This window comes from Myxococcus sp. AB025B (assembly GCF_006518215.1).
GTDB classification, from domain to species: Bacteria; Myxococcota; Myxococcia; order Myxococcales; family Myxococcaceae; genus Myxococcus; species Myxococcus fulvus.
Genome location: NZ_SRLW01000045.1, coordinates 1 through 43,637 on the forward strand (window position 1 = coordinate 1; position 43,637 = coordinate 43,637).

Consider the following 43,637-nt stretch of genomic DNA (forward strand, 5'->3'; position numbering starts at 1 on the left):
CCGCTCCCCTGCCCCCCGTGTCCGGAAGTGGGGGCGTCCGCGTGAAGGTCGAGGGCCTGCGCCGCACCTTCCCGGGTGACGTCGCCGTGCTGTCGGGGCTGGACCTGGAGGTCGCGCCCGGCGCGTTCGTGGCGCTGCTGGGGCCCTCCGGCTGCGGCAAGTCCACGCTGCTCAGGCTGGTGGCCGGGCTGGACCGCGCGGAGGCCGGGCACATCACCTTCACGCCGTCGCTGGAGCGCACGCCCGGGGAGCGCGCCCCCATCGCCTATGTGTTCCAGGACGCGCACCTGCTGCCCTGGCGCACGGTGCTGGACAACGCGGCGCTGCCGCTGGAGCTGACCGGCGTGCCGGAGTCGGAGCGACGGGCCGCCGCGCGCGCCGTGCTCGAGCAGGTGGGCCTGGGGGATGCCACGGACCGTCACCCCGCCGAGCTGTCCGGCGGCATGCGCATGCGCGTGTCCCTGGCGCGCGCGCTCGTCACCCGACCCCGGCTGCTGCTCCTGGACGAGCCCTTCGCCGCGCTGGACGAGCTGACGCGCGGCCGGCTGGATGACCAGCTCCGCGCGCTGTGGCGCCAGTTGGGGATGACGGTGCTCTTCGTCACCCACTCCATCTCCGAGGCCGCCTACCTGGCCGAGCGTGCCGTGGTCCTGTCGCGGCGGCCGGCGCGCGTGGTGCTGGACCGGACGCTGGAGCTGCCCGCCGAGCGCGGCGCGGCCCTGCGCACCGAGGCCTCCTTCGCCCGCGAGGCCCGGCTGCTCCACGAGGCGCTGGAGCAAGGAGAGCGCTGGTGAACCGCCCGGCCCTTCGCGCGGCGCTGCCGCCGCTGGTGGCGCTCGTCGTGCTGCTGTCGCTCTGGGAAGCCGCGGTGCGCCTCTTCGAGGTCCCGGTCTGGCTGGTGCCTCCGCCCTCGGCGGTGGGGGCGGTGGGAGCGCGGGAGGCGGGCTCGCTCTTGGGCGCGGCGCTCACCACGGGGCGCGCGGCCCTGGTGGGCTTCGGGTTGAGCGCGGTGCTGGGCGTGCTGGTGGCGGTGACGCTTGCGTCCTCGCGGATGGTGGAGCGCGCGCTCTACCCGTACACGCTCTTTTTGCAGACGGTGCCCATCGTGGCCATCGCGCCGCTCCTGGTGCTGTGGTTCGGCCCGGGCCCTCGCGCGGTGGCGGTGTCGTCCTTCATCGTCTCGTTGTTCCCGGTCATCGCCAACACGCTCACCGGGCTGCGCTCGGTGGAGCCGCCGCTGCGGGACATGTTCCGGCTGTATGGCGCCGGGCGCTTCGCGACGCTGTGGAAGCTGGAGCTGCCCGCGGCGATGCCGCACCTGTTCACCGGGTTGAAGATTGCCTCGGGGCTGTCGGTCATCGGCGCCATCGTCGGCGAGTTCGTCGCCGGCTTCTCCGAGGGCACGGCGGGGCTGGGAATCCTGGTGCTGGCCGCGTACCGTCAGCTGCGCACGGACCTGTTGTTCGCGGCGGTGCTGGCGGCGTCGGGGTTGGGGCTGGTGTTGTTCGGGGCGGTGAGCCTGACGGGAGCCCGGCTGCTGCGGCGCTGGCACCCGTCGGCGCAGGGGAATTGAGTCACGTGGGAGGGAGGCAGAACGTGAGCGGACGTCTGGTGAAGCTGTTGGGGTGCGTGGGGCTGCTGGTGGCCGCGAGCGCCTGTTCGCGCCAGAAGGAGGAGCCCGCCCAGGGCGCCCAGGCAGGCACCCCGGCGCCACGGAAGGCCGCTCCGGCCAAGGTGAAGCTGGCGCTCAACTGGGTGGCGGAGCCCGAGTTCGGCGGCTTCTACGCGGCGCGCGAGTCGGGGGCCTTCACGCGGCATGGGCTGGAGGTGGACATCCTGGGCGGCGGCGCGGGCGCGCCGGTGCAGCAGATGGTGGCCACGGGCAAGGCCGAGTTCGGCATCAGCGGCGCGGATGAGCTCATCACCGCGCGCGCGCGGGGCCTGGATGTGATTCCGCTGTTCGCGGTGTACCAGACGTCGCCGCACGCCATCATGGCCCACGCGTCCCGCGGGGCGAAGGGCATCCAGGACGTGTTGTCCTCGGGCACGGTGGCGCTGGAGCCGGGCCTCTCGTATGTGGCCTTCCTGAAGAAGAAGTACAGCTTCGACAAGGTGAAGGTGGTGCCCTACGACGGCGGCGTGGCGCGCTTCCTCGCGGACAAGGACTTCGCCCAGCAGTGCTTCGTCACCGCCGAGCCCATCGCCGCCAGGCGGCAGGGTGCCACGCCTGCCGTGTTCCTGGTGGCCGACGAGGGCTTCAATCCGTACATCGCCGTGGTCATCACCCGGCGGCAGTACTGGAAGGAGCACCCCGAGCAGGTGAAGGCGTTCGTGGCGGCGGTGCGCGAGGGCTGGCGCGCGTATCTGGACAACCCGGGGCCGACCAACGCGGTGATGGGCAAGCTGAACACGACGATGGACGCGGAGACGTTCGCCGCGGGAGCCGAGGCCCAGAAGCCGCTCATCGAGACCGAGGAGACGAAGGCCCGGGGCCTGGGTGCGATGAAGCGCGAGCGGTGGGAGCAGCTCTCCCAGCAGCTCGTGGAGCTGGGCCTCATCGACAAGGCCCCCTCCGTGGACGAGTACCTGCTGCCGGAGTTCACCGGCGCGCGGGAGTGAGGTGGCTGAACTCGTTCGGGCCGCAAGCAGGAGGGCTCGGTGCCCCAACAGAAAAAGGACCACCGAGCCAGGCGAATCCATCTAAGCACAGGCCAATCAGTGCAGTTGGAGCAGAGGCACCCGGTAGCCCAGGCTCAATCCAAAGGAGACGTTTCGTCGACTGGCTTCCTCATTGAACTTCCATTGTGGTGCATAGCGCGCGTCAAGGATGACGTTCCAATTCCGGTAGCTCGCGCTGATTCCGAGCCCTGGAGCGAAGGCCGTCATCGGCTCGGGCTTGGCCGTCTGCGCAGCCCGGTCGGAGACATTGAGGCTCGCATATTGTCCCAGGTCGAAAACGGACACATTGCCCCCTAGCCCCACATGGTCTGACAGGCCAAATTCCACGTTGACCCCCAAGGGCAGTGCAAGGTGAGTCCCTGCTGGGAAATCATTCACCCGAGTGGAAGCCCACCTGAAGGCCCTGATTCCAGGCGTCACCGTGAGCGCCACAGCGACGTCTCCCACTTGCTGCGTTCGGTCGCTAGCCAGGTCCACGAACGTGTTGATGCTCTGCCTCCTCAGTCGACGTTGCTCTTCCAGGCTCAACTCTACTCCTGGGTTGCCCAACGCATTCAATGAGGGATAGGACTGGAGATAGTTCGCGAAGGCACTGGCATAACGCATCTTCCGGTCGAACTGCTCCGCAGGATCTCCCGTCAACTTCACTGCGGCGATGCCTGCTGCCGAGACCAGCGCCAGGGTGAAGTTCTGCTTGAGCATGGCCTCGGACATCTCACGGTATGCACGCAACTCGCGCTTCCGCAGGAGGCGTACTTCTGGCGTGTCGTTTCCTGCCTCCACCAGGAGTTCGAGTGTCTCGAAGGACATCGCCGCGGCCTCAATGGCGGTTCGGCGGCTGTCCTGTTGGCTGCGCGGAGACATCACTGCAATCCCGTGGGCAACGATGCTCGTCAGCCGCCCCTGAAGTGCGACATAGCGCGGGTCGTTTCCAATATTCTTCAGAAGTGGATGACTCTTCAGGGACATGAACAACTCGGGATGCTCGACATGACGACGAACCAGATGGCTGTCACAGTCCCCCTCGACATGACATGCGGCGATGACCGTCGCCGCGACGACAAGTCCTCCCCTGATAATGAGCGAGTCGGGCACGCCACCAACGTCCTGCAGACGGTGCAGGCTGTCTTCTCGGATGGACTCCACAAACTGCCGAACCACCAGTTGCGCGGCGGCGATGCTACTCCCCGTGGACTCAGGCTCCAGTGAAAACTTGACCAGAAGTGCAAGACCTCCAACGATGGCTGCGAGCCCCTGGTTTGGATCCCTTGCAATCAGCGCATGGGTTTCGGTGCCTTGCCTCAGTCCATACATTCCTTGTTTCAATGGAAGGGCCAACAGTGTCGCGGCAAAGTCTGCGATGTCCTGCTTGAGCGCGACCTGAAGGCCCGCACTCGCCGTTGCCAGTTCCTGCAGACGAACCCGCTTGAGCGCCTCACAGGTCCGGTGCAATACCGGCTGAGGCGCCCCCCGGGCCTCCCACTTCACTCCCTGGAAGGCTTGTTCCACCAAGCCTTCCAGACTGGCGTCACACAATTTGGCGAGAATCTGCTCACGAATGGCCTCCAGTGCGGCGATCTCCACTCGCTCCAATGCAACATCCGCGACCGCCTGGAAGAGTTCGGAGGTCGCTGAGATAGCGCTGTCCTCGAAACTTCGACCACTCGAGGGCAGCGGCACCGCCACCTCCCCTCGCTGTCCGAAGTTCTTCAGCAATTGCTGGGGTGAGAGCAATGGTCCTGCCATGATGTAGATGGGGATGCTGCTCCACCCGGCAGATAGGTCCTCCTCAGTAGCCGCGGCAGGGCAAGTATTATGCTGTCCCGACCTCATCAGTGGCATTTTCTGCGTATTTCCAGTCTTTCGGAACGCACAGGCGACCAGTTGCTTCTGGCCTTCCTGAACCAGTTGCTCACCGTAATCGACGAATCCGAACTGGGACCAGGACGTATCAGCGAACGGAATGCTTGGATGCTGGAGCGCATGTGCGAAGAAAGAAAGCTGCCAGGTTCCCACACCGAGAACCACCGACTTCGCAAGGGGAGCATTAACCGAGGGATCCCAAACGACCTCGATGTGATCTCCCGCATAGTCCTCGTTCAGGGGCCGGGCGGTGCCAGCATCGGCGCCTTTGAAATCACTGTCCTTCGTCTTGAACCTGTCAAAGCTCGCCTTGGTCGTCGACGGAGGAAGGCTCGCGGGCAACAAGGTGATGCGCACCGACTCATCAGACACGACGATAACGCCTTGACTCAACAGAGCTGTGCCTTCAACCCGTTGGTCCTTCCCCGGCTTGCTATCCGCCGCGCTACCCCCATCACCTCCTCTCAGGTGAGCAGCACCGTGCGTCACGAAAATCTCCCCCTGATTCGCCCCCAGACCTCCAGCATCCGGAGCCGCTTGCGCCGCCAAAGCAACTGCGCCTCCCCACCCCAGGTTTGAAATCAGAAGTCCCAGCCACACGAGTCGCGAAGCTCCCCACCAAAGCCTCATGTTCGCTCTACCGTCCCTTCTCGTTGCGTCCGGCCTGGACCAGAGTCACCAAGCGTGAGTCGAGCCATGACCGGATGGCGTCGATTCGCGTATAGATTCCGCCCTGCCCGCACTGCACCCGAGCCCCCGCCGTGGAGCGCGAAGTGATAGCAATGAGCCTGCGCTCCACCCCCATGAGGGGGAAGCTCTCCGGGTCAGCACAATAGCTCTGAGAAATACATGCTGGAGCCCTCGGCATGAATTCGAACAGTCCTCCTCCACTATCCCCTGAACACGTATCACGCCCAGGACTTCCGCCTACACGCATCTCGTGTCGCGGATTACACCCCTCCCTGAAAGAGCGCTCGGCACTACAGCCCCACCCATCCCCGTCCAACAAGACCTCTCGCTTCGCACCGAACCCAGACTGACCATTGACCGAAGACGCTCCAAATCCGGCATGCGACAAGATGTGACTCGGAGGAGCGCCATCCTTGGACTGGCGTCGCGCATGTCGTGGGTTCTCCAACGGGCGAGCCAATCGCAACAACGCGATGTCGACTGAGGGATCCGGATGCCGCTCGGCCTCCACGACAGGAACCACCACCTGGTCCTCTTCGATGGAGTCTCCCACCATCACCCGAAAAGCAGGCAGACAATGAGCTGCGGTCAGGACGACATTCGGCTCGATGAGAACACCTGAACACTGCCACCGCACGGCACTCCCCACCGCGACGATATCCGCCAGCGATTCGCGCCCCTCACATACTGGTAGACATGGAGCCTCGTCGATCTCTCCGTCGCAGTCATTATCCACCCCATCACATGTCATCTCTTCCGGCTCGTAGTCCGGATTCGTGCAATCACGTCTGCATTCGCATTGGTCTTTGAACTGCTGCAGGACGGTCGTGAGCCGCACATCGGGCGCGCAGGCCCCGTCCCCTCCACACACAGTATTCGGAAGAAAAGGCCCCGGATGTCGCGCCGGATCATCAGCGTTAAAAACCACAAACTGAGCTATCCCATCCGCCCCTTGGCGCCACTCAGCAAGGAACTGGTCGCGAAGTTCTTTCAAACGCCCCTTACGGGTTTCCGCATCCTCAGGTTTGACACGGTTCTCCCCGGCAACGAAGCAGTCGGGGACACCATCCGAGGCAATGACCAGCACCGCCGGCCCCCCCTCCTTCGCACTCTGGCGCAGTCGCATCCTGCCGAACTGAAGCGCTTGCGTCAGTGGAGTATCGTACCGCCCATCTGGCCCCGTGACAGGCAGCAACAACTCCCGCGCGTCGACGGCAAAGTCTTTCTCCAGGAGCGCGTCCTTGCTTGTCTTCGCATCGCCGAACCGTCCTCCAATCATCGGCTGGAACCGAGCCCCCGCGTCGCCTGCCCGACAAGAAGCCTCCCAAGCCTCATCAGGCCTTCCCCTCGCTGCTGGCTGAATCGATGAGAACCCCCAAACCTCGGCTCCGATAGAGCAGTGCCCCGGGAGCTCACTCGCCCATTGCGCAACAAGAGCCAATTGCCTTCGAGACTTCTCACGAACAACACTATACGCAGAAGGCTTCCCTCCCAGCCCCACCATCGAGCCTGACAGGTCGAACATCAGCAGAATCCTCAACTGGAGAGGTGCGGATTGCGAAGCCTCCGCTCCTCGCGCAGGCGACGCGGCCAGCGCACACGCGAGTGCCATCCCTACCACGCGAAGGTGCATAGAGGTCTGTCTCCGTCAGGGATTCCGCCCATCCGACACTCGTCTCTCAAACAGGATGACGCGCATCGAATTGGAGACGGCACGCATGATGAGTTCTTCTGGCAACTTCCCTCCTGGGACGAACTCCTTCTCCTGGCCCGCCTTCAGAAGCTCCTCAACCAACTTCCCTTCCTGCCTGTAGCTGAAATTCACCTCACGAAGTGCCCTGAGTCGCAGTCCGCGTTCGGGCGAGGCGACGAAAACCGACCCACGCATGGGCAGCCACTCCGCCATGGAATCCTCGCGATAGAGCAGATCCACAGGCGAGTCACTACAATCGATGGCAACATCCAGGACGTACTCATCATCACTACTGCAACTCGTCGCCCCGGAAGACTTGAGACAGAGGGCGCCTTCCGCATGGCTCGCCACCAAGGCACGTCCAGCCTTCACGGCAACCCATGTTCCCTCCGAGACCTCCAAAGTCCCATCAGGGTTGGCCTTGCAGTGGCCCGTCGACGGAGTGCACTCCAGACTCAAGGCTCCCACAGGGATGACGTATCCCTTGTCTCGTATGGAGATCCGGCGTGGTTCGCCCTCACACGTGAGCAACAGCTTGCCATCCCTTGTGCTCTGTCCCTTGGCTACCCGGAATTTGGAGGCACCACAGCCACCCGAAAAAAGTGCAGCCCAAAGCAGCAGAACGGCATACGCCCACCTCTGCGTCGGAATCCGTCTCATGTCCCCCCCACTCATGACCTCTGGGAACCACAAGCTTTACATAAAAAACACTTCCACCTGCAATTGAGTCAGCGCGGACCCTATCCATGACAATCCGCAGGAGTTCCGACTTCGGAGGAATTTCCGAGCTTAATGCCAACAAGTGCCACATGACTCGTGGGTTCCCCTGACAACGAAGAGTACCAATCCGCCCGCATAGATCACGAGCAGCCAGTCCGCTCGCGAGCCTGCGGGCTCAGAGGATGATGTGCGTGATGGGTGACCAGACGGGCTGGAGGTCCCGGGTGACGCTCTGGGCCTCGGGCACCACCAGTACTTCGGTGTGCACCAGGTAGGGACCTCCCTGGGGGCGCTTTCCGACGAGCAGGTACGTGTAACGGCCCGCGGGCAGCGCGTCGTAAACGACCTCGGGAGAGGACGGCTTCGGCGGAGCGGGCACGCCCTGCTCACGCATGAGCCGCTCGAAGCCTGAATAGGTGCGCACCTGCGGGACGGTCCCCGGGATGAGCACCGCCGCGTGAGGAGCGACATCCTCGGGAGCGACGCCCGTGAAGCGGGGCATGCGCAGACGCAGCGAGGAGCGCCCATCCTGCTCCTGGATCTGGAGCACCCGCTGCTCCTCGGGCGCCAGCGTGACCCTGCGTGGGACATAGCGGCCGGAGCGCTTCTCCGACCAGGCATTCCCCAGGGAGTCGTGCACGGAGAGGACCTTGAAGACGTACTCCCCAGGCTCCAGCCCCGCCACGTCGAAGGTTCCATCCCGGACCTGCAGGATGCTGGGCGAGTGGCCCTGGTGGTCCCCCAGGGGAAAGACTCGCAGCACCACGTCCGCGGGCCGCCCCTCGCGGTCCTTCACGGTGCCCGACACTCGCGCGCCTGAGGACAGGCGCAGCTCCAGCGGCTCCTCGCTCACACGCAGCGAGCCTCGCAGGGGCAGGTAGCCGGAGCGGGAGACATCCAGGCGCAGTGAGCCGGGCTCCACCGGGGCAAGCTCGAAGCCCCCTGTCGCGTCCGTCTTCGCGCTCGCCAGCTCCGGGGCCTCCGTCCCCCCGGAGCCCGCCTGCGTGTGCTGGACGGCGACCTTGGCGCCCTCGATGGGAGCGGAGGTCCTCGTGTCCAGCACCCGTCCGCGGATCCGCTTCCCGGCTTCGAGGATGAGGTCGCCCAGGTCCACGTCCTGGCCGGGCTCGACTCGCACCTCGCGGAGGGTGCGCAGCAGGTCCGGGGCGTCGAACGTCAGCCAGGTCACGCCCGGCTGCTGGATGGGAAACCGGAAGGCCCCGTCGTCATGCTCGATGGGCTCGTCGTTGATGCTGAAGCGGGTGATGGGCGTGCCGTCCGGGCGCCGGAGTCGCCCCAGGATGCTGCCCTGATAGCGCATCACCAGCGTCACGTCCTTCGCGCCCGCCAGGACGGTGCGCTGGGAGTCCTCGCCATCGTGCTCACGCTGCACGTAGCCGGGCTTCTCCACGGAGAGCAGGCAGCTGCCCGGTAGCAGGTGGTGGACCGTGAAGCGCCCCGCGGCATCCGTGCGCGCGGACGAGTCCGACACCCGGTGACCATTCTCTCGCTCGTACAGCTCGGCGTGGGCTTCCCGGTCCGACCGGGCCGACACCTCGGCGTGAGCCACGGGGCGCCCGGCTTCGTCCACCACGGTGCCGGACACGGAGCGACCCGTGTCCATCCGCAAGGTCACCGTCGTCGTCTCCGAGGGACGGACATCGATGACGCGCGACATCCGATGCGGAGCGCCCGTGTCGAAGATCGCTTTGAGTGTGTATCGGTCGGGCTGCACGGTGCGCAGTTGGAAGCGCCCCTGCTCATCGCTCGTGGTCTCGGCGACATGGGTCTGTTGGCCCTCGGCGAACAGGAAGAGCTTCACCTCCGGGAGCACGATTCCCGAGGCGCTGACCACGCTGCCCACCACCTGCCCACCGGCGCGCAGGACGAGCCGGAGGTCCTTGGCGGGCGCCGGGACGTCCACGCGTGTGACGACGTAGCCCTCCGCCGAGGCGACAAGGACGTGGGGCCCCGCCTGAGCCACCTCGAGGACGAAGCGGCCCGCGTCGTCGACCTCCGTCTCGAACCGGTCCGAGACGTAGTCTCCGAACCGCTGCGTCATCCCTCCGGCCTGCTCCACGAGGTCCGGCTCACCGGCAGGTCGAGCGACATCCGTCATCAGTCGGAGCGGCGTCATCGCGGCCACCGCGACCTCCGTCACCGGCTGGTCGTCCTCGTCGACGACGACTCCCTCCAGGAGGACAGCGGAGGCAAGACGCAGAGTTCCGCCATCGTGGGGAGCCTCGGACGGCCCCGGGGTCGACGGCGCTTCGTCGGGTCGCGTCACGGTGGACGGCTCGCGAACCTTGGGCAGGGCGGCAGGACGATTGAAGGAGAAGAGCGCCCCGGCCAAGACCAGGGCGAGCACCCCCAGAATGATTGCCACCACGGATGACCTGCGCATGCACCCTCCCGGGGAGATGACGCTATCAGGCGATGGACCACCCCGCCGGCGTCCTTGATTCCCCACAGGCCTCGGAAACAGATACGCCCGCCTTGCGGGGTTGGTGTCGCGCCCTACCCCGTGTGACAAAGACTGTTGACGCACCCGCCCGAGACAGCCCAAGCGTGGAGTGTCAGGGATTGCGGGCCGAGCCCGGCTCCGTGACATGTCGCATCAATCACTCGAACCCATATCACCGAGCCTGCGCATGGGTTCAGCCCCTTGACGACTGATTACAGGTGCAATTGAATCCACACTCCAGCCGCGAGCGGCTCACCCGGTCACCGCGAGACTGGAGCTCACGCAGCACCCATCAGGAGCAGACCATGCAGATCAAGACCAAGGTTCGCGGTGGTCCCCGTACGTGCGGTGGTGGCGTCATCATCGTCGGGCCCTACAACCCCAACAACCCCTACGAGCAGATTCCGTAGCACCGCTCGCCCTTCATCCGGGCGATGACGACTCGGGTCGCCAGCGGGAGGTCATCCCTGCTGGCGATTCGTCGTTTCCACCGTCGGACGCGCTCGCACTCCGGCCTGAACCTCCACCGGCAGGCACGCTATCTTCCCGCCCTGCTTCCCTGGAGCGTGCGCTCGAGGGAGCGCCACCGAGGCGAGCATGACTCCCGAGATTCGACGCAAGGCCCGTCAGAAGCTGGTGCTGGACCACTTCCGCGACGAGGTGCGGCAGCAGTGGGACGACGTCCTGTCGACGTTCCCTCATCCCCACTACGAGCTGGTCCCCACGATGACGGTGCACGACGGCGGCTCCGCGGTGCGCGAGTACTACCGGAACACCCGCGTCGCGTTCCCGGACCAGCACCACGAGCTCATCTCCCTGCGGCACAGCGACGACGCGGTCATCGTCGAGTTCTGGCTGATGGGGACCCACCTGGGCCCCCTGGGGAACATCCCGCCCACGGGCAGCCGCTTCCGCGTGCGCATGACGGGGTTCTTCATCTTCGATGCGTCGGAGACCCTCGTTTGTGAGCGCGTCTATTTCGACACGCTCAGCATGCTCAAGCAGCTCCTGGGCGGCCTGGACATGCGCGCGCCCAGGAACTGGCTGCTCGCCGTGCGCTGCTTCAAGGGCCTGTTGTCCATGACCCGCGGCGAGCCCCCGGCGGCGCTCACCCAGACGACTCCTCCGGTGCTCGAGGACTGAGGGCGCGACCGGCTCACGAGGAAGGTGGCTTCGGAGCAGCCGGAGCCACGCCCGCGGCAGCGGCGGCGGAGGCTCCCACAGGCGCCGTGCCTGCCACCGCCGTCGCTGTCGACGCACCTGTCGCCCCCGCGGGAGGCGCGGAGGGCTGACCCTCCGATAAATCCGAATCATCGTATTGGTAGATCAACGCAAACACTTCGCGTGGCATGGCCTGGCGCTCGAGGCTTTCTCCTATCCCTGCCTTGATAGCCCCTTGCCTCCCGAACTTCTTCCGCCGAGCATTGAATGGGCCGATGTGAACTCCACAGCTCCCAAGCATATCGAGAGTCTTCGCATGGGCTTCGTCGAAACGGCCGGCGGCCTCCAGCGCGCTGATGACCCCGAACTTCTCCCCGAAGACAGGGAACTCTTGGGCCAGTGCGTGGCGGTTCATCCGTACCCAGTATCGTTTGACGAATCCCCGGAGGCGAGGCGCGATGTCGTATGTCTCCGCAAGCCCCGCCGCGAACTCGGAGTACTGCGCCAGGAATTGCTTGCTGTTACAGTCCTTGATGATCTTCGCCAGCTCGCCAGGGTCCAAGTCATTCTCGGGGTAATTCGCGCACCGGACGATGAACTCGGCGATGTTTCCTGCCTGCTTGACGAAGCTGTCGTACAACGCCTGCTTGTGCGCAGTCCCCTTCGTGCGCCAAAGCTGATAGGCCATGGGAATGCCGGCCGAGATGGCCTCACTGAAGGACTGATCTCCTTCCGCGATGGTGAAAGACCTGTCCGCGGCGCGCCATAGCTGCTGCATGTCAGAGTAGGCAATCACCTGCTTGGGCTTCATGGCCACGACCTTGATCACCCTGTTGCCCAGACTCAGGGTCTCGACGGTCAGCGTGTCGAACTCAACGGCCTTGCCCCTCTTGAGCTGGGCCAAGGGGCCCTTCCGTTGCTCGAGGTATCGCTCAAGATACGTGATTCCAAGCCGACTCTTCTTGCTGTCCTCCCCCACGGTGTGATGGTTGATGGGGAGCACGATGGCCTGGGTGATGCTCGGGTCGAAGATGACTCGATCCAGGAGGAGGTCGTTGCGAGCCCTCTCCTTCTGGCCGGCACCATAACCAAAGAAGAACCGCCACTCCTTGCCATGCTTCGGGAGCACCTCTCGCAGGTGTGGCTGGGACAGGTCCAGCTCGCTCAGCGCGAGCGGCGGCTTCAGCGCCAGGTTGCTCATGATACCGATTTCGTGTTCACGCAGCCCCGAGCTGCGCGTGTACTCGTTCAGCTCCTTCGCCGTGCGGTAGCCATACTCCGTGACAACCAGCCGGTCCTTCGTGCCGACCATGCCGGGAGTCTCCACGGCGACCTCGTGGTACTCGTCTTCAAGAGCGCCCTTCTCGACCCCAGCGAAGCTCGGCAGCATCGTGGCGAGGTCCGGGGGGTTGGAGTCGATGGCGACCGTCCACTTCGTGCCCACCATGAGCATCCTGCAGGTCTGCAGGCCGTTGCTCAGGTCACCGAGGCCATTTTGATTCGCGGAGCGGGCCAAGAGGTCCAGATGCGGGAGGTCCAGATTTCTATACGGCTCCTCCATCTTCTTCAGCTGGAGCGCCGTCAACTTGCTCGGCGCGCAGGGCTCCGCTGCTGCTGCCGCCTCCTGGGGACTCTTCCTGACAGCCTGCTTGCGCGCCTTGTCTCTCGGGGCGGAGCCCGAGCCGGCGGCCGACTGGGCAGCTGACTTCTTGTGCAGCCCGGTGAGCATCGCCACGCCGACCATCAAGCCTCTGTACTTCGAGCATTCACTCGCGGCCCATCCGAGAGGGACGCCTGCTTTGTCCAGACCCTCGGTGCAGGCGGGGCAGAACGCGACCTTCGCGCTCGGGGCCCCAGCCAGAGGCTTCCCACAGCTTGCACAAGTCATGTATCGGCTCCATCCCGAGGACTTCGCGCGTGACGTTGATGCGGGAGCTTCGTGTCGCCCCTGGCGCAGGGCAGACACGAGGGGGCCTGCGCCAATCCCGAGCGGCACGACGCGATGTCTCGCGGTGCCACAGCGGGCGACTTTCCGCAGACGCACCGCAGGTGCCATGCCGCAACACCTGTCGTCGCATGATGCGAGGGAGGAAACACTCCGGGGCGCCCCGAGCCCCCGAGGTCCGCGTTCACCCCGGACGCGCGCGCGTCCTCGTCGGACGTCCTGCGCGAACAACCGAGGCCACTACACGCGCGGCCCCAGGTCGGCTACGAAGCAGGGCTCCTCGTGGACACGAAGGGACATGACATGGACCTCATCGGACAGCTCTCCCAGCAGCTCGGAGTCGATGGCACGCAGGCGCAGGGCCTGGCGGGCGGCCTGCTGAAGCTGGTGCAGGGCACGGTGAAGGAGAAGCTCGGCGCGGACACCGCGAACCAGCTGGGCCAGGCCATCCCGGAGATGGACACGTGGCAGAAGGCCGCGCCCGCCGCCGAGCCGGAAGGTGGCGGGCTCATGGGCGCGCTCGGCGGACTCATGGGCGGACAGGGCGGCGGCGCGGGAGGGCTGCTGGGCGCGCTGGGTGGCGCCGCGACGCAGGGCGCGGAGGTGGCCGCCGTCGTCTCACTGCTCGGCCGCTTCAACCTGGACGCGAGCAAGGCCACCCTCGTGGCGCCCCTGCTGCTCGACTTCCTCAAGTCGCGCCTGGACCCCGCGCTCGTCGGCAAGGTCCTCTCCGTCCTCCCCCTGCTCACCGGTGGCGGCTCCTCCGGCGGCGGGCTGGGAGGTCTCGGAGGGTTGTTCGGCGGACGCTGAGGTCGCCCGCCTGGGAATCCCCGGTGTCCCGCTGCGCACGCACCTGGACTCCAGCGGCGCTGAGACCCGGAGTCCTGGGCGAGCCCGCGCGTGCAATCGCCCGCGCGCGGCGCCGTAGGACGGCACTCGCCCCCGAGGTTCCCCCGTGCCCGCGCTGCTCGAGGATGTCCGCTTCGCCGTCCGGCTCTTGCTCAAGAGCCGGGGCTTCACGCTCGTCTCGCTCCTGACGCTGGCCCTCGCCATCGGGGCGAACACCGCGCTCTTCAGCGTGGTCAACGGCGTGCTTTTGAGGCCGCTGCCCTACCCCGAGCCCGACCAGCTGATGCAGGTGGTGCGCATCAACAAGGACCATGGGCGCTCGGCGTCACAGTCCATCGCGGCCTACACGTGGATGACCGCGGAGGGCTCACCCTTCTCGCGGGTCTCGGCCCACGAGCAGCTGCTCTCGGGCTTCAGCGTCGTGGGTGACGGTCTGCCGGAGCGGCTGCCGGGCGCCCGGGTGACCGGGAGCTTCTTCGAGACCTTCGGCACGAGGCCCACGCTGGGACGCGGCTTCCTTCCGGAGGAGGACGTGGTGGGCGGCCCCCGCGTGGTCGTCCTCAGCGAGGGGCTGTGGCAGCGGCGCTTCGGTGGCGCACCGGACGTGGTGGGCCGCTCCATCGTCCTCGACGACGAGCCCTACACGGTGGTGGGCGTGGCCCCCGCCACGTTCGCCCATCCCCGGGGCGCACTCCTGTGGACGCCACTCCAGCTCGACCTCACCGACCACGCCGACGTCAACTTCCTCTTCGTGACCGGACGGCTGCGCCCGGGCATCACCCTCGACGGCGCGACGGCCATGCTGCGGACGCTGGGTGGACGCGTGCGCACGGAGAGCCCAGGCCTGCTCGACGAGGGCCAGGACTACGTCCCGGTGGAGCTCAGGACGTTCCTCGCGGGCGACCTTCGACTGGCGCTCTGGGTGCTGCTGGGCGCCGTGGGGCTGGTGTTGCTCATCGCATGCGTGAACCTGGCCAACCTCCAGCTCGCGCGAGCGGCCTCGCGCAACCGCGAGTGGGTCGTGCGCGCGGCGCTGGGCGCGGCCCCGGGGCGGCTCGCGCGGCAGATGCTCACCGAGAGCCTGCTGCTCTCCGTGCTGGGCGGAGGACTGGGGGTGCTCTTGGCCTCGGCGGCGCTGCCCGGGCTGCTCGCATTGGCACCAGACACCTCTCCCCTGCTGTCCGCAGACAGCTCGCAGGTGGGCATCGACGGCACCGTGCTGGGCTTCACGCTGGCCGCGTCGCTGCTCACGGGTCTGTTGTTCGGGCTGCTGCCCGCGTGGCAGGCGTCGCGCACGAACCTGGAGACCGCGCTGCGCGAAGGGGCCCAGCGCACGAGCCTGGGGCCCACGGGCGGGCGCGCGCGCGCGCTGCTCGTGGTGGGCCAGGTGGCGCTGGCGGTGATGTTGCTCGTGGGCGCGGCGCTGCTCATCCGGGGGTTCTTCGCGCTCCAGAACGTCCAGCCGGGCTTCGACCCGCGCGGAGTCCACGTGCTGCGGATGTCGCTGCCGGAGGCGCGCTACGGCACCTTGCAGGCCCTGGAGCGCTTCGAGGCGCAGGTGGAGGAGCGGGTGCGGGCGCTGCCCGGCGTGGAGGAGGTCGGCTCCACCTCCGCGCTACCCATGGGCGCGGGCCCCAGCATGTCGTTCTCCATCGAGGGCAGATACACGGGTGATGACAACGGCCCTGGCGCGGGCTGGGGACAGTACCGCCCGGTGACACCGGGCTACTTCCAGGCGCTGCGCATCGGCCTGGTGCGCGGGCGGCTCCTGACGGAGTCGGACGTGGCGGGCTCCGAGCCGGTGGTGGTCCTCAACGAGACGGCGGCGCGCCGGTTCTGGCCGGGCGAGGACCCTTTGGGCCAGCGCATCCGCGTGGCGCACTCGGTGCCCAGCCTCCGGGACGAGGTGCCTCGCGTCGTGGTGGGCGTGGTGCGGGACGTGCGCGAGGATGGCCTGAACGACGAGCCGCCTCCGGTGATGTACGTGGCGCCCGGACAGATGTCCCAGGGCATCGCCTCCCTGCTCGTGCGGATGATTCCGCGCAACCTGCTGGTGCGCGCTCCGGGAGGCCACGCGGAGGTGGTCGCGGCCGTCCAGCGCGAGGTGTGGGCGGTGGACGCGCGGCAGCCGGTGATGGAGACGCTGAAGCTGGAGGACCACGTCGCGCGCTCCCTCGGCTCCGAGCGCTTCAACATGGTGCTGCTGGCGATGATGGCGGCGCTGGCGCTCCTGCTGGCCGCGGTGGGCATCTACGGCGTGCTGTCCTATCTGGTGGGTCAGCGCACGCGGGAGCTGGGCGTGCGCCTGGCGCTGGGCGCCACGCGGGGCCAGGTGGTGCGACTGGTGCTCCGGCAGGGCCTGGGCTCGGTGGCGGGCGGCGTGGTGCTGGGGTGCGCGGGCGCGCTGGCGCTGACGCGGCTGGTGTCTGGCTTCATCCACGGCGTCAGCACCCTGGACCCGCTGTCGTTCATCGCCGCGCCGCTGGTGCTGCTGACGGTGGGGCTGGTGGCGACGTGGCTGCCAGCACTCCGGGCCTCCCGCGTGGACCCCATCATCGCGCTCAAGCACGACTGACATCCTCAGCCGATTCGAATCCGTCACTTTCGTCCAGACGCCCGATCCGGCCTGGACGAAGTCGCTTCACCTGGAGTCGGATTCATCCGCACCGGAGTTACCCTGGTATCGGCGTCACATGTTGAACGAGGCGGCTTCGGGGTCTCGTCGCACCCTCCCCTTCATGAGATGCGGTGCCCATCGACGCGGGCTCACCTTGGATTAGGCTGGCTTCGTCCCACTCACCCGACGAGGCTCCACATGAAGCAGTCTCTTGTTGTGACAGCGGTGTTGTTCAGCCTTTCCCTGCTGGGCTGTGGCGGTCCGGTCAGCGAGCCCGAGGCCGTGCCCGAGAGCAGCCAGGACTCGGCGCTCTCCCAGTTGGCGTGCTCGGGTTATCCCGCGTGCAGCTCGCTCGTGAACAAGCGTTGCTTCAACGAGGGCGAGGCCCAGACCTGCTGCGCCGGCGACACCACCGGCGAGCTGTACTGCGTGTACTCCGAAGGCCGGCTCATCTTCGTGTACTGACGCGCCCGCCCTTCCTCGCCATGGCGCTCGTGGCCCGTGGCGAGGATGGCCCTTCGTGGCGGAGAGGGATTACGCGTACCGCGCCTGGAGGCGGAAGCGGTTGACCTGGTCGCGGAGCTGGTCGCGCACATCCGCCACCGAGCCCGAGTACTCGAAGGCGGGGTCCTTGCGGTCGGTGGTGGTCGCGGAGAAGCCGCCACTGAGGGAGCCCAGCCCCCGGCCGAAGCCCTGGGAGAACTCGGTGACGTCGGTCTCGTACGGCGTGAGGCTCGCCTCGAGCTGGGTCACCCCGGCGAACTGGTTGAAGGCCTTGCTGAAGCGGCCCTGGAGGAGGGACTCGATGCCGCCCGAGCCGAAGACCTCGTCCACGCCACCGGAGAACTCGAGCCGGGCCTCGGCCTGGCCGCCGAGCGTGCCCGCGATGGGCACATTCCCCTGCGCCTTCACGTCCGCGGTGAGCGAGACGGAGACCTCCCCCGTGCTCACCGCCGTCGACGCGAGGTCCTTCACGAGGCTGCCCGGGTTGCTCATCACGTCGCTGACGCTGAGGTCGTCGGGGAGCTCGAAGCGCTCCTGCACCTCCAGCTTGACGTCCCCGCCGAGCTCCCCCTTCAGGCCGGGGATGCCGCCGGCCACCTCGGCGGAGATGTTGGTGTACTGGCTGAGCACCACCCGGGGCGCGCCGTCGCCGAACTCGAGGCGCACCTTCGCGCCATACTCCTGGTTCACGCCCCCGCCGAGCGAGGCCTGCTGGCCGCCGCTCAGGCTGGCGGCGAGCTCGGTGGACGAGTTCGGGTTGAGCTCGAGCGCGGAGACGTTGTCGAGCAGCGCGCCGTAGTCCGGCGTCGCCCCGTCGAGGGCCCCGTCGAGGCCCCCATCGAGCAACCCCGAGACGCCGCCGGCGACGGGGCCCAGGAAGGTCCGGGCCGCGTCCGCCGCCTCCTCGGCGCTGTCGAAGGTGAACTCGACGGTGCCACCGGTGTTCGAGAAGGCGCCGCCGGGAACCTCGCGCCCCTTCTGCTGGAGGCTCCCCATCAGCCCCGCCCCCGCCTCACCCGCGACGGCGAGCGTGAACGTGCCGTCCTCGTTCTTGGTGAGGGTCTGCGTGCCCTCGAGCCGCCCGCCGATGCCATACACCGAGCCGTCGAGGCTCGCGCGGAGCTGGTAGCTGTCCCCCGGGCCCAGGTCGTCGAGCTGCTTCTCGATGGCGAGGAAGTCGACCTGGTCCTCCACCGCGTCAATCACCCTGCGCCCGACGTCCTGGGCGAAGTCGATGCCCTGCTCGGCGGTCTCGACAATCCGGTCACGCGCCGTGGCGAAGGGGTCGAGCAGGACGGAAGGGGATGGCGCGGACTCGACGAAGCTGCTGACGCCCTCGTAGACCTCGGTGGCCTGGGACGTCGCCGTGTCGAGCGCCTCCTCGCCAACGTCGACGACGTTGTCGACCGTCTCCGTCACGGCATCCTTCGTGGCGTTGTAGGCGTTGCTGATCGGATTGCTGATGGACGACAGCGAAAGTCCCATGGTCCGCTCCCGGGGTGGGTGGGTTCATGGGTGATACGCAGCGGAAATATCCCGGTTACACGGGTCAGGTGGGTGCGGCTCCAGCCCTCACGGAGGCGGCGGCCGCCGCGCGCATCCACGAGAGGTTCCCCTCACTCGCGACGGCGCGGGTCATCCACCTGGGCGAGGGCCTGGACCATCAGGCCTTCGAGGTGGACGGGCGCTTCGTCTTCCGTTTCCCCAAGAGCGACGAAGCCGCCTCACACCTGGCCTGGGAGGCGCGCCTGACGGCGTGGCTGGCGCCCCGGCTTCCCCTGCCGGTCCCCCTCTATCGATTCCTCGATGGCCCGGCCGAGGGCACCCCAGCGGGCCTGGGAGGCTACGAGAAGCTGCCCGGAACGCCCGCGTTGCTCGTCGACGCGGGGCGGCTCGAACTGTCCAGGTTCGGACGTGAGCTGGGGGCCTTCCTGGGGGCGCTCCATGCGCTCGGACCGGCCGAGGCCATGGGGCTCGAGGTCCCGGAGGACGACGACCCGGAGCTCGAAGCCTGGTCGGCGGCCGCCGTGGAGGAGCTGCATGTCGCCGTCGAACACGGCCATGTCGATTCCCAGCACGCCACGCAGTGGGAGCGGCGGTTCCTGGAGCGCCCCACGGAGGGACGCGGCGCGCCCCGGCTGCTCCATGGCGACTTCGCGGCCGAGCATGTCCTGGTGGATGCCCAGGGAGCCCTCACCGGAGTCATCGACTGGAGCGACGCGTGCGTCGGAGACCCCGCGAGGGACCTCGCCGGGCTGCTCCACTGGGGCGGCGCGCCCATGCTCGCCTCCGCGATGGAGACGTACGGCGCGGTGAGCCCCACCGTCCTCGCGCGAGCAGAGTGGTTCGCCGCGTGCCGCGCGGTGGCGGACCTCGCCTTCGGACAGACGCAGCGGCGGCTGGAGTACATCGCCGCCGGTCAGCGGGCGTTCACCCTGCTCGCCGCCGCGAATGCCCGCTGTCACGGTCCCTGAATGGGTCTGCCCAGGTGCCACCTCGAAGTCCTGCGGGACGCCCCGCTCCGAGCAGCGCCGACACCAGTCTCCCGGCACCTGCGAGGGAGTGAGGCACGAGTCCGGCGTCTCGCGCCCCAACGGCCTCAACGGGCTCAGGGGATGACGATGTGCGAGTGCAGGCCGCGCCCGTCATATGGCGTGGTGCCGCAGCGGGCACGAGCCCAGTCGCCATTCACCGCCGAGCAGATGCGGAAGGCCTGGATGTTGGAGTACGGCACGTCGAGGCCCGGCGTGTCGCAGCGCCCCCGATAGGTCCAGGACAGGCTCTTGTTGACGGCGCCGACGCCGATGCACGGGCCAATCCACGCACCGGTGTCGCGTCGCTGCACGTCGATGGAGTACTGGGCCTGGGTCTCCTCCTCGCTCCAGCTCAGGTCCACGAAGGGCGTGTAGGCGCCCGGCAGGTCCAGGCCGACGTCGTCGGAGATGCCGTCATAGGCCTGCTCGACGAAGCGCCCCCAGACGTTGTTGTTTGAATAGAAGAGGCGGAAGGCGGCGATGTCCCCCTTGGTCACCACGCGGTCTCCAGCGTTGCGGCACACACCATCGAAGCCGGTCTTGTTGGCCTGTCCCAGGGTGGCCACGGAGAGGCACGGGCCAATCACCGAGCCGTCACGCAGCACGACGTCGAGCGAGTAGCTATACCCGGTCAGCTTGCTCCATCGGACGTTCACCTGGTTGAGCGAGTGCATCGAGCCATCCGCCTTGAAGGCGACGCGCTGCTTGTACGTGCTGCGCGAGGTGAGGTTGCCCGCGGCGTCGAAGGCCCCGATATGGAAGATGTTGAAGTACTCGCCCCGGCGCTCGACGATGACGTTGTGGCCGTGGCTCTACGTCAGCCGGCCCGCGGTGTTGCGCAAGGGCTGGGACAGTCGCCGCACGGCCCGCGCCCGGGTGAGCTGGGGGATGGAGTCCCCCATCACGTAGTACATGGCGTACTGGCTGTTGTACCAGCCGCCGCTGAGGAGCAGATAGTAGAGCCCATTGCGCTTGAAGACCTCGGGGGCCTCGTTGATGCCTTCCTCGTAGGCGGGCGTCGAGAAGACAGCCGGGCCCGCGTGGTTGTAGACGGTGCCCGGGGCCGCGGTGTTGAACGAGGAGATGTTGTTGCCCCGGTCGAACCAGACATAGAAGAACCAGCGGCCCGACGTGTCGCGGACCTGGAGCTGATCTGCAAGGCGCTCCGAGGCGAGAGCGTGCGCACCCGGAAGTTCGGCCTCGTCAACGCGTGGAACGCGGTCAAGAACCTGCGAGTCGGCCCCGGGGGCAAGAAGCTCAAGGACGCCCTGGGCTGCGGCCCCTGCACCGCGGCGCGCATCAAGGAGCTCGCGGGCCAGGCAGCTCCCCGGCTGCCGGGGGACCACACCGAGGTCATCGATGTCATCCCCTTCTGACCCCAGACCCAGGCGGTCCCGAAGGAGTGATTCCAAGGCCCGTCCGAATCAGGTCCAGGTTCGCCCTATATCCCCTCCACTCTGCGCGTTCAGGGGCCCGAGCCGGGCCCTCGACCTCCTGAACGGAGCCGATGGCATGAGTGAGCAGGGACAGAACGACGGGGCGCGGGACTTCGACTTCCTCATGGGACGCTGGCGGGTCCAGAACCGCCGGCTCAAGGAGCGACTGAAGGGTTGCACGGAGTGGCTGCCTTTCGAGGCGACGGCTGAAGAGCATCCGCTGCCCGGCGGGCTCGGCAATCAGGAGACGTATCGCAGTGAGTTCTGGCCCGGCTTCGTGGGCCTGGCGACCCGGGTCTACAACCCGGCGACGAAACAGTGGTCCATCTCCTGGGTGGACAATCGCAACCACACCGTCGACCCGCCGGTGCTGGGCGGCTTCGTGGGCGACGTGGGCCAGTTCGAAACGAACGACACCTTCGAGGGCCGCGCCATCCGCGTCCGCTTCACGTGGACCCGGCTGGGCCAGGACACCGCGCGCTGGGAGCAGGCATTCTCGCCAGACGAAGGCCGCAGCTGGGAGACCAACTGGGTGATGGAGTTCACCCGCCTGGAGGAGTGAGGACGTCCGCCGCGCCGATGCGCGCCGCGCCCGCGCTCAGGGATGGGACGTCGAGGCGGGCGCGGCCATCCGCACGCGGACGCCGAAGCCGAGCCACAGATGAACGGTGCGCTCGCGGAGGCTCTCGTCGCCCGTGCGGCCGTTCATCTTCACCTCGAGCGAGTCATAGCGCCCGCCCGAGCAGCTCGCGAAGAGCCCCGCCCAGAAGCTCCCACCGAAGTTCCTGTCGAACCCGGCCTGGAGCGTCACGTCCGGTCCCGAGTAGGCGATGTCGATTCCTCGCACGTTGAACGAGGCCCGCTCGTAGCCGAGCGCCACGCCCGTCCAGGGGTTGTAGGGCCCCGAGGGAATCCAGTGGTAGTTCCCCTGGAGCCCGAAGCGCAGGTGGCGGCCCGGACACGTGTCGTCGCTGGAGCAGCGCAGCCGCATCTGCGCATGGGAGAGCTGGAGCCAGGGGCCGAGCTCGACGTTCGAGCCGATTCGCACGGTGGGCTCCACGATGGCGGCGAAGAGCCCCTTGTAGACCTCATACAGATAGAACGGGTCCGGCGAGCCATCCATCTGCCCTCCCGGCATGAGATAGCCCGCACGCACGGAGAGCCCCAGCCAGCGCGGAAAGTCTGGGTTACCCTCCGTGGGCACCTGCGCGATGGCCATCGAGGACACCAGCAGTGACACCAGGGCCAGCATCCGCGCGGTGGGACGAGAGAGCTTTTGCATGGGTGGGCGTCGGGTTATTACGGTCGCTCGACGGTCGTCAACCCAGGGCTCCCGGTGTCTCCCTTTCGCTCCTCATCCGTGACGCGTCTGATGACGCTGGTGGCTGTCGTCCTGTTCAGCGCTTGTGGTGGCCCTTCCGCCGAGGAGGACCTGCGCGTCTGCGCCGAAGTGGAGTGCACCGCCGGCCGCTGTGTCGCCGAGGACGGAGCCCCCGTGTGCCGCTGTAGCGCCTTCGAGGAGGCCGCTGGCCTCACCTGCACCATCGCCGCCTTCCGCCCCTCGGACGACCACGGCGACACGGTGGAGGCCGCCACCCTCCTGGCCCCCACGACGGACTTCCAGGAGGCAGACATCCATCCCGTCTTCCGGAACAAGGTGGACCGGGATGTCTTCGCCGTGCCCCCGCTGGCGGGCCATGGCTTCCGCGTCACCCTGCGTCCCGGCACGCTCACCGCGGTGTCCATTGAGGTGCTGGATGCCCAGGAGCGGCGGGTCCACGTGAGCTCCTACCGCGCACCGGAGGGTGAGGTCCTGGAGTTCGTCTCCACGCCAGAGGCGCCCCGGTTCATCGCGGTATCCTCCGGGACGGGCCGTGAGGGCGCGGGGACGTACGCCTACCGGTTGGAGGACCTGGGCAAGGATGCGCACGGCGACACGCCCGCCACGGCGACGCCCATCACGGTGCCGAGCGCGCCGTTCCTCGTCGCACTCGAGTTCGCGGAGGACAGCGACTTCTTCACCTTCCGCACCGAGCCGGGGCGCGGCTTCCGGTTCTCCTGTGAGGCCGAGGTCTCGGTGACCTTATGGGACAGCGCGGGCGCCCAGGTGCAGGGCAACGGAGGGCGCACCTCGGTGGGCCAGCTGAGCCAGGAGGCGAGCACCTGGTACGTGCGCGTCTACAAGGGCAGCAAGGTGTTCAACACGCAGTGCCAGCTCGACGACCTGGGGCCCGACGAGCACGCGAACGAGATGCTCGGCGCCACCCCGCTCCCCATGGGAGTCCCCGTCACGGCGCGGCTGCAGGGCACCAACGACGTGGAGGTCTTCTCCTTCGAGGCGACCCAGGGCCACGTCTACACCGTCAGCGACTCCCCCGTGCGCGAGCACCGCATCCAGCTCACGGACGCGGCGGGCACGGTCCTGACCGAGACCAGCTGGGGGCGAATCGTCCACGAGGCGGCCTCGACGAGGCGCTACTTCGTCTTCGTGCATGCCCTGCGGGAGGCCCCCTGGTGGAGCGACTTCCAGGTGGAGCTGCGGGACTTCGGACCGGATGACCACGGCGACACGCCCGAGACCGCCACCCGCGTCGAGGTGGGGCAAAGCGTCGAGGGGCTCATCCACAGCTCCACCGACCTGGACGCCATCGCGCTCCAGTTGGATGCGGACGGCGTCTATCAGGTCACCTGCGCGCCCGACTGCTCGCTGAGCGCGAGCGCACCCGGCAGCACCTTCCCCTTCCGCATGCATATGACCTCCAGCAAGGGGGTCTGGAAGGCGCACCTGCTGGCGTCGACGCTCGTCACCTTCATCATCGACTCGCGCTCCGCGCCCTACGCCTTCACGTTCCGTGTGGAGCGGGTGGGGACGGACGACCATGGCGACGACGCGGCCCACGCCACGGTGGTGACGCTCCCGGTGAGCCTAGGGGGCGTGTTCGAGCTGGGCTCGGACCTCGACGAGCTCGCCGTCACGCTGGAAGGAGGGACGACCTACGTCGTGACCTCCAGCGGAGCGACCGTGCAACTGTTCGACGCCGGAGGCGCGAGCGTTCCTGTCGTCTACGACGCGGTGACGAGGACCCGGAGCGTGACGACCACCGCGCCAGGGCTCCACCGCGTGGTGCTCTCGGCGCCGGACCCACTGGTGGGCATCGCCAAGAGCTGGAGCTTCACCCTGAACGCGCCGTGAGCCACGCGGCGCGGGCGTGCTGCTACACGGCCGGACGACAGTAGGCCACGAACCCCAGCGCCGATTCTTCTCTGCGCACGCCTTGCCCGAGCAGGCGCAACGCCTGCTCGAGGTCCGCCTCGACGACCAGGTCGAGCTGGTCGCAGTGCGGCTCGAAGACGACCACCCAAGGTCCGGCGGGCTTCAGCTGCTCGGACAGCATGCGCTCGAGCGCCGCCCATGCAGCGCCCTGCTCCTCTCCCACCACCGAGGCTGTGGCCAGCGCAGTCCCCTCCACTCGGAGGTACTTCCAGCCCGCTGTTTCAAAACCTGCTGGCAGTGAGCGCACGATGTGTGCCGGAGGCTCCCCCTCCCGAAACTCCACCCCAGCGGCTGAAGTCCATCCACCGAGGTCCTCGGTGGACTCTTCGCCTCCCCAAGAAACGACGCGAGTCTTCCGCGAGAAGCTCCCGCCCAGGTGTACTTCGGGGATCCAGATCTCCAGGCAGGCATCCATCGAGTGGTTCATCATCGCATGCCCGACAGGCGGCCGGGCCCGGAGCATTTCTCCAGGCCGGCCGGGAATCTCAGTGGGTCAGACAGACCCACTTGTTGTGGGGAATGGCCTGACAGAGACAATAACCCGGAGTGCCGTTGGCCCAGGTACAGCCAATCTCCGTCTCCGGGCTGCAGACCTTGCCCTGCCGGGTCTCGCAGGCGATGGCCTGCGCGGACACCTCCTGCACGGGAAGGGCGCCGGACTCAGGGCCCTCCGCGACCTCTGCTCCGCCACAGCCCATGATGGAAACGAAAGCCGCGAACGCCAGTACACGACGAACCATGATGGAAACCCCGTTGCAGTTGTAGCCGTTGAATCCAACTGTGGGCCCGCACCTTGGGTCAAGCGCCGCCCTCCTGACGCGTTGCGCCCAGTGTCCACCCGGCGTCAGAGCTTGTGGCGCCGGAACGGGTTGTTGAAGGGTTGCGAGCCCTCCTTGTCACTGGAGCCCAGGCCGGACGCGGGCTTGCCACCGGCCACAAGGTGTCCGTGGACCAACGAGAGGATGCGCCCCCGCCTTCAGCCGCTCCAGGTCCACGGTCTCCACGCCGCTCAGGTCCACGGCACTTTCAGAAAGGCGACGTCCTCATGGCCCAGCGTGGGCACGACGAGCGCGCGGTCGAGGTACTGGTTGAAGCGCTCGCAGGAGCACTCGGGGAGGAAGAGACACCCGTGGCACGCGGCGCCCTCCAGGTCGCGGTCATCACGGCCCGTGGGTTCGTGATGCGCGCAGACGGGGTCGTTGGAGCACAGGCGCGCGTCCTCCAGCGCCCGGACGAGGTGCTGCCCCAGTCGCCTCCCCTCCTCCACCAGGCCGCCCAGCGTGCCTTCCGCGCCCGTGGTGCCCGTCATCAACAGGATGCCCGCCATGGGGACGGCGTCGCTGTGCGGCGCGCAGTACAGCCGCTCGCGGATGGAGCTCGCGGGATAGCCACACTCCAGCGCCACCTGGGTCATCAGCAGGTGCGCCAGTGAATGGAGCAGGTAGAGCCGCACGCCCGGGAAAGGGAGCTTCGAGCCGGAGCCCTGCTTCCAGCGCTCGTATCCCGCCCGGAGCACCTCCTCGCGCCGCAGCACGGGCTCGGACAGCTCCCAGGCGTGCACCTGCGGCTCGTCGAGCACCAGCAGCATGCCCTCCCCCTGCATCTCCGTGACGGGGACCCAGTCCCGGTGGAGCGACATCGGCGCGAGCGCCACGTCCAGGTCGTAGCGTCCCTGGAGGTCCTTCGTCAGGGGCTCCAGCCGCGTGAAGCCGACCTGGGCCTGGACCTCCCGCAGCCGTCGCGCCAGCACCACGCGTTCGACCAGCGGGGGCAGTCCCTGGGGCCGAGCGATGCGCCGGGCCCAGAAGACCTCGGCGCGGTCCCTGGGCATCTCGCCAGGTTTCTCCTGGGCCTGGGCGAGGAACTGGAGCCACTCCGCGGTGCGGATCTCCGGGACGGCCTCGGGCGAGTGCTCGCGCTCCGCGGTGATGGCCGCCAGCACCTCCGCGTTGGAGGCGGAGCCGAGCGCCGCCTGGACCTGGGGGATGGTCCGGAAGGCCGGCAGCGTCTCCGCGGTGGCGGACTGGAGGATGTTCCACGCGGACTGCACCTTGCGCCGGAGTGACTCCGGTTCAGGGATGGTGATGGCGCTGGTGGTCTGCGCGAAGTAGCCGTTGCTGGCGGTGCGGACCAGCAGCCGTTGCTTCTCGTCGCAGCGCTCTTTCGCCTCCAATCCCAGCCAGGGCCGCTCCCCGTCGCAGCGGTCCTGCTGCTCCTTGTGGGTCATGTCGATGAGGCGCCTGCGCTTGCCGCACGTCGAGCACGCGACCTCGATGTCACTGAAGTCACCGCTCACACCCTCCTCGAGCTTGAGCTGGGGGGCGTCGCAAGGCTTGCGCTCGTGTGTCCACCAGGTCCAGTCGATGTCCGACAGGTGCCCCCGAGGACAGGCCGAGACGAAGCGCACCGGCACGCAGCGCTCGGGCTTCGCGTCCCCACCCGCGCAGCGGTGGCGGTACTCCTGGTTCACGCGCTCCAGGCTGTTGGCCCGAACCAGCGTGCGGCAGTGGGGGTTCTGGCAGACGAACCAGCGCGGGAACTCATACACCTGGATGCCGCAGGACTCCGTCGGCCCCCCCTCATCCCCGGCAGGGGGCTTGCGGAAGGGGGCCTCCTTGCTGAGCGGCCACTTGTTGCGGTGGTAGAGCGGCTCGACGATTTCCAGGAGCCGTGGCTCGTTGACCACTTCGCCCTGGTCCTTGAGACGCCAGAAGTCCAGGCCGCCCACGAGGACCGCGTCGTTCAGCAGGTCCAGCATGCTGCCCGGACCGAAGGTGGAGACCACCTGGCTCTGGCGCACGCGCCCATCCGGCGGCCGCGTCGAGCGGGCCCGTGTCCACTTCCTACGGCTCGTCATGCGCCACCTCCTCCGTCGCGGCCTTCGGGGCGCGGTAGCCACCCAGGGGCTGACGTGAAATCCACAGGTGCACCGAGGACTCCACGTCACGCATGGACGTGGGTGCCTCGAACTTGAGCTCGTCCTGGGTGAGGTTCTCGGTGCGGTCCAGGAAGCCGCGCAGCAGGGGCTTGAGCCCCTTCCCCTCCGGGTCGTAGGGAGAGTACGCGCGCTGGGCGGCGTCCAGCTTCGCCTGCTCGATGATGTTGCGCCACGAGTCGAGCAGGCCTCGCGCGCGCTGCATCACGATGTCGCTGGCGCGCTCCGCCTCCTCCGTGGGCAGTTCTCGGCCCGCGCGTTTCGCCAGTGTTTCGAGCGCCTGCTCCAGCCGGTCCCGGTGCGCCTGCAGGGACTTCCACTCCAGGGGCGCGGTCATGGCGGTGTCCAGCAGCCGGCCCAGCGCCACCACCACGCCCGCCAGCCCCCGGTCGAGCGCTGGTGCCGAGAAGGGAGTCACCGAGGTGGCCTCGACGAAGCGATAGAACGACTCGTGGTACGTCCCGAAGCGCTCGTAGTGGCTGCGGTCTCTGGGCTTGGCGGCGTTGAGGCACGTCACCACGAGGCCGGGCTTGTTCATCTTGCGGCCCACGCGGCTGGAGGCCTGGATGTACTCGCTGGTCGTCTTGGGTTGTCCCGCGACGACCATGAGTCCCAGCCGGTCGATGTCCACGCCGACGGAGATCATGTTGCTGGCGAGCACGACGTCGATGCTCTGGGGCTGACCGTGCGTGAGCTCCAGGCGGTTCTTCGAGGCCTTGATGTCGGCCGTCTTCTCCCGACTGGTGAGTTCGATGGGCTCGCCGCGGATGGTCCTGCCCCGGTACCAGGGATGCTCGGCGTCCTTGCTGAAGTCCTCGGGACGACGGCGGACGCGGTCCATCACCAGTCGGCGCACCTCGTCCTCGACCAGCCGGCGCATGCCGCCCAGCTCACGCAGGCTGTTGAAGTAGCCGACGAGCGTCAGGTACGGGTCCGCGCTCACTGCGCCGTGGAGCTGCTCACCGCGCGCAGCGGCGGCGAGCAGGCTGACATAGACGCGCAGCAGGAGGGCCTTCATGGGCCGCCCGGGTGCCGCCACGCCCAGGTATTGGCGCGCGCCCTTTTTGCCCACGGAGGCGAAGAACGTCTCGGAGGCATCCACGCCGGGCGGAGGGAAGAGCGCGACGTCCCGTCCATAGAGGCGACTGACCTGTTGCCGGGAGCGGCGGACGGTGGCGGTGGAGGCCACCAGCTTCGCCCGGGGCGCGAGCGTCAGGACGGCGCCTTCGTAGAGGCCCACCATGGAGCCCAGCGGGCCGGAGATGAGGTGCAGTTCGTCCTGCACGATGAGCTCCGGGGGAGGCAGTCCCTTCGGGAGCATCACGAGCGCCGCCTTCACATCCGCGGCATCGTTGCATGGACCGACGAAGCGCTTGCCGGTACGACCGAGGACACGACCGAAGAGCGAGCCCGTCTCTCCACGCCACGGCAGCATGGCGAACTTGTCCACGGTGGCGACGAGGAAGCACGGCAGCTCCCGGTAGATCTGCTCGTCGACGAAGAGGACGGGGAGCCCTTCCGGGTTGCGGCCGAGGTTGAACGCGCACGCGATGTTGGCGCAGCCGACGAGGACTTCCTCCGGTCTGGATTTGGAGGGACGGAGGATGAAGCACTCCCGTTCGAACGGCGTGGCGCACCAGGGGCAGGTGGCGAGCGGGAACGGAGATTGTGCGCGGGCGCTGTTGTCGTTCTTGTACTCGGTGATTTGCGTAGAGGCCTGCTCCAGCGTATTGGCGGTCGCGGAGCGGCCGACCCACAGTCCGATGGAGAAGCGCACAGCGCCCAGGCGTTTCGGCTCCTGCTGGCGGAGGACTTCGAGCGCGCAGATGAGGGTCGCGGCGCGACCGAGCTGGTCGAGGGTGAGCAACCGCAGCGTGTAGCGAAGCAGCACCGCCACGCCCAGGCCGCCGTGGAGGTGGGCTTGCCCCCGGAGGCGGCGCAGGAGCAAGGTGAAGGCGATGAGGCCCAGGTAGGCCTGCGTCTTTCCGCCGCCGGTGGGGAAGAAGATGAGCTCCACGAGCTCACGGTCCGCGTGGTCTTCGTCCTCGACAGAGGGGAGGTTGAGCAGGATGAAGGCGAGCTGGAAGAGGCGCCATTTGGGAGCCTCGTCCTGCCGGACCTTGCGCTCTGACAGAGCCATGACGCTGTTCATCCAGCGGAAGGCGTCGAAGGCGAGAGGTTCCCGGGCCAGGAGCTGAATGCCGTCCTCGATGCGGTCAGCCGCGCGTCGAGCCCTGCGGATGAGTTCATCCCGTGTCTTCTCACGGCGTTTGCTGCCAACAGCGAGCGTGGCCTGGATGGCCACCCATTCACGGTAGGCACGGACCAGGGGGAGCAAGGCCGCCACGGCCTCGGAGGGTGTCGTGAACGCGGCGAGTTCCTCCATGCCCACCGTGACCTCGTCGAGCTGCCGCGCTTCGACAGGAAGCACCTCGACGCGTGGCAGCCAGTCCGTTTCCACGCGGGTGACGGGGACAGAGGTGGATGGGATGCGCACGGAGATGCCATGGCCCACGGCCCACCGCTGTCGGTCACGGAACTGGAGGTCGTTGACGAGGTCGTCTTCGTCCTCGCTCCTGGCGTCGCTGGAGTCCTGTCGGCTGACGAAGCCGTGCGCACATTCCAGGGCGAGGTGGGTTTGGAAGACGTAGGCCTCGTCCCGGTCGGCGGAGGTGCTGGTGGGAGGGCGTGCGTTGACGAGGAAGATGGCGACCGCGAGCTCGCCTTCGCGCGTCTTCTCCACATGGCCCTCCAGGCGCAGGCCACCGCTGTCCTGGACGTACAGTCCTTCCCGCAGAGTCGCGTCGTTCAGGTGCAGGGTGACGGTGCGTTGATGGAAGGTGCGGCGCCACTGCTTGCGCCCCTCTGCATCGATGCGCTGGTAGTCCGCCCAGCAGACATGGGCGGTGAGCTGGGACGTGCCCGCGGGGACGAAGACGGACAGGCCCATGGACGCGGGCAGGCGGCGCACCTTCTTGGCGGTCGGGTCGGGACGGGAGGATTCCTCGTCGTCCTCGTCGTTGCCCGCGGCCAGGTCGTCTTCCTCGTCATCGGGGTCATCCTCGATGACACCCTGATCGAGCGGGACGAGGAAGCCCGTCAGGTACCAGCGGGAGGGGGGTGTGCGGAGCACTTCCGAAGCGTCCGAGAAAGGAGCCCCTGGAGGCTTGTGGAACGGACCCACGAGGTCCGCTTCGAGCGCATCGATGAGGTGGGAGCGGACCGCTCCCGTGTCAGAAGCATGCATGGGAGGCATCAAGCGGTCTGGGCGCGGGACTTCGAGGGACGGCGGACGGTGGGATGCGCTTCCTCGTAGGCGCGGCGTTCGTTCAGGTCGAAGAGGCGGTCGAGAACTTCGTCCTCGAAGGCTTCGAGCTGTTTGGGAGTGGCTCCGCAGTACGGAGGAACCTGGATGTCCTTCCAGCCATAGGCATCCAGGACGGCTTGGTCCACGGCCACATGCAGGTCCCGCAGACGCTGAGTCGCGGCGTCGGTGACCGACTTGTCCTTGAGCCGGTTGTAAGTCGTCGTCAGGCCGATGGTGTGGGCCTGCATGTACTGGTGGCGTTCGAAATTGAGCCGTTCGCCAATCGAATCGAGCGCTGAGGCTCTTGCGGAGACCGGGAAGGGGAAGGTTTCGAAGCAATCGCTCGGCGCATAACGAAGGTCGTTGCGCATGGAGGATGACAGCAGACGTGCCCAGACCTCGTGCACCCGTGACTGCAGGGTCGTCAACCAGTGGGCCTGCTCGACAGGAACGACAATGACTTGCTCGCTGAACACGACAGACGGCGACTGCCACGAGAACATTAGGTGCTTCGAGACTCGAGAGGTCGCAAGACAACGACTCAATGGACGGAGCGCTTCATAGAGCTCAGGACGCGGCCGGATAAACTGCCACCAGAACTGCTTCGCGCCTCTGTCCTTGGCCTTGTCTCGCTCAGGTTTCACCAACTCCCGTACGGTACGGATGAGGTCGGGCCAGCGTTCCGCTTCCTGTAGTTCCATCTGCCCGAAGTTGATGACGTGCCTTTCGAGTTCAGGACTCGGGTCGAAATTGAGCTCCTCGCCACCCACGTAGCGAAAGATGCGCGCCGCGTTCTTTGATGATTTCGAGACAAGAGTCGAGCGCTGCTCAGGGCTCAGTACAAACCCCATTCCAAGGACGATGCTTCCCTGGAAGCTCTTCCCCGTGTTGGCAGTGAGCGCCACGGGCTCTAATCGCTCGGGTTTGCCACGAAGCCGAGAGTTGATGCACTTCACGGGCAGGCGATCCAAGCGAGGCTCTAGAATCAGGCCGGAGACGTGCCCCTTTGCCAGATGCACTACAGACACCGAGACGTTGGCGCCAGTCACCGGCCACTTCATGGATCGCACGGCGTCGTAGAGATGGCCGCCGTGGTCCACCAGGTACTTCAACCCCGTGGCCCTCGTGTCCCCCTGCGCGATGGTGTTGGTGGCGATGAGGCCGAAGCTGCCGTGCTCACCCAGAAGATGAAACGCACGGCGGAAGAAGTGCGCGGAGAGATCCGCGTTGCCGTGCGCCCCCTCATGAACCGCCTGGAGCCAAGGGAGGTAGTTCTCGCCCCCCGTCTCGATGATGGCGTTCTTTCCCGCGAACGGCGGGTTCCCCACGAACCCATCGATCCACGCAGCCTTGTTCGGCTGCTCATTGTCGAGCGGATCTGGCCGGCTCCCATGGAAGACCTCCGGGAACTCCAGCGGCCAGTGGAACGTCCACGACGGCGCGGAGAACGCCGCGATGTCCGCCGGAATGGGAGGCGGAACCCCATTCTTCGCCTTGGACAGCCACGCCCCAATCAGGTCCAACCGGCGGACGCGCTCCCTCTCCCGCTCCTTGTCCGACCCCTGGGCGAAGAAGGCCCCGACGCACGCATTCGCGATGTGCTTGATGTCCCCCAACGCCGCGTCCGCATCCCGGAGAAGCCCCTCCTTCACTCGACCGGGCTCCAGGTCCAGCTGCAGTGGCTTGCGGTCCGGCCCTTCCAGGTCGAGCGCGAGCTGGAGGATCTTCTCCCGCTTCTCCAGCGAGCAGTTCAGCGCCTTCGAGATGAACGCCCAGGACAACTCCGACTGCTTCTTGCGGGCTGGGGCCCAGTGGAACGCTCGAAGCTGCTCCAGGTCGAGCCCGACCAGCGAATCCCCGCACTTGAGCGCATGGTCCAGGAAGGTGAAGGGCTCCGTCTTCGCCAGCGTCACGAGCCACAGCGACAGCTTCGCGAGCTTCACGGCCCATGGGTTCTTGTCCACACCGTACAGGCATCGTTGGGCCACCAGCCGGCGTGCCCGCATCACCTCGTCCTCGTGCTTGTCACGCTTCAGCACGCCCTCTCGTGTCCAGGCGGCGACAACCTGGTCCGCGAGGAAGCGGCAGGACTCCACCAGGAACGCACCCGACCCCATGGCCGGGTCGCAGATCTTCAGGTTGAGGAGTCTCTCGGAAGACGGCTGCGGCCCCATCGTCTTGAGCAAGGGCTCCAGCGCCCGACGGACGATGGGGGAAGACAGACTTCGAGGCGTGTAGTGGCTGCTGGTCCGTCGCCGCTCGTCGCCGGGTTGCAGCACCAGCTGGGATGCGCGCCGTGCCTCGGTCCCCTTCGCGCGGTACGGCTCCAGCGCGGTGAGGACCAATTGCTGCGTAGAGGCCTGCTCCAGCGCTTTCGACAGGGCCTTTACCGCCTTCGCGTCGAGGCCCGTCTGCTCTTCCAGCCAAGCCGCACGCCGCTTTGAGGGCTGTGCCAGCACCTCGTCCACGGAGATCCATACCTTCGAGGGCTTGAGGCAGATTCCAGCCCCGGTCAGGCGCTTCACATGGAAGCCCATCAGGCCCTCGTACACGGAGCCGATCTGCTCCACGTCGAGCGACTTGAAGCTCAGTCGCTGCCCCTTGAGGAAGACGAGCCGCTCCAGGACCTGCAGGACCGTCTCGTCATCGATGGGAGGCACCCGCGCATCCGTGCCCTCCTCGGAGGAGCCCACTCCCCCCAGGAAAGGGAATGCGTCAGGGTCGAAGAGTTCCCCACGCCGTGCCGGCATTCGCAGCTTGTCGTGCGAGGTCCCCAGGTAGATGCACCGGAAGAGCGCCAACAATCGTGGCCACGCACCGAAGCGCCGATTCATCGAATCGGGGTATTGGCTGGAGTCCTCGACGAGCTGCGCGTGAAGAGCCTTCACCGACAGGTCATCGCGATAGGGCTCCTGGTCCACGGGGAGCAGGCCCCGGTCCTCCGCGTAGAGGATGAAGACGAGCCGCAAGAGCGTGGAGAGGAGCCCGCCGTAGACATGCTCCTCACCTCGTGAGAGCGCCTCGTCCAGGGCCCGAGAGCCATCCCGTTCTGCGGCCGTCTCGAAACCCGTAAGCAGGATGCCGAGCGCTTCCAGGACCTGGTCGGCCAGCTCGTCGGTGACATCCGCCTGCCGGCGGCGTGACTGCTCCAGGAGCGCGGGGAGCTGATGCTCGGGCAGCACGCCGAAGAAGCGGCGCGCATGCAGGAGCATCACCATCGCGTCGAACAGCGGACGACCGCTGGCGGTGACGAGGTCCTTGAACCGGAAGGTGATGTGCCCGGAGGTCTCGCCGTGGGGCGCATAGACGAGGCGCACGGAGTCCCCGTTGAACAGCAGACCGATGGGGACACGGGCCGCGCGCAGCAGTCGGTCGAACTTGGCGGTGGGCTCGTAGAACCACGCGCCCGTGGTGTCTTCCTTCTTGTCCAGGTCCAATCCGGCCGGCAGCTCCCAGGTCAGGAGCGCGAAGCCCTCCGCGGCGCGGCTGATGGGCGTAGAGTCATCCGGCAACCCTTCCGGCCTCGCGGGAGGGGGCCCTCGTCGCAACAGCCCCCGCGAGGGCTTGAGGGTCTGTTGCCCCTCCTCGATATCGAGCTGGAGGTCCTCCGGAAACCTCGTGGTGAAATCCTCCTCGGTGTAGCCCAGCACCTCCCGGAGGAAGCGCGGGACATCCGTCACGCGAGGTGACTCCCGGCCCGCCAACAGGACGAAGCGCGACTGAGCGGACACGGGCAGGCGCTGCATGCACTGCGCGTCCTCGAGGACCGGGATGGAGACCACCAGCCCCTCGATGGGCTGCGCCATCCCCATCCACGTCTGGTGATAGCGACGCTCGACATCCCCGCCAAGGCTCTGACCGTTCATCAGCGAGCCCCCGGCCACAGGTAGACCATGCCCACGGGAACCAGGCGGGCGACCCGCACGGCGTAGGTGGCCTTCAAGGATTCAGGTTGTTCGACGAGTTCCCTGCCGAGTGCCGCCAATCGCTGTTCGAGGTGCACCTTGTCCCTCCTCCATTGGTCCTTCTCGGCCTGGGCGTCGAGCGAGAGCTCGAGCTGCGCGCTCAGGGCCTCCTGGATGGCCTCCTTCTGCTCGTGGAGAATCTGAGTCAGCGCCTTGGCTTCGGATGCGCCGCGCGCCGCCAGCTTCTTGCGAGCCCCCTGCTCTCGCGCCGAGGCCTGTTCCTCGATGGCGGGCCAGAGCTTCGAGAAGTCGGACTCGGCACTGGCCAGCAGGCGTTTCTGGACGGCCTTCGGTATCGAGGAGAGCGCGGGCGCTTCCGCAAGCGTGGTCTCCAGTTGGTCGATGACCTTGCGGTCCGCCTCATCGGCGAAGGGCTTCAGGTGCCCTCGGCCGCCGCCGTCCAGCCACCTGGCTGAGACAGAGACCACCTCGTCATGGAGCCGCGCGGCGCCCTCGCCGAAAAGAGACAACCGGCCGAAGACGATGACGCGAGCCACGGCGTCGCGTTGGGTCTGGACCACGGTGACGCGGCTAAGGTCGTTCGCGGAGAACCCCTGCGCCAGGAACCGCTGAAGCACCCTCTGGACGAGCGGATGGGACAGGTGCAGGTGGACGAGCTTACTGGAGACGCCCGGAGGTGCCTCGAAGACGACGGGAGACAAGGGCCGCTTGCGCCACTCCCATGGCGCCTCGTCGTGCGCCCGGCGCGGACGAATGGAATCCAGGGTCGTGCTCCAAGAAGCGGGAAGCGCGGGGACCTTCCAGGCCTCCAGCGTCCGGCCCTCTTCCGTGAGGGTCTCCCGCTCCAACCGGCCCGCGCCGGCCAGCTCGAACCCCACGTCCAGCGCGTCGCGCAGCAGGACGGGATTGAAGTCCATCACCTTGCCGCTGCGCTCGCGGAGCTCTCCAATCGCATCCAGTTCCTTGCGCAGGGACTGGAGCGTGCGCTGGGACTCCAGTTCCCGCTTCGTCACCTCCGTGCGAGTCGAGGTCGCGGCGCGGGAGACGCGCTCCAGCGTGCCCTTCGAGATGCCCGAGGCGAGGGCCTCGTGCATCTGGTCCATCAGCACACAGCCCAGGCTGCCCAGCTCGCGGGTAATGGTCTCCACCTTGCGAGCGAGGGTGTCGAGCACCGCATCCTCGGCGCGCTGGGCGTAGACGAAGTAGCCGCAGCGCACGGTGGGAGCGGGTTGCAAGGCACGGTCGATGCGGCCGTTGCGCTGCTCCATGCGTGAGGGATTCCATGGGACGTCGATGTGGAAGAGGTCCGAGCAGTGGCCTTGCAGGTTGATGCCTTCGCGCGCGGCGTCGGTCGCGAGGAGGACCCGCACGGGGAACTCCTCCATCGAGCCGTTGAAGGCGGCCTGCACCTCCGCGCGCTTCACGTCATCGATGCCGCCAGTCAGCGTGAGGATGCGCTCATCCCCCCGGTGGGTCCCCTCGAAGGCGGCGGTGAGCTGCTCCTTGAGATAACGGAGCGTGTCGCCATACTCGGTAAAGAGGATGACCCGACGGGGCTTCCACGGAGCGCCCTTGGTGAGCGGACATTGGTGCTCGCGAATCCAGTGGAGCAGGGCCCGCAGCTTCGCATCCCGGGCCGAGCGGTGCCGGGCGCTCAGCTGGAGCATGTCCTCCAGGAGCTTGCGAGCCTGGGCGTTGGTCGACAGCGGCTGACTGTGCTCGCGAATGGCCTCCGCGAACGACAGCTCGAGTGCGTCGTCCGTCTCGCCGTGCTCCTCGGACTCGGGAGCCGTGTCGCCGGTGAGCGCTCCGCCGTCGGGAACCCGCGTCCCCGAGCCGAAGGCCGCTGCGTGGACGGAGAGGGTGCGGTGGAAGGCCTCGATGCTGGAGAGGAGGCGCTTCTGGAGGTTGATGAAGACCAGGCGCCCCTGCTTCGTGCCGGGCGCCATGAGGTCCGTGTAGCGCGCGAGCTTCTGGGACAGCTCCAGTTCCGGAGCGGAGGCTTCGCCCAGGTCGACACGCTCCTCGACGGTCTTTCCGTCCGGGGCGAGCCACTCGGCGTGCCAGCGCCCCGAGTCATGCGTCAGCCGCACGCCCACCACGTGTCGCTCGGGGTAGCGCTGTGAGCTGCCCAGGGCGCGAAGGTCACCCTTGAGCCGGCGCACCATGACGGGAGCCAGCTGTGATTCGCGGACCCGGGTGCCGCGCGTGAAGCGCTGTGGGTCCAACATCTCCAGCAGCGCGGAGAAGCTGTTGGAGTGGCCGTTGTGGGGCGTGGCGGAGAGGAAGAGCCGGTGCTCGAAGCGCTCCGCCAGGGAGCGGATGCTGCGAGTGGTCTCGGTGTCGATGGCGTACCGGCTGGCCGAAGCGGGCGCGACGACGTGTGCCTCGTCGAGCACCAGCAAGGACTTGTGGTGCCCCTTCTCCTCCAGGAGGGTTTTCAGCGGCTCGAAGTACTCACTGCGCCTGAGCGTCTGGTACGACACGATGAAGCGAGAGTGCGTGGCCCAGACGGGGACCTGGAAGCCGCGCTCCTGACGGCGGCGGGAGACGAACTCGCTGTTGAAGATTTCGAAGCGCAGACCGAAGCGTTTCTCCATTTCATCGCGCCACTGGAGCGTCACCGACGCGGGGCAGACGATGAGGACGCGGTCCACGCGCTGGCGGAGGATGAGTTCCTGCAACACCAGCCCCGCCTCGATGGTCTTCCCGAGCCCCACGTCATCGGCGATGAAGAGATTCACCCGAGGCAGCTCGAGCGCCTTCTTGAGAGGCGTGAGCTGGTGGTTCATCAAGTGGATGCCCGCGCGGAACGGCGCTTGGAAGAGCCGGGCGTCGGTGGCGGTGACGGAGCTCCACTTGAGCGCATGGAGATACGCGGCGAAGTGACGCGGCTCGTCGAAACGAACAGGAGGTCCCAGTCCACCCTGGTGGGGTCGGATGACCCGAGCAGCGAGCTCACGCTCCCACAAGACAGACAGGGGGCGCCCCTGTGCGTCATCATCGAGACACGTGAGGCGGACGAGGGTGTGTTGCTCCCGGACATCCGAAGGAGCGATGACCTCGTTGACCAGATACTGACGGTGTCGAACCTGCGCGATATCACCCGCGCACGGCATGGGAGCGATTGGCACAGGAGATACATTCCGCTGGAGCTGTGTAGCGGACCATCACCCTACGGTGGTAGAGTGCTCACCCCCTGGTGGTATGTAACGCCGTCATCCTGCAAAATACGCTGCGGGTGTCGATGCATGTATCCAACCAGAGCCGAAAACCTCCCTCTGCGCCGAGGTGACAAAGTTCCAAATGCAGCGGCACGCACGCGGCCAAGTCGACCACCTTCCGCTGTCGGCCTCAGGAAAAGGCCCAACAACCTCGCGACTGCTGGTCTTCTCATTCAGTAAATGAACATGTCCTGACGTGGAATCACTGGCGACACCACACAAAGCAGCGGTCATGCAGTGTCACCACCGAACCTGAGAGGCGCGACTCCAACTACAGCCATAGGATTAGAGGCCTAAACAAACCGGCATGGCGGCCAACAAGACTGCAGGCACCGCTGTCAGCGAAGCGGTTTAATCAGAGTCTCCAAATGCAAAAAGAGGAAACAGCGAGCCTTAGCAGTACCAAGCGATTGCCAACCAATTTCCGGAGTTCTGCTGCACATGTTCATTGAGCGGCTCATTTTGAGCAATTTCAGGTGCTTCGGCCCCGAACCATTGACGATTGATCTCACCCCAGGTCTGACAGTTCTAGTTGGAATCAATGGCGCAGGTAAGACCGCCGTCATGCAGGCACTCCAGCGCCTTTTCGGCATCACCGGCGATCAAAGGCGCATTCGTCGCCAAGACTTCCATATTCCCTGTACTGAAACGGCTGCGATACTTCAACGCACCTTTGTTCTTGAGGCTGTTCTCGCCTTTCCCGAACTGGACGCCACAGACGCCGACGCCGGAGCCATTCCAGAGTTCTTCCACCAGATGGCCGCCGACGAAGCAGGTCGGCTGAAATGCCGGCTGCGGCTCGAGGCCACCTGGAGCGATGATGGCTCACTAGACGGAATTATCGAGCAGAAGTACTGGGTGGTCCGAGTGTTTGGGCAGTTCACCGAGGCGGATTGCATCGAGTTGAAGGCGATCGACCGCGCCCGTATTCAAATGATCTATGTGCCCGCTTCGCGTGACGGAGCGTCTCAGGTAACGGCCTTTCTGCGGGGGCGACTCTGGCGGGCGATCAACTGGTCGCAGGGCGTGCGGGACACGTTCGCCACCGCCGGCTCGGCACTCAACGGAGCCTTCACCGGTGAAGCCGCTGTCACTCTTGTATCGGCCGCCGTCCGGCGGCGCTGGCAAGAGGTCCATACCGCAGGTACAGACACGACTCCGGTGTTTCGGCCGGTCGACCTGCGTTTCCAGGATTTCATCCGCAAGGTTGAAGTGGTGTTCCGCCCCGACGAAGCTGGCCGCGAGCGCTCGCTCGATGACTTGAGCGACGGACAGCGCTCACTTCTTCATTTGGCGATGGCAGCGGCAACATTGGATGTCGAGGGCAGCATCGCCGCTAATCCGGCCACTGATGGATTTCAACCTGGTGGCATCCCTATCCCAGCCTTGACGCTAATCGCGGTCGAGGAACCAGAGAATAACCTTGCGCCATTCTATCTCTCACGGATCGTGCAGCAGATTGAAGACTTGACGAAAGGGAGCCGTGCTCAGGCAGTGGTCTCCAGCCACTCAGCGAGCATTCTCGCCCGGGTGGATCCGTCGCAAGTTAGGCACTTCCGCATCAACCCGGCTGACCGAACGGCTCAAGTCCGCGCCATTCGGTTACCTGTCGACGAAGAGGAGGCATCGAAATTCGTGCGGGAGGCGGTTCGCACCTACCCTGAACTTTACTTCGCTCGCTTCGCAGTGCTTGGCGAGGGCGCCTCAGAAGAAGTGGTGCTCCCACGCCTCGCAGCAGCGATGGGCTTCGACATAGACCGCTCGTTCATCGCGGTCGTTCCCCTCGGCGGCCGGCACGTCAATCATCTCTGGCGGCTCCTGACCGACCTCGACATCCCATACGCGACGCTTCTCGATCTCGATTGGGGGCGAGATGGCGGCGGATGGGGTCGCATCAAGGGCGCTTGCGCGCAACTCTTGGACATCGGCGTCACGCCACGGGCGCTCTTCGGTCAGCACCTCAATCCGAAGGGGCCAGCGGCTAACTTGGCTGCCTTCGACACACACCAGGCTGAGGACAGTGAGAATTTGCGCGCCTGGGCAATTCAGCTGCGCAAGTTTCATGTTTTCTTCTGTGCACCGCTCGACCTAGACTATTCAATGTTGCGTGCATTTCCTGCCGCCTATCAGATCATCGAACCGGGAAGACAGGGCCCCTCGCGGCAAGGTAATCCGCGCACAGCTGTTCTCGGTGATAGCGGTCGAGGCGACCTCTACGCCGCAGAACATGATCAATCCTTGCGCTGGTATCGTTACCTCTTTCTTGGGCGCGGGAAACCTAGCACGCACGTTCGTGTTCTGACCGGACAGACGCCCGAGGCTCTGGCCGCAGGTGCCCCTGAGGAGTTGCGAGAGCTCCTGGCCTCCATCGCCGCCCGTCTAACCCCATCCTCACCACAGGCCTGATCATGCCGCTCATCCGACCGCAAGACTGGCGACCACGGGGCATCAACGACCTAGAGCCCGGCGCGTGGCGTGCGCTGCGGCACGCCGGTTCGACCTGCGTTGTTGCCGGCCCTGGCGCGGGCAAGACCGAGTATCTTGCACAGCGTGCCGTCTATCTTCTGGAGACAGGGCTATGGGTCGTGTCCCTATAAGTGTGTAGATGGCGAGGAGGGACGAGCGGGAAAGAGGGAAGCTCCTCGGTGAAACCAACCGAACCGGTCTCCTCCTGACAGAGGAGCCGAGGAGTTCCCCGACGTGGACGTTAGCGAGTTTGAAGCCCCCGCGCACGAAGAGGTGCAGGCCGACCTGCGGGCGCTTTTCCGCGGAGCCATCCGGATGACGCTGGAGGCCCTGCTGGAGGAAGAGGTACGGGAGTTGGTGGGGGCTGGACGGTGGCAGCGGATGGTGGGCCGGGTGGACGTGCGCAACGGCAGCTACCTGCGTACGTTGGTGACGACGGCGGGGGCGGTGGACGTGACGGTGCCGCGCACCCGGCACAGCGGCAGCGCAGGAGAGGTGCTGGGCCGCTACAAGCGGCGCAGCGGGGAACTCGACGAGGCGATTACCAGTGCCTACGTGCAGGGCGTCTCCACGAGGAAAATGGGCAAGGTGACACGGGCTCTCATGGGCGAAGACGTCTCGCGCTCGACGGTGAGTCGGGTGACACGGACGCTGGAGGAGAAAGTGGAGGGCTTGCGCACCCAGCCCCTCACTCAGGCCTTCCCGTACCTGTACCTGGATGCCACCTTTCTGGACGCCAGGTGGGCGCGCACGGTGCAGAACGTCTCGGCCCTGGTGGCCTATGGCGTGGGCGAGGATGGGCACCGGCACCTTCTGGCAATCACCCTGGGCGGCAGCGAGTCGGCGGAGTCCTGGCTGGAGCTGCTGCGCCAGCTGCTGGAGCGAGGGCTGAAGGGCGTGCGTCTCGTCATCGCCGACGGGCACGCGGGCCTGGCCGCCGCAGCCCGCCAGTCCCTGCCGGAGGCGCGGTTGCAGCGCTGCACCGTGCACCTCACCCGGAACGTGCTCGCCAAGGCCCCCTGGAGGCTGCGAGGACGCCTCGGCAAGGAGACGTCGGCCGTCTTCGAGGCCGCCTCCCTTCAGGACGCCAGGAAGCGGCTGGAGGCCCTCCAGGAGGGATTGGGGCGGCAAGTCCCAGAAGCCATGGAGTGCCTGCGCGAGGGCTTCGCCGCCGCCACCTGCTTCTTCGCCTTCCCCAAGGCCCACTGGAAGCGTCTTCGCAGCACCAATGGCTTGGAGCGCCTCCACGGTGAGGTGAAGCGCCGCATCCGCTCCGTGGGCGCCTTCCCGGACCGCGCCAGCGCGCTGCGCCTCATCACCGCCGTCGCCCTCGAAGTCACCGGCGTCTGGGATGACCGCCGCTACCTCGACATGTCTCTGCTGAAATCACCCCCTGACACTGCCGCTGCTTGATGCCGCCAAGGAGCCTCCCTCCCCCGAACCCCCTCCGAACCAACTACACAAGATTCGGGACTTGACCCGCTCGGACCGCGTGTGAGCAGTACGCGCGACTCCACGCGAGCGACGTGCATCCGAGCGATGGCGCGCACAAGGGCCGCACGGCGGGTTCAGTGCGTGATGCCGAGCGCAACACGATTCGAATCCATCGCATGGACACACCGTCTCATTTCTCGGACGGCTCTCCAGGCCACGAGGAGTTGTTCGACGAGCTGGAAGCCGCACTCTACGCGCGCTCGGGGCGTGATGGCGACGACGAGACGCCCGAGGCGATGCTGCTGGCCGCTGAGTCGCGAGCCCTCGTGTTCGAGGCCGTGCGGCAGTTGGCTCCGCAGCAGCGAGAGCTGGTGTCCCGCGTCTTCGGCATCAACCGCCCCGCGCAGTCGGTGCGCTCCGTTGCCGAGGCATGGGGCGCGCCGAAGAGTCGCGTCGACAGGATGCTGGCGCGGGCCCTGGGGGAGCTGCGGGAGATCATAGTCATCCAAGAGGAGTAGTGTGACCGCCCGGTCGCTGGGCGCTTTATCGGTCTGGGCGAAGGGCAATGGCACTTGCTGGTGGAATGTTAGGGTTAAAGACTGCGTCACCGCACCAAACACCAACGGGGACTGCGCCGTGCAGCATGAAGAGCCACACCCCAATATTCATCTGTTCGTCGGAGACTGATTTCCAGGCGACCTCTGGCCCAAACCACTGGACTGGTAGGTCCAATGCGTCGCTCCAGAAGTCAAATGCATCGGCGGACATGTGTCGGACAACGATTGGGCAAGACAGGGGAGGAAGCCGGTTGTGCTTCCAGGTAAATAGTCCCCACGCCATTTTGCGAAAGACCGCATCAAGGTCTTTCTGGTCGGGAACTGCAATCGGGACTCGGACGAACAGCCCGGAGTCTGTGGCCGCATAATCCATTCTCTCACGAAGCGGTTGCTGCTTACTTCGCTTGGCGCGCTCTGTAACGGACACAATCTCATGAGGGTGACGTGAATGAGCGGCTACGAATAGGTTCCGGAGGCGCTCCTCTCGTGGTGAAAGCTCTTTTTGGCAAAGAGAACAGACACCCCACGTTGGTAGATTGTTGGGTGGTGGGTCGTTGAAGAACGCTGAAGGAATGACGTGGTCTGCGGTTCGGGGCTGGGCCTTTGTGAACCTAGAGCGGCAAAGAGCGCACTCCTCGAACCGTTGAGGCCGCCGTAGGAGATCAGATGGTCGGGCAGGTGCGATTGGGGGAGGTGGAGTCATGGCGTGGTAGTGAAGACTAAGGCCGACGATAGACTCTAAGCGGCGAATGGGGTGGCGAGTGAGCGGTCATGAAGCTCCTGCGCCTCACGATTAACCCCTGAGTCTCTTAGGTTCAGCTCTCCGGCGGCAGTCTGGGGTGCGCGTATGTGCGCAGAGAAGATCTGGGTCGGCTCCCCCCGGCTCGGATTTCATTTCGTGGGCCGGATTCTGGCTTGCTCGGCGCGCACCACTTTTCAGAAATTTTTGGGAAAACTGCTGGGCCGCTGCGTTTTGTTGGGCGCTCCCATGAAAAAGCCCGCGAAACCGCACGCATTTAGATGGGGTGGCGCGACCGACCAAACTCACCCCTGAGCTTCAGCAGCAGATCTGCGACCACTTGAGGTCCGGCCTCTTCCGTCGAGCGGCAGCGGGCCTCGTGGGCGTCGACGAGCAGACCCTCTCCCGGTGGTTCCATCGTGGCGCGAGCGAGCCGCGCGGGCTCTACCGCGAGTTCTTCGTCGCGGTGAACCGGGCCGAGTCCGAGTTCATGGGTCAAGTCCCGAATCGTGTGTAGTTGGTTCGGAGGGGGTTCGGGGGAGGAATGCTCCTTGGCGGGGTCATGCAGCGGTGTCTGAGTTTGACTTCAGCAGGGACATATCGAGGTAGCGGCGGTCGTC

30 protein-coding genes are annotated in these 43,637 nt (G+C 66.6%); 16 read left to right on the plus strand and 14 right to left on the minus strand.

The window, feature by feature from the left end:
- The 3 genes from FL311_RS10035 to FL311_RS10045 all read left to right on the plus strand — a co-directional run.
- On the plus strand, positions 1–794 hold a 794-nt coding region (locus FL311_RS10035), incomplete at its 5' end, for an ABC transporter ATP-binding protein (protein WP_305036145.1).
- Complete coding sequence (locus tag FL311_RS10040; protein WP_141324718.1) at positions 791–1,573, plus strand: ABC transporter permease; 783 nt, start codon at positions 791–793, stop codon at positions 1,571–1,573. The genes FL311_RS10035 and FL311_RS10040, both read left to right, overlap by 4 nt.
- Positions 1,574–1,596: 23 nt before the next feature.
- Positions 1,597–2,619 carry an ABC transporter substrate-binding protein gene (locus FL311_RS10045; RefSeq protein WP_141324719.1) on the plus strand — a complete coding sequence of 341 codons (1,023 nt, stop codon included), beginning with the start codon at positions 1,597–1,599 and terminating at the stop codon, positions 2,617–2,619.
- A gap of 96 nt (positions 2,620–2,715) precedes the next feature.
- On the opposite strand, the gene FL311_RS10050 is transcribed toward FL311_RS10045, so the two are convergent.
- The 4 genes from FL311_RS10050 to FL311_RS10065 all read right to left on the minus strand — a co-directional run bounded on the left by FL311_RS10050 (position 2,716) and on the right by FL311_RS10065 (position 10,031).
- Positions 2,716–4,914, minus strand: coding sequence for a hypothetical protein (locus FL311_RS10050; RefSeq protein ID WP_141324720.1), 2,199 nt, complete (start codon positions 4,912–4,914; stop codon positions 2,716–2,718).
- A 265-nt stretch (positions 4,915–5,179) separates the two neighbouring features.
- A complete protein-coding gene (locus FL311_RS46255) occupies positions 5,180–6,865 on the minus strand; it encodes a trypsin-like serine protease (protein ID WP_141324721.1) in 1,686 nt (561 codons plus the stop codon).
- 15 nt (positions 6,866–6,880) lie between these two features.
- Positions 6,881–7,585 carry a hypothetical protein gene (locus FL311_RS10060; protein WP_141324722.1) on the minus strand — a complete coding sequence of 235 codons (705 nt, stop codon included), beginning with the start codon at positions 7,583–7,585 and terminating at the stop codon, positions 6,881–6,883.
- Positions 7,586–7,820: 235 nt separating this feature from the next.
- Positions 7,821–10,031: a collagen binding domain-containing protein gene (locus FL311_RS10065; protein ID WP_194869140.1), complete on the minus strand. Its 2,211-nt coding sequence runs from the start codon at positions 10,029–10,031 to the stop codon at positions 7,821–7,823.
- Between the two features lie 675 nt (positions 10,032–10,706).
- Between FL311_RS10065 and FL311_RS10070 the strand changes: the two genes are divergently transcribed.
- Positions 10,707–11,252 carry an ester cyclase gene (locus FL311_RS10070; protein WP_141324724.1) on the plus strand — a complete coding sequence of 182 codons (546 nt, stop codon included), beginning with the start codon at positions 10,707–10,709 and terminating at the stop codon, positions 11,250–11,252.
- A 13-nt stretch (positions 11,253–11,265) separates the two neighbouring features.
- On the opposite strand, the gene FL311_RS10075 is transcribed toward FL311_RS10070, so the two are convergent.
- Positions 11,266–13,005 (minus strand): hypothetical protein, encoded by a 1,740-nt coding sequence (locus FL311_RS10075; RefSeq protein WP_153882673.1) that lies wholly within the window; start codon positions 13,003–13,005, stop codon positions 11,266–11,268.
- A 513-nt stretch (positions 13,006–13,518) separates the two neighbouring features.
- Here FL311_RS10075 and FL311_RS10080 point away from each other — a divergent pair.
- From FL311_RS10080 to FL311_RS10090, 3 genes are all read left to right on the plus strand, one after another.
- Positions 13,519–14,025 carry a DUF2780 domain-containing protein gene (locus FL311_RS10080; protein ID WP_141324725.1) on the plus strand — a complete coding sequence of 169 codons (507 nt, stop codon included), beginning with the start codon at positions 13,519–13,521 and terminating at the stop codon, positions 14,023–14,025.
- A 145-nt stretch (positions 14,026–14,170) separates the two neighbouring features.
- Positions 14,171–16,639 carry an ABC transporter permease gene (locus FL311_RS10085; RefSeq protein ID WP_141324726.1) on the plus strand — a complete coding sequence of 823 codons (2,469 nt, stop codon included), beginning with the start codon at positions 14,171–14,173 and terminating at the stop codon, positions 16,637–16,639.
- Positions 16,640–16,879: 240 nt separating this feature from the next.
- Entirely contained in the window at positions 16,880–17,146 is a 267-nt protein-coding gene (locus FL311_RS10090; RefSeq protein WP_141324727.1) for a hypothetical protein, read from the plus strand.
- A gap of 69 nt (positions 17,147–17,215) precedes the next feature.
- Here the strand turns inward: FL311_RS10090 and FL311_RS10095 are convergent, their stop codons facing one another.
- Entirely contained in the window at positions 17,216–18,670 is a 1,455-nt protein-coding gene (locus FL311_RS10095; RefSeq protein ID WP_141324728.1) for a hypothetical protein, read from the minus strand.
- Between the two features lie 26 nt (positions 18,671–18,696).
- Here FL311_RS10095 and FL311_RS10100 point away from each other — a divergent pair, with 26 nt between their 5' ends.
- Positions 18,697–19,659 carry a phosphotransferase family protein gene (locus FL311_RS10100; protein WP_141324729.1) on the plus strand — a complete coding sequence of 321 codons (963 nt, stop codon included), beginning with the start codon at positions 18,697–18,699 and terminating at the stop codon, positions 19,657–19,659.
- A gap of 134 nt (positions 19,660–19,793) precedes the next feature.
- Here the strand turns inward: FL311_RS10100 and FL311_RS44980 are convergent, their stop codons facing one another.
- Positions 19,794–20,393 carry a hypothetical protein gene (locus tag FL311_RS44980; protein ID WP_228556788.1) on the minus strand — a complete coding sequence of 200 codons (600 nt, stop codon included), beginning with the start codon at positions 20,391–20,393 and terminating at the stop codon, positions 19,794–19,796.
- A 13-nt stretch (positions 20,394–20,406) separates the two neighbouring features.
- Between FL311_RS44980 and FL311_RS44985 the strand changes: the two genes are divergently transcribed.
- The 3 genes from FL311_RS44985 to FL311_RS10110 all read left to right on the plus strand — a co-directional run bounded on the left by FL311_RS44985 (position 20,407) and on the right by FL311_RS10110 (position 21,717).
- The gene (locus FL311_RS44985; RefSeq protein ID WP_228556789.1) at positions 20,407–20,628 is read left to right on the plus strand and encodes a hypothetical protein; all 222 of its coding nucleotides are present in this window, start codon (positions 20,407–20,409) and stop codon (positions 20,626–20,628) included.
- 269 nt (positions 20,629–20,897) lie between these two features.
- The gene (locus FL311_RS44000) at positions 20,898–21,095 is read left to right on the plus strand and encodes a hypothetical protein (RefSeq protein WP_194869143.1); all 198 of its coding nucleotides are present in this window, start codon (positions 20,898–20,900) and stop codon (positions 21,093–21,095) included.
- A gap of 136 nt (positions 21,096–21,231) precedes the next feature.
- Positions 21,232–21,717, plus strand: coding sequence for a hypothetical protein (locus FL311_RS10110; RefSeq protein WP_194869141.1), 486 nt, complete (start codon positions 21,232–21,234; stop codon positions 21,715–21,717).
- A 36-nt stretch (positions 21,718–21,753) separates the two neighbouring features.
- On the opposite strand, the gene FL311_RS10115 is transcribed toward FL311_RS10110, so the two are convergent.
- Positions 21,754–22,437, minus strand: coding sequence for a hypothetical protein (locus tag FL311_RS10115; protein WP_141324730.1), 684 nt, complete (start codon positions 22,435–22,437; stop codon positions 21,754–21,756).
- A 90-nt stretch (positions 22,438–22,527) separates the two neighbouring features.
- Between FL311_RS10115 and FL311_RS10120 the strand changes: the two genes are divergently transcribed.
- Positions 22,528–24,348, plus strand: a complete 1,821-nt coding sequence (locus FL311_RS10120; protein ID WP_141324731.1) for a hypothetical protein — start codon at positions 22,528–22,530, stop codon at positions 24,346–24,348.
- Between the two features lie 22 nt (positions 24,349–24,370).
- Here the strand turns inward: FL311_RS10120 and FL311_RS10125 are convergent, their stop codons facing one another.
- From FL311_RS10125 to drmD, 6 genes are all read right to left on the minus strand, one after another.
- On the minus strand, positions 24,371–24,676 hold the full coding sequence (locus FL311_RS10125; RefSeq protein WP_141324732.1) for a hypothetical protein: 306 nt from the start codon (positions 24,674–24,676) through the stop codon (positions 24,371–24,373).
- A 238-nt stretch (positions 24,677–24,914) separates the two neighbouring features.
- The gene (locus tag FL311_RS10130) at positions 24,915–25,169 is read right to left on the minus strand and encodes a hypothetical protein (RefSeq protein ID WP_141324733.1); all 255 of its coding nucleotides are present in this window, start codon (positions 25,167–25,169) and stop codon (positions 24,915–24,917) included.
- 269 nt (positions 25,170–25,438) lie between these two features.
- Positions 25,439–27,286, minus strand: a complete 1,848-nt coding sequence (gene drmB / locus FL311_RS10135; RefSeq protein ID WP_141324734.1) for a DUF1998 domain-containing protein — start codon at positions 27,284–27,286, stop codon at positions 25,439–25,441.
- Positions 27,273–30,620: a DISARM system helicase DrmA gene (gene drmA, locus FL311_RS10140; RefSeq protein WP_368668552.1), complete on the minus strand. Its 3,348-nt coding sequence runs from the start codon at positions 30,618–30,620 to the stop codon at positions 27,273–27,275. Before drmA ends, drmB begins: the two co-directional genes overlap by 14 nt.
- Positions 30,620–33,988, minus strand: coding sequence for a DNA methyltransferase (locus FL311_RS10145; protein ID WP_228556790.1), 3,369 nt, complete (start codon positions 33,986–33,988; stop codon positions 30,620–30,622). Before FL311_RS10145 ends, drmA begins: the two co-directional genes overlap by 1 nt.
- Positions 33,989–34,536: 548 nt before the next feature.
- On the minus strand, positions 34,537–37,716 hold the full coding sequence (gene drmD, locus FL311_RS10150; protein ID WP_141324740.1) for a DISARM system SNF2-like helicase DrmD: 3,180 nt from the start codon (positions 37,714–37,716) through the stop codon (positions 34,537–34,539).
- 546 nt (positions 37,717–38,262) lie between these two features.
- On the opposite strand from drmD, the gene FL311_RS10155 reads away from it, so the two are divergent.
- The 4 genes from FL311_RS10155 (at position 38,263) to FL311_RS10170 (ending at position 42,239) form a co-directional block, all read left to right on the plus strand.
- Positions 38,263–40,227 (plus strand): ATP-dependent endonuclease, encoded by a 1,965-nt coding sequence (locus tag FL311_RS10155; protein ID WP_141324737.1) that lies wholly within the window; start codon positions 38,263–38,265, stop codon positions 40,225–40,227.
- A gap of 2 nt (positions 40,228–40,229) precedes the next feature.
- Positions 40,230–40,418 carry a UvrD-helicase domain-containing protein gene (locus FL311_RS46260; protein ID WP_368668553.1) on the plus strand — a complete coding sequence of 63 codons (189 nt, stop codon included), beginning with the start codon at positions 40,230–40,232 and terminating at the stop codon, positions 40,416–40,418.
- 103 nt (positions 40,419–40,521) lie between these two features.
- Positions 40,522–41,700 (plus strand): IS256 family transposase, encoded by a 1,179-nt coding sequence (locus FL311_RS10165; protein ID WP_141324738.1) that lies wholly within the window; start codon positions 40,522–40,524, stop codon positions 41,698–41,700.
- A gap of 197 nt (positions 41,701–41,897) precedes the next feature.
- Positions 41,898–42,239, plus strand: coding sequence for a sigma-70 family RNA polymerase sigma factor (locus tag FL311_RS10170; protein WP_194869142.1), 342 nt, complete (start codon positions 41,898–41,900; stop codon positions 42,237–42,239).
- Positions 42,240–43,637 lie beyond the last annotated feature (1,398 nt).

Coding starts and splice junctions, on each gene's coding strand:
- FL311_RS46255 (WP_141324721.1), bottom strand. CDS start 6,865: ATGCACCTTCGCGTGGTAGGGATGGCACTCGCGTGTGCGCTGGCCGCG.
- FL311_RS10060 (WP_141324722.1), bottom strand. CDS start 7,585: ATGAGACGGATTCCGACGCAGAGGTGGGCGTATGCCGTTCTGCTGCTT.
- FL311_RS10070 (WP_141324724.1), top strand. CDS start 10,707: ATGACTCCCGAGATTCGACGCAAGGCCCGTCAGAAGCTGGTGCTGGAC.
- FL311_RS10080 (WP_141324725.1), top strand. CDS start 13,519: ATGGACCTCATCGGACAGCTCTCCCAGCAGCTCGGAGTCGATGGCACG.
- FL311_RS10090 (WP_141324727.1), top strand. CDS start 16,880: ATGAAGCAGTCTCTTGTTGTGACAGCGGTGTTGTTCAGCCTTTCCCTG.
- FL311_RS10095 (WP_141324728.1), bottom strand. CDS start 18,670: ATGGGACTTTCGCTGTCGTCCATCAGCAATCCGATCAGCAACGCCTAC.
- FL311_RS10100 (WP_141324729.1), top strand. CDS start 18,697: ATGGGTGATACGCAGCGGAAATATCCCGGTTACACGGGTCAGGTGGGT.
- FL311_RS44980 (WP_228556788.1), bottom strand. CDS start 20,393: ATGCACTCGCTCAACCAGGTGAACGTCCGATGGAGCAAGCTGACCGGG.
- FL311_RS10110 (WP_194869141.1), top strand. CDS start 21,232: ATGAGTGAGCAGGGACAGAACGACGGGGCGCGGGACTTCGACTTCCTC.
- FL311_RS10115 (WP_141324730.1), bottom strand. CDS start 22,437: ATGCAAAAGCTCTCTCGTCCCACCGCGCGGATGCTGGCCCTGGTGTCA.
- FL311_RS10120 (WP_141324731.1), top strand. CDS start 22,528: ATGACGCTGGTGGCTGTCGTCCTGTTCAGCGCTTGTGGTGGCCCTTCC.
- FL311_RS10130 (WP_141324733.1), bottom strand. CDS start 25,169: ATGGTTCGTCGTGTACTGGCGTTCGCGGCTTTCGTTTCCATCATGGGC.
- drmB (WP_141324734.1), bottom strand. CDS start 27,286: ATGACGAGCCGTAGGAAGTGGACACGGGCCCGCTCGACGCGGCCGCCG.
- drmA (WP_368668552.1), bottom strand. CDS start 30,620: ATGCCTCCCATGCATGCTTCTGACACGGGAGCGGTCCGCTCCCACCTC.
- drmD (WP_141324740.1), bottom strand. CDS start 37,716: ATGCCGTGCGCGGGTGATATCGCGCAGGTTCGACACCGTCAGTATCTG.
- FL311_RS10155 (WP_141324737.1), top strand. CDS start 38,263: ATGTTCATTGAGCGGCTCATTTTGAGCAATTTCAGGTGCTTCGGCCCC.
- FL311_RS46260 (WP_368668553.1), top strand. CDS start 40,230: ATGCCGCTCATCCGACCGCAAGACTGGCGACCACGGGGCATCAACGAC.
- FL311_RS10170 (WP_194869142.1), top strand. CDS start 41,898: ATGGACACACCGTCTCATTTCTCGGACGGCTCTCCAGGCCACGAGGAG.